This is a genomic window from Pseudomonas sp. GM60 (assembly GCF_000282415.1).
Taxonomy (GTDB): domain Bacteria; phylum Pseudomonadota; class Gammaproteobacteria; order Pseudomonadales; family Pseudomonadaceae; genus Aquipseudomonas; species Aquipseudomonas migulae.
In genome coordinates this window covers 110,975-168,000 of record NZ_AKJI01000047.1, presented here as the reverse complement: position 1 = coordinate 168,000, position 57,026 = coordinate 110,975, and the positions used below count along the sequence as shown (strand labels likewise).

General features: G+C 59.9%; 48 protein-coding genes (2 of these 48 running past the window's edge). 26 read left to right on the top strand and 22 right to left on the bottom strand.

The genetic code is table 11. From position 1 onward, the window contains the following. A protein-coding gene (gene ccoO, locus PMI32_RS16760; protein WP_008028522.1) for a cytochrome-c oxidase, cbb3-type subunit II crosses the window boundary here: on the bottom strand, positions 1-226 show its 5' end (the start). 383 nt of this gene lie to the left of the window's left edge; the window shows 226 of its 609 coding nt (coding positions 1-226); the start codon lies at positions 224-226; the stop codon falls past the left edge of the window. A 10-nt stretch (positions 227-236) separates the two neighbouring features. Continuing rightward, the gene (gene ccoN / locus PMI32_RS16765) at positions 237-1,661 is read right to left on the bottom strand and encodes a cytochrome-c oxidase, cbb3-type subunit I (protein WP_008028521.1); all 1,425 of its coding nucleotides are present in this window, start codon (positions 1,659-1,661) and stop codon (positions 237-239) included. 93 nt (positions 1,662-1,754) lie between these two features. On the opposite strand from ccoN, the gene PMI32_RS16770 reads away from it, so the two are divergent. Further along, positions 1,755-2,441 carry an alpha/beta family hydrolase gene (locus tag PMI32_RS16770; protein WP_008028519.1) on the top strand — a complete coding sequence of 229 codons (687 nt, stop codon included), beginning with the start codon at positions 1,755-1,757 and terminating at the stop codon, positions 2,439-2,441. 189 nt (positions 2,442-2,630) lie between these two features. Here the strand turns inward: PMI32_RS16770 and PMI32_RS16775 are convergent, their stop codons facing one another. From PMI32_RS16775 to acnA, 3 genes are all read right to left on the bottom strand, one after another. Next, the gene (locus tag PMI32_RS16775; RefSeq protein WP_008028517.1) at positions 2,631-4,196 is read right to left on the bottom strand and encodes a methyl-accepting chemotaxis protein; all 1,566 of its coding nucleotides are present in this window, start codon (positions 4,194-4,196) and stop codon (positions 2,631-2,633) included. A 105-nt stretch (positions 4,197-4,301) separates the two neighbouring features. Further along, on the bottom strand, positions 4,302-5,093 hold the full coding sequence (locus PMI32_RS16780; RefSeq protein ID WP_008028515.1) for a CPBP family intramembrane glutamic endopeptidase: 792 nt from the start codon (positions 5,091-5,093) through the stop codon (positions 4,302-4,304). A gap of 233 nt (positions 5,094-5,326) precedes the next feature. Continuing rightward, a complete protein-coding gene (gene acnA, locus PMI32_RS16785; protein ID WP_008028513.1) occupies positions 5,327-8,068 on the bottom strand; it encodes an aconitate hydratase AcnA in 2,742 nt (913 codons plus the stop codon). A 222-nt stretch (positions 8,069-8,290) separates the two neighbouring features. Between acnA and rlmM the strand changes: the two genes are divergently transcribed. Beyond that, positions 8,291-9,364 (top strand): 23S rRNA (cytidine(2498)-2'-O)-methyltransferase RlmM, encoded by a 1,074-nt coding sequence (gene rlmM / locus PMI32_RS16790; protein ID WP_008028511.1) that lies wholly within the window; start codon positions 8,291-8,293, stop codon positions 9,362-9,364. A 162-nt stretch (positions 9,365-9,526) separates the two neighbouring features. Further along, entirely contained in the window at positions 9,527-9,778 is a 252-nt protein-coding gene (gene tusA, locus PMI32_RS16795) for a sulfurtransferase TusA (RefSeq protein WP_008028510.1), read from the top strand. Positions 9,779-9,894: 116 nt separating this feature from the next. On the opposite strand, the gene PMI32_RS16800 is transcribed toward tusA, so the two are convergent. Then, the gene (locus PMI32_RS16800) at positions 9,895-11,304 is read right to left on the bottom strand and encodes an MATE family efflux transporter (RefSeq protein ID WP_008028508.1); all 1,410 of its coding nucleotides are present in this window, start codon (positions 11,302-11,304) and stop codon (positions 9,895-9,897) included. Between the two features lie 274 nt (positions 11,305-11,578). On the opposite strand from PMI32_RS16800, the gene pdxB reads away from it, so the two are divergent. After that, the gene (gene pdxB / locus PMI32_RS16805) at positions 11,579-12,721 is read left to right on the top strand and encodes a 4-phosphoerythronate dehydrogenase PdxB (RefSeq protein ID WP_008028506.1); all 1,143 of its coding nucleotides are present in this window, start codon (positions 11,579-11,581) and stop codon (positions 12,719-12,721) included. A gap of 176 nt (positions 12,722-12,897) precedes the next feature. Here the strand turns inward: pdxB and PMI32_RS16810 are convergent, their stop codons facing one another. Then, positions 12,898-13,077, bottom strand: a complete 180-nt coding sequence (locus PMI32_RS16810) for a PA1571 family protein (protein WP_008028504.1) — start codon at positions 13,075-13,077, stop codon at positions 12,898-12,900. Positions 13,078-13,324: 247 nt separating this feature from the next. Between PMI32_RS16810 and PMI32_RS16815 the strand changes: the two genes are divergently transcribed. Further along, the gene (locus tag PMI32_RS16815) at positions 13,325-15,130 is read left to right on the top strand and encodes an ABC transporter transmembrane domain-containing protein (RefSeq protein ID WP_443216510.1); all 1,806 of its coding nucleotides are present in this window, start codon (positions 13,325-13,327) and stop codon (positions 15,128-15,130) included. A gap of 169 nt (positions 15,131-15,299) precedes the next feature. Here PMI32_RS16815 and PMI32_RS16820 read toward each other — a convergent pair whose 3' ends face one another. After that, positions 15,300-17,228, bottom strand: coding sequence for a transglycosylase SLT domain-containing protein (locus tag PMI32_RS16820; RefSeq protein ID WP_008028500.1), 1,929 nt, complete (start codon positions 17,226-17,228; stop codon positions 15,300-15,302). A 213-nt stretch (positions 17,229-17,441) separates the two neighbouring features. On the opposite strand from PMI32_RS16820, the gene PMI32_RS16825 reads away from it, so the two are divergent. Then, a complete protein-coding gene (locus PMI32_RS16825) occupies positions 17,442-19,361 on the top strand; it encodes an ATP-binding cassette domain-containing protein (RefSeq protein WP_008028498.1) in 1,920 nt (639 codons plus the stop codon). A gap of 166 nt (positions 19,362-19,527) precedes the next feature. Here PMI32_RS16825 and PMI32_RS16830 read toward each other — a convergent pair whose 3' ends face one another. Then, positions 19,528-19,968, bottom strand: coding sequence for a universal stress protein (locus tag PMI32_RS16830; RefSeq protein ID WP_008028495.1), 441 nt, complete (start codon positions 19,966-19,968; stop codon positions 19,528-19,530). Positions 19,969-20,072: 104 nt separating this feature from the next. Here PMI32_RS16830 and PMI32_RS16835 point away from each other — a divergent pair, with 104 nt between their 5' ends. The 7 genes from PMI32_RS16835 (at position 20,073) to PMI32_RS16865 (ending at position 28,620) form a co-directional block, all read left to right on the top strand. Then, positions 20,073-20,510, top strand: coding sequence for a hypothetical protein (locus PMI32_RS16835; RefSeq protein WP_008028493.1), 438 nt, complete (start codon positions 20,073-20,075; stop codon positions 20,508-20,510). Between the two features lie 624 nt (positions 20,511-21,134). Then, positions 21,135-23,282: a fatty acid oxidation complex subunit alpha FadB gene (fadB, locus tag PMI32_RS16840; protein WP_008028491.1), complete on the top strand. Its 2,148-nt coding sequence runs from the start codon at positions 21,135-21,137 to the stop codon at positions 23,280-23,282. Positions 23,283-23,314: 32 nt separating this feature from the next. Continuing rightward, entirely contained in the window at positions 23,315-24,490 is a 1,176-nt protein-coding gene (gene fadA / locus PMI32_RS16845; RefSeq protein WP_008028488.1) for an acetyl-CoA C-acyltransferase FadA, read from the top strand. A gap of 98 nt (positions 24,491-24,588) precedes the next feature. Next, positions 24,589-24,825, top strand: coding sequence for a DUF1653 domain-containing protein (locus PMI32_RS16850; protein ID WP_008028485.1), 237 nt, complete (start codon positions 24,589-24,591; stop codon positions 24,823-24,825). Positions 24,826-24,939: 114 nt separating this feature from the next. Further along, positions 24,940-27,567: a type I DNA topoisomerase gene (gene topA, locus PMI32_RS16855; protein WP_008028483.1), complete on the top strand. Its 2,628-nt coding sequence runs from the start codon at positions 24,940-24,942 to the stop codon at positions 27,565-27,567. Positions 27,568-27,707: 140 nt separating this feature from the next. Further along, complete coding sequence (locus PMI32_RS16860) at positions 27,708-28,232, top strand: DUF6586 family protein (protein WP_008028481.1); 525 nt, start codon at positions 27,708-27,710, stop codon at positions 28,230-28,232. Between the two features lie 154 nt (positions 28,233-28,386). Further along, the gene (locus PMI32_RS16865; RefSeq protein ID WP_008028479.1) at positions 28,387-28,620 is read left to right on the top strand and encodes a hypothetical protein; all 234 of its coding nucleotides are present in this window, start codon (positions 28,387-28,389) and stop codon (positions 28,618-28,620) included. Between the two features lie 86 nt (positions 28,621-28,706). On the opposite strand, the gene sulA is transcribed toward PMI32_RS16865, so the two are convergent. Together sulA and lexA are read right to left on the bottom strand one after the other, a co-directional pair. Beyond that, the gene (gene sulA, locus PMI32_RS16870) at positions 28,707-29,180 is read right to left on the bottom strand and encodes an SOS-induced cell division inhibitor SulA (RefSeq protein WP_008028477.1); all 474 of its coding nucleotides are present in this window, start codon (positions 29,178-29,180) and stop codon (positions 28,707-28,709) included. Between the two features lie 10 nt (positions 29,181-29,190). Continuing rightward, positions 29,191-29,799, bottom strand: a complete 609-nt coding sequence (gene lexA / locus PMI32_RS16875; RefSeq protein WP_007944149.1) for a transcriptional repressor LexA — start codon at positions 29,797-29,799, stop codon at positions 29,191-29,193. A 229-nt stretch (positions 29,800-30,028) separates the two neighbouring features. Here lexA and PMI32_RS16880 point away from each other — a divergent pair, with 229 nt between their 5' ends. The 3 genes from PMI32_RS16880 (at position 30,029) to PMI32_RS16890 (ending at position 32,655) form a co-directional block, all read left to right on the top strand. Beyond that, a complete protein-coding gene (locus PMI32_RS16880) occupies positions 30,029-30,736 on the top strand; it encodes a TetR/AcrR family transcriptional regulator (protein ID WP_008028474.1) in 708 nt (235 codons plus the stop codon). A gap of 158 nt (positions 30,737-30,894) precedes the next feature. Then, entirely contained in the window at positions 30,895-31,905 is a 1,011-nt protein-coding gene (gene nagZ / locus PMI32_RS16885) for a beta-N-acetylhexosaminidase (RefSeq protein ID WP_008028471.1), read from the top strand. A 12-nt stretch (positions 31,906-31,917) separates the two neighbouring features. After that, a complete protein-coding gene (locus PMI32_RS16890; RefSeq protein WP_008028469.1) occupies positions 31,918-32,655 on the top strand; it encodes an S-methyl-5'-thioinosine phosphorylase in 738 nt (245 codons plus the stop codon). Positions 32,656-32,764: 109 nt separating this feature from the next. Here PMI32_RS16890 and PMI32_RS16895 read toward each other — a convergent pair whose 3' ends face one another. The 3 genes from PMI32_RS16895 to mfd are packed head-to-tail and all read right to left on the bottom strand — an operon-like array spanning position 32,765 to position 39,493. Further along, entirely contained in the window at positions 32,765-35,455 is a 2,691-nt protein-coding gene (locus PMI32_RS16895; RefSeq protein ID WP_008028466.1) for a DEAD/DEAH box helicase, read from the bottom strand. Between the two features lie 11 nt (positions 35,456-35,466). Then, positions 35,467-36,033 (bottom strand): CsiV family protein, encoded by a 567-nt coding sequence (locus PMI32_RS16900; RefSeq protein WP_008028464.1) that lies wholly within the window; start codon positions 36,031-36,033, stop codon positions 35,467-35,469. Between the two features lie 10 nt (positions 36,034-36,043). Beyond that, positions 36,044-39,493 (bottom strand): transcription-repair coupling factor, encoded by a 3,450-nt coding sequence (gene mfd, locus PMI32_RS16905; protein ID WP_008028463.1) that lies wholly within the window; start codon positions 39,491-39,493, stop codon positions 36,044-36,046. A gap of 363 nt (positions 39,494-39,856) precedes the next feature. Here mfd and PMI32_RS16910 point away from each other — a divergent pair, with 363 nt between their 5' ends. Next, the gene (locus PMI32_RS16910) at positions 39,857-41,320 is read left to right on the top strand and encodes a glyceraldehyde-3-phosphate dehydrogenase (protein ID WP_008028461.1); all 1,464 of its coding nucleotides are present in this window, start codon (positions 39,857-39,859) and stop codon (positions 41,318-41,320) included. A 172-nt stretch (positions 41,321-41,492) separates the two neighbouring features. Here PMI32_RS16910 and PMI32_RS16915 read toward each other — a convergent pair whose 3' ends face one another. Next, positions 41,493-42,791 carry an MFS transporter gene (locus tag PMI32_RS16915; protein WP_008028459.1) on the bottom strand — a complete coding sequence of 433 codons (1,299 nt, stop codon included), beginning with the start codon at positions 42,789-42,791 and terminating at the stop codon, positions 41,493-41,495. Between the two features lie 118 nt (positions 42,792-42,909). On the opposite strand from PMI32_RS16915, the gene PMI32_RS16920 reads away from it, so the two are divergent. Together PMI32_RS16920 and sthA are read left to right on the top strand one after the other, a co-directional pair. Next, positions 42,910-43,896, top strand: coding sequence for an FAD:protein FMN transferase (locus PMI32_RS16920; protein ID WP_008028457.1), 987 nt, complete (start codon positions 42,910-42,912; stop codon positions 43,894-43,896). A gap of 207 nt (positions 43,897-44,103) precedes the next feature. After that, a complete protein-coding gene (gene sthA / locus PMI32_RS16925; protein WP_008028455.1) occupies positions 44,104-45,498 on the top strand; it encodes a Si-specific NAD(P)(+) transhydrogenase in 1,395 nt (464 codons plus the stop codon). A gap of 42 nt (positions 45,499-45,540) precedes the next feature. Here the strand turns inward: sthA and PMI32_RS16930 are convergent, their stop codons facing one another. Both PMI32_RS16930 and PMI32_RS16935 read right to left on the bottom strand, forming a co-directional pair. Next, positions 45,541-46,263 carry a glycerophosphodiester phosphodiesterase gene (locus tag PMI32_RS16930; RefSeq protein ID WP_008028453.1) on the bottom strand — a complete coding sequence of 241 codons (723 nt, stop codon included), beginning with the start codon at positions 46,261-46,263 and terminating at the stop codon, positions 45,541-45,543. Positions 46,264-46,277: 14 nt separating this feature from the next. Continuing rightward, entirely contained in the window at positions 46,278-46,856 is a 579-nt protein-coding gene (locus tag PMI32_RS16935; protein ID WP_008028451.1) for a PilZ domain-containing protein, read from the bottom strand. Between the two features lie 94 nt (positions 46,857-46,950). Between PMI32_RS16935 and PMI32_RS16940 the strand changes: the two genes are divergently transcribed. The 3 genes from PMI32_RS16940 (at position 46,951) to PMI32_RS16950 (ending at position 50,201) form a co-directional block, all read left to right on the top strand. Further along, on the top strand, positions 46,951-48,201 hold the full coding sequence (locus tag PMI32_RS16940; protein WP_008028449.1) for a lipoprotein-releasing ABC transporter permease subunit: 1,251 nt from the start codon (positions 46,951-46,953) through the stop codon (positions 48,199-48,201). A gap of 7 nt (positions 48,202-48,208) precedes the next feature. Continuing rightward, the gene (gene lolD / locus PMI32_RS16945) at positions 48,209-48,892 is read left to right on the top strand and encodes a lipoprotein-releasing ABC transporter ATP-binding protein LolD (RefSeq protein WP_167362922.1); all 684 of its coding nucleotides are present in this window, start codon (positions 48,209-48,211) and stop codon (positions 48,890-48,892) included. Positions 48,893-48,956: 64 nt separating this feature from the next. Next, complete coding sequence (locus tag PMI32_RS16950) at positions 48,957-50,201, top strand: lipoprotein-releasing ABC transporter permease subunit (protein WP_008028446.1); 1,245 nt, start codon at positions 48,957-48,959, stop codon at positions 50,199-50,201. 108 nt (positions 50,202-50,309) lie between these two features. On the opposite strand, the gene PMI32_RS16955 is transcribed toward PMI32_RS16950, so the two are convergent. Further along, positions 50,310-51,659: a heavy metal sensor histidine kinase gene (locus PMI32_RS16955; protein ID WP_008028444.1), complete on the bottom strand. Its 1,350-nt coding sequence runs from the start codon at positions 51,657-51,659 to the stop codon at positions 50,310-50,312. Beyond that, positions 51,659-52,339 (bottom strand): heavy metal response regulator transcription factor, encoded by a 681-nt coding sequence (locus PMI32_RS16960; protein ID WP_008028443.1) that lies wholly within the window; start codon positions 52,337-52,339, stop codon positions 51,659-51,661. Before PMI32_RS16960 ends, PMI32_RS16955 begins: the two co-directional genes overlap by 1 nt. A gap of 155 nt (positions 52,340-52,494) precedes the next feature. On the opposite strand from PMI32_RS16960, the gene copI reads away from it, so the two are divergent. After that, positions 52,495-53,016, top strand: coding sequence for a copper-resistant cuproprotein CopI (gene copI, locus PMI32_RS16965; RefSeq protein ID WP_008028441.1), 522 nt, complete (start codon positions 52,495-52,497; stop codon positions 53,014-53,016). Between the two features lie 61 nt (positions 53,017-53,077). Next, positions 53,078-53,908, top strand: a complete 831-nt coding sequence (gene queF / locus PMI32_RS16970) for an NADPH-dependent 7-cyano-7-deazaguanine reductase QueF (protein WP_008028439.1) — start codon at positions 53,078-53,080, stop codon at positions 53,906-53,908. A gap of 165 nt (positions 53,909-54,073) precedes the next feature. Here the strand turns inward: queF and PMI32_RS16975 are convergent, their stop codons facing one another. After that, complete coding sequence (locus tag PMI32_RS16975) at positions 54,074-54,337, bottom strand: DUF4404 family protein (protein WP_008028435.1); 264 nt, start codon at positions 54,335-54,337, stop codon at positions 54,074-54,076. Between the two features lie 109 nt (positions 54,338-54,446). After that, entirely contained in the window at positions 54,447-55,067 is a 621-nt protein-coding gene (gene pcrP, locus PMI32_RS16980) for an HAD superfamily inactivated hydrolase PcrP (RefSeq protein WP_008028434.1), read from the bottom strand. A 201-nt stretch (positions 55,068-55,268) separates the two neighbouring features. Here pcrP and PMI32_RS16985 point away from each other — a divergent pair, with 201 nt between their 5' ends. After that, positions 55,269-55,958 carry an MlaA family lipoprotein gene (locus tag PMI32_RS16985; protein ID WP_008028433.1) on the top strand — a complete coding sequence of 230 codons (690 nt, stop codon included), beginning with the start codon at positions 55,269-55,271 and terminating at the stop codon, positions 55,956-55,958. A 62-nt stretch (positions 55,959-56,020) separates the two neighbouring features. Here PMI32_RS16985 and PMI32_RS16990 read toward each other — a convergent pair whose 3' ends face one another. Further along, positions 56,021-56,320 carry a PilZ domain-containing protein gene (locus tag PMI32_RS16990; RefSeq protein ID WP_008028431.1) on the bottom strand — a complete coding sequence of 100 codons (300 nt, stop codon included), beginning with the start codon at positions 56,318-56,320 and terminating at the stop codon, positions 56,021-56,023. 276 nt (positions 56,321-56,596) lie between these two features. Here PMI32_RS16990 and rssB point away from each other — a divergent pair, with 276 nt between their 5' ends. Continuing rightward, positions 56,597-57,026: the 5' end (the start) of a two-component system response regulator RssB gene (rssB, locus tag PMI32_RS16995; protein ID WP_032828718.1), read on the top strand. 752 nt of this gene lie beyond the right edge of the window; 430 of the gene's 1,182 nt are visible here — the first part of the coding sequence; its start codon is at positions 56,597-56,599; its stop codon lies beyond the right edge, outside the window.

Here is a 57,026-nt window from a genome sequence, read left to right as displayed (position 1 = left end):
GGAACGGCCGGATCATCTGCGAGTGGCAACCGACACAGCCTTCGCGGATGTAAATGTCGCGACCTTCCAGTTGCAACGCGGTGTAGGGCTTCATGCCTTCCACCGGTTTATTGGTCACGTCCTGGAAGAACAGCGGGACGATCTGGGTCAGACCGCCGATGCTCACGGCCAGGACCATCAGCAGCATCAGCAGGCCGACGTTTTTTTCGATTGTTTCGTGTTTCATCTCGGACTCCTCAGGCCATCTGCGCGGCAGCGGCGACTTCGGCAGGCTGCGAGGCCCGCACGGTGCGCCAGGTGTTGTAAGCCATCAGGAACATGCCGCTGAGGAAGATCGCACCGCCCACCAGTCGCACGATGAAGCCTGGGTGGCTGGCCACCAGGGTTTCGACGAAGGAGTAGGTCAGCGTGCCGTCTTCGTTGACTGCGCGCCACATCAGGCCCTGGGCGATGCCGTTGACCCACATCGAGGCGATGTACAGCACGGTGCCGATAGTGGCCAGCCAGAAGTGCGCGTTGATCAGGCCGATGCTGTGCATCTGCGGGCGACCGAAGATTTTCGGGATCATGTGGTACAGCGCGCCGATGGAAATCATCGCCACCCAGCCGAGTGCGCCGGCGTGCACGTGGCCGATGGTCCAGTCGGTGTAGTGGGAGAGGGCGTTCACGGTCTTGATCGCCATCATCGGCCCTTCGAAGGTCGACATGCCGTAGAACGCGAGCGAGACCACGAGGAAGCGCAGGATCGGGTCGCTGCGCAACTTATGCCAGGCGCCGGAGAGCGTCATCATGCCGTTGATCATGCCGCCCCAGCTTGGCGCCAGCAGAATCAGCGACATCACCATGCCCAGCGACTGCGCCCAGTCCGGCAGCGCGGTGTAGTGCAAGTGGTGCGGACCGGCCCAGATGTACAGGGTGATCAGCGCCCAGAAGTGCACGATCGACAGGCGATAGGAATACACCGGACGCTCGGCCTGTTTCGGCACGAAGTAGTACATCATCCCGAGGAAACCGGCGGTGAGGAAAAAGCCTACGGCGTTGTGGCCGTACCACCACTGCACCATGGCATCGGTCGCACCGGCGTACAGCGAGTAGGACTTGGTGAAACTCACCGGCAGTTCAAGGTTGTTGACGATGTGCAAAATCGCCACGGTGATTATGAAACCACCGAAGAACCAGTTGCCCACATAGATGTGCTTGGTCTTGCGCTTGGCCAGCGTGCCGAAAAACACGATGGCGTAGGCGACCCAGACGATGGTGATCAGGATGTCGATCGGCCATTCCAGCTCGGCGTATTCCTTGGAGCTGGTGTAGCCCAGCGGCAGGCTGATCGCCGCCAGCAGGATCACCAGTTGCCAGCCCCAGAAGCAGAACGCGGCGATTTTCGGCGCAAACAGTTGCGTCTGGCAGGTGCGTTGCACCGAATAGAACGAACTGGCGAACAGGGCGCAACCGCCGAACGCGAAGATCACCGCGTTGGTGTGCAGTGGGCGCAAGCGGCCGAAACTGGTCCACGGCAAATTGAAGTTGAGTTCGGGCCAGACCAATTGAGCCGCGAGAAAAACCCCGAGCCCCATGCCGACGATGCCCCACACCACCGTCATAATGGCGAATTGGCGGACCACCTTGTAGTTGTAGGCGGTACTGATAGAAGTGTTCATGGTTCCCCATCCACGGTTCAGCCGAAAGGGCGTTCGCGCAAGGCAGACGCTCCCTTCGCCTGGAGTTATAGGCAGACTAAAAGCGAGGCAAGCATGGACAAAGAGCACAAGGCCAGTATTGACGGGGATCAATGGGCGCAGTGTGTGCGGGAGCATGGATGGCTGTGGAACGAGGCCGCTTCAACGGTTTCGGGTGAGCCTGCGACGCTGATTCTTGCGCATGGCGCCGGGGCACCGATGGACAGCGCCTGGATGAACGACATGGCCGCGCGCCTTGCTGCGCAGGGCGTCAACGTGCTGCGCTTCGAGTTCCCCTACATGGCGCAACGACGTGTCGATGGCGGCAAGCGTCCCCCGAACCCGGCACCGAAACTGCTGGAGTGCTGGCGTGAGGTGTACGCCGTGGTGCGACGCCATGTCACTGGTCGCCTGGCCATTGGCGGCAAGTCCATGGGCGGGCGGATGGCCAGTCTTTTGGCCGATGAGCTCGAAGCCGATGCCTTGGTGTGCCTCGGCTATCCGTTCTATGCCGTAGGCAAGCCGGAGAAGCCACGGGTCGAGCATCTGGCTGCGTTGAAGACCCGGACGCTGATTGTCCAGGGCGAGCGCGATGCGTTGGGGAATCGTGAGGCGGTCGAGGCTTATGCGTTGTCACCGAGTATCGAGGTGTTCTGGCTGGTGGCGGGGGATCATGATTTGAAGCCGTTGAAGGCTTCGGGGTTTACGCATGAGCAGCATTTGGCGGCTGCGGCGAGCAAGGTTGCAACATTTCTGCGGTGAGATTTGCAGTGTCTGTCCGGGCCTCTTCGCGGGCAAGCCTCGCTCCTACAGGTTATCGGTGTCCGCTTGGGATGACCTGTAGGAGCGAGGCTTGCCCGCGAAGGCACCCCAACAGGCAACATCTCATTCAAACTGGCAATAAAAAACCCGGAGGCTTTCACCGTCCGGGTTTTGTTTTTCCAGCATCAATCAGCGGTTAAACCGCTCCACCAACGAATACTGGGTATTCGCGGTCTTGGTCAGCTCTTCACTCAACAACGCCGAGTGCTGCGCCTGTTCCGACGTCTGGTCGGCCAGTTGCGAGATGTTGCTGATGTTGCGGCTGATTTCTTCGGCCACCGAGCTTTGTTCTTCGGTCGCGGCCGCAATCTGGGTGGTCATGTCGGTGATATGTGCCACCGCTTCGCTGATCCCGACCAGTGCCTGATCCGCTTCGAGCACCCGTGCCACACCTTCTTCCGCCTGGCGATGCCCGGACTCCATGGTTTGCACGGCGGTGCTGGCGGTTTGCTGGAGCTTGGCGATCAGGGCGTGAATCTGCCCGGTGGATTCGCTGGTGCGCTGCGCCAATTGGCGAACTTCGTCGGCAACCACCGCAAAGCCGCGACCCATCTCGCCGGCACGCGCCGCTTCGATGGCGGCGTTCAACGCCAGCAGGTTGGTCTGGTCGGCGATGCCTTTGATCACGTCGACCACGCCGCCGATTTCATCGCTGTCCTTGGCCAGTTGCGTCACGGTCAGACCGGTTTCGCCGACCACCTCCGACAGGCGCTGAATGGCTTCGCGGGTTTCCCCGGCGATGTCACGGCCGCGCCCGGTCAGGCGATTGGCTTCTTGAGTCGCGTCCGCCGTGCGTTGCACGTGGCTGGCGACTTCCTGGGTGGTGGCGGCCATCTGGTTGACGGCGGTGGCCACTTGTTCGGTTTCGACGCGCTGACGTTCCAGGCCGGTGGAGCTGCTGTGAGCCAGGGTGTCGGACTGTTTCGCCTGGTCGCTCAGGTGCTCGGCGGTGTCCTGCAGACGGGTCAGGCAGGTTTTCAGGCGGGCTTCCTGGCTGAGGATCGACATCTCCAGACGCGCCTGGGCACCACGGCTGTCGGTGTACATCTGCGCGATCAGCGGGTCGGAGGTGGTCTGCTCGGCCAGGCGCAGCAAGCGCTTGAGGCCGCGCTGTTGCCAGCTCAACCCCAGCAGGCCCAATGGCACCGAAAGACCGGCGGCCAGGGCAAAACCCCATTGGGAGTTGAGCGTGGCACCGATCATGAAGCTCAGCTGGCTGACCAGAATGAACGGCAACCAGTCCTGCAGGACCGGCAGCCATTTATCGGTGGAAGGAATCGCTGACTTGCCCTGGTTGATGCGTTGGTAGAGTGCTTCGGCACGCTGGATCTGCTCGGCGGTGGGTTTGACCCGCACCGACTCGTAACCGATCACCTGGTTGCCATCGAACACCGGTGTGACGTAGGCGTTAACCCAGTAGTGGTCACCGGTCTTGCAGCGATTCTTGACAATGCCCATCCATGGCAAGCCTTGTTTCAATGTGCCCCACATGTGCGCGAACACCGCGGCCGGTACGTCGGGGTGACGAACCAGGTTATGCGGTGCACGGATCAGTTCCTCGCGGGAATACCCACTGATTTCGACGAAAGCGTCGTTGCAGTAGGTGATCACGCCCTTGGCATCGGTAGTGGAAATCAACCGTTGCTGAGCCGGGAAGGTCCGTTCGCGTTGTGTAATGGGCTGGTTGTTACGCATGGCTTTTTTCAATCCGCAAGGCTTTGAGAGGTTGTCGGCACCGTCAGGGATTTATTGAAGAATATTTTTCAATAATCAGCGGCGCGTCGCAAAACGACCGTTGCGTCAGCCCGCCAGCATCGGATAGGTGAACAGGCTGAAATGCAGCAGGTTCAAACCGAAATGCGTGGCAATGGCCGCACCTAACCCGCCGAAACGGTAGGCCAGACCATAGCCGACACCTGCCAGACTCGCCAGCAACACCCATTGCCAGCCAGCGCCCGCATGCACCAGGCCAAACAACAGCGAGGCGAGCAGCAGCGCCAGGTTTTCACCATAAGGCAGGTGTTTAAAGTGCCGGCTGAGGCCGCCCTGAAGGTAGCCGCGAAACAGCGCTTCTTCCACCAGCGTCACCAGCAGCAGGTTGTTGAACAGCCACAGCCAGGCCTGATCAGGCCATTTGGGGGCCCAACTGATCACACCCAACAACAGCGCGCCACCCAATGCCAGCACGCTGCTCAGTGTCAGCCCCAGCAGCGCGGCGGGAATGGAAAGCCGCAGCGAATGCCGGCCGACAATCCACGGGCAGACCAGCAATAGCCAGAAACCAATCAGCGGTTTGTCCAGATTCAGGTACAGCGCAAACGGTACGGCATCGTCGGTAATACGATGCGGATTGATACCGCGACCGTTGTAGAAACCGGGGAGCCAGTGCATCGCCAGTGCCAGCGCCATGAAAATAAACAGGCCGTGACCGAGGTAATGGCCGATCCGGAGCTGTTGCTGACGCACGGCGAGACCGGCGATCAGTAGCAATGCGACCGAGATAAGCGCCAGCCAGCCGAGATGGCCGTAGGACAGCGCCATGGCATAACCGAGGGAGAGCAGGGCCAGGAAGGTCCATGGCAAAGCAAACATCTGAAGTCCTTGTGTTCGAAATTCTGCGGGGCGCCTCGGTCCACTGTAGGAGCAAGCTTGCTCGCGATGGCGGAGTGTCAGGCGGCACTGATATTGGATGTTACGGCCCCATCGCGAGCAGGCTCGCTCCTACAGTGGTGTGGTGTCCGGTATACAAAAGCGCGGCGATTATAGGGACATACACCCCACAAACAAAAACACCGCCCGAAGGCGGTGTCTTTTTCTGCAAACACCTACGACGCAATCAACTGCCGCAACACGTAATGCAAAATCCCCCCTGACTTGAAGTACTCGACTTCATTCAGCGTATCGATCCGGCACAACACCTCGATCTTCTCGCGGCTGCCGTTTTCGCGAGTGATGATCAGCGTCAGGTTCATTCGCGGCGTCAGCTCGACGCCGCTCAGGCCCTGAATGTCCAGGGTCTCCTTGCCGGTCAGATTGAGGCTCTTGCGGTTCTGATCCAGCTTGAACTGCAAGGGCAACACGCCCATGCCGACCAGGTTGGAGCGGTGAATCCGCTCGAAGCTTTCGGCGATGACCGCTTTCACGCCCAACAGATTGGTGCCTTTGGCCGCCCAGTCGCGGCTCGAACCGGTGCCGTATTCTTGCCCGGCAATCACCACCAGCGGCGTGCCCGAGGCTTGGTAACGCATGGCCGCGTCGTAGATCGCCAGTTTTTCCCCGGTAGGAATGTAAATCGTATTGCCGCCTTCCTCGCCGCCGAGCATCTCGTTGCGAATGCGGATGTTGGCAAAGGTGCCGCGCATCATCACTTCATGGTTGCCGCGACGGGAGCCGTAGGAGTTGAAGTCCCGAGGCTCCACACCTTTCTCGCGCAGGTAATGGCCGGCGGGACTCTCGGTCTTGATGTTGCCGGCGGGGGAGATGTGGTCGGTGGTCACCGAGTCGCCGAGCAGCGCAAGGACCCGGGCGCCCGCGACGTCCTTGACCACGGGCGGCGGTCCGCCGATGTCGTCGAAAAACGGTGGGTGCTGGATGTAAGTCGAATCGTCCTGCCAGACGTAGGTCGCCGCTTGAGGCACTTCAATCGCCTGCCATTGCTCGTCGCCGGCAAACACTTCGGCGTATTCCTTGTGGAACATCGCGGTGTTGACCTGATTCACCGCGTCGGCGATTTCTTGGGTGCTTGGCCAGATGTCCCGCAAGTAAACCGGGTTGCCGTCCTTGTCGTCACCCAATGGCTCACTGCTGATATCAATGCGCACCGTGCCGGCCAGCGCAAACGCGACGACCAGCGGCGGCGAGGCCAGCCAGTTGGTTTTCACCAGCGGATGCACGCGGCCTTCGAAGTTGCGGTTGCCCGACAGCACCGAAGCGACGGTCAGGTCGGCTTTCTGGATGGCTTTTTCGATCGGCTCCGGCAACGGCCCGGAGTTGCCGATGCAGGTGGTGCAGCCATAACCGACCAGGTCGAAACCGAGTTGATCCAGGTATTGCGTCAGCCCGGCAGCCTTGTAGTAGTCGGTCACTACTTTGGAACCGGGAGCGAGCGAGCTTTTCACCCACGGTTTGCGCTTGAGGCCTTTTTCCACGGCTTTCTTCGCCACCAGGCCGGCGGCCATCATCACGCTCGGGTTGGAGGTGTTGGTGCAGGAGGTGATTGCGGCGATGACCACCGCACCGTTTTTCAAGCGATAGGTTTGGCCTTCAAAATCGTAGTCGGCTTCACCGGCCAAGTCGGCATTGCCCACCGCGACGCCACCACCGCCTTCACTTTCGAGGCGACCTTCTTCCTTGCTGGCAGGTTTGAATTGCAGGTCGGTGAAGTCACTGAATGCTTGCGCAACATTCGGCAACGACACCCTGTCCTGTGGGCGTTTCGGCCCGGCGAGGCTGGCTTCGACGCTGCGCATGTCCAGCGCCAGGCTGTCGGTGAACACCGGCTCCTTGCCCGGCTGGCGCCACAGGCCTTGCGCCTTGCTGTAGGCCTCGACCAGTTTCACCGTTTCAAGTGGACGACCGGATAGGCGCAGATAATCCAGAGTGATGTCATCCACCGGGAAAAAGCCGCAGGTGGCGCCATATTCCGGGGCCATGTTGGCGATGGTCGCGCGGTCGGCCAGCGGCAGGTCGGCAAGGCCGTCGCCGTAGAACTCGACGAATTTGCCGACCACACCTTTCTTGCGCAGCATCTGGGTCACGGTCAGCACCAGGTCGGTGGCCGTGATGCCTTCCTTCAATTTGCCGGTGAGTTTGAAGCCGATCACTTCCGGAATCAGCATCGACACCGGTTGGCCGAGCATCGCCGCTTCCGCCTCGATCCCGCCGACACCCCAGCCGAGCACGCCGAGGCCGTTGATCATGGTGGTGTGGGAATCGGTGCCGACCAGCGTGTCGGGGAACGCGTAGGTGCGGCCGTCTTCATCCTTGGTCCAGACCGTGCGGCCGAGGTATTCGAGGTTCACCTGATGGCAAATCCCGGTGCCCGGCGGCACTACGCTGAAGTTGTCGAAGGCACTCTGGCCCCAGCGCAGAAAGGCGTAACGCTCGCCGTTGCGCTGCATTTCGATGTCGACGTTCTGTTCGAAGGCGCTGGCGCTGCCGAACTTGTCGACCATCACCGAGTGGTCGATCACCAGGTCCACCGGCGACAGTGGATTGATCCGTTGCGGGTCGCCGCCGGCCTTGGCCATGGCGGCGCGCATGGCGGCCAGGTCGACCACGGCGGGAACGCCGGTAAAATCTTGCATCAAGACGCGGGCGGGGCGGTACTGGATCTCGCGGTCGGAGCGGCGCTCCTTGAGCCAGGCGGCAATCGCTCGCAGGTCGGCGCCGGTGACGGTTTTTTCGTCTTCCCAGCGCAGCAGGTTTTCCAGCAGCACTTTCAACGACATCGGTAGCTTGTCGAGATCACCGAGGCTTTTGGCGGCATCGGGCAGACTGAAGTAATGGTAGGTCTTGTCGTCGACTTGCAGGGTTTTAAGGGTTTTCAGGCTATCGAGGGACGGCATTACGATCACTCCTTAAAGTCCGCACGGCTACGGACTGAGGGGACGGACAGAGCTTTCAACCTAGCCCCGTTTGTACGTTAAAGCTAATAACCGGACTCTATGGGCAAGTCCGAGGTTCCGAACTCGGCTATCATGCGCCGGTTTTCGTGACAGGCTTTGCTTCAACGCAAGTCTGGGCATCGCGCAGTGGCTGAATTCTTCGCCAACTGCCCAGGAGTAAGAATGAACACCCTCTTTATGCATTGCCGGCCGGGCTTCGAAGGCGAAGTCTGTTCCGAGATTTCCGAACACGCCGCACGGCTGAACGTGGCCGGTTATGCCAAGGCAAAAACCGCCAGCGCCTGCGCCGAATTCATCTGCACCGAAGAAGACGGCGCCGAGCGCCTGATGCGCGGTCAGCGCTTCGCCGATCTGATCTTCCCGCGCCAATGGGCGCGGGGGATTTTCATCGACCTGCCGGAAACCGACCGTATCAGCGTGATTCTCGCGCACATGGCCGACTTCCCGCTGTGCGGCAGCCTGTGGCTGGAAATGGTCGACACCAACGACGGCAAAGAGCTGTCGAACTTCTGCAAGAAATTCGAAGTGCACCTGCGCAAGGCGCTGATGGCGGCCGGCAAACTGGTGGAAGACGCGAACAAGCCGCGTTTGCTGCTGACGTTCAAGAGTGGTCGCGAAGTGTTCATGGGCCTGGCCGAGTCGAATAACTCGGCGATGTGGCCGATGGGCATTCCACGCCTGAAGTTTCCGCGCGAGGCGCCGAGCCGTTCGACGTTGAAGCTGGAAGAGGCGTGGCACCATTTCATCCCGCGCGATCAGTGGGACGAGCGTCTGCACAGCGACATGACTGGCGTCGACCTCGGCGCGGCACCGGGCGGCTGGACCTGGCAACTGGTCAATCGTGGCATGCTGGTGACTGCCATCGACAATGGCCCGATGGCTGAAAGCCTGATGGATACTGGTCTGGTGCAGCATTTGATGGCCGACGGTTTCACCTTCAAGCCACGGCAGCCGGTGGACTGGATGGTCTGCGACATCGTCGAGAAACCGGCACGCAACGCGGCGATGCTGGAAGAGTGGATTGGCGAAGGGCATTGCCGCGAAGCGGTGGTCAACCTCAAGCTGCCGATGAAGCAGCGTTACGCCGAGGTGAAACGCTTGCTGGAGCGCATTGCCGACGGTTTCAAGGAGCGCGGGATTCGCGTCGAAATCGGCTGCAAGCAGCTGTATCACGACCGCGAAGAAGTGACGTGCCACCTGCGTCGCCTGGACGTGAAAAAACCCAAGTCCCGCTGATGTACACAACCCTTGTAGGAGCGAGGCTTGCCCGCGAAGAGGCCCTTAAGGACGCCAAAAGCTTCGCGGGCAAGCCTCGCTCCTACAGGGGATGGCGTCATGCCACAGATGACCGAACACCCGGCAATGCGCGACAATGCCGGCCAGTTTCAGGAGTGAATCATGAGTGAAATGCTTGATACGCCGGTAGACGGCACCCTCGACGCCACCGGCCTCAACTGCCCGGAACCGGTGATGATGCTGCACCAGCACATCCGTGACCTGGCACCCGGCGGCCTGCTCAAGGTGATCGCCACCGACCCGTCGACCCGTCGCGACATTCCCAAGTTCTGCGTGTTCCTCGACCACGAGCTGATCGCGCAGCACGAAGATGCCGGCACTTACCTGTACTGGATTCGCAAGAAATCGGATTAACCAACGCTGACCCTTGTAGGAGCGAGCTCGCTCGCGATGGACGTAAACGATAGCGCGTGTTTGCTGGATAAACGCGTCGCTCTCAGCTCCATCGCGAGCAAGCTCGCTCCTACAGTTCAACCCATCGAATGGCTCATGCGGATCCGCTTGCGTGCACTGCGCGTCAGGCGAATCGACAGCATCAGCGCCGCGCAGCTCAGGCCGACGATCAAACCCTGCCACAGCCCGCTCGGGCCACGGGGTTCGCCGAACCAGTCGGTCAGACCGAGGGCGTAACCCACCGGCAAGCCGATGCCCCAGTAGGCGAACAGGGTGAGGATCATCGTCACCCGAGTGTCCTGAAAACCGCGCAGGGCGCCGGCCGCTGTCACCTGGATGGCGTCGGAAAACTGGAACAGCGCCGAGTACACAATCAGCATCGCCGCGATATGGATCACCGTCGGGTCTGCGGTGTAGATCGCTGCGATGTGCTCGCGCATCAGCAACATCATGCTCGCCGACAGGCAGGCGTAGGCCAGCGCGGTGCCCATGCCGACACCCGCGGCAAAACGCGCCTCGCGCGGCTCTTCACGCCCCAGTGCCTGACCGACGCGCACGGTCACGGCCATGCCCAGGGAGTAAGGGATCATGAACACCAGCGAGCTGACATTCAGGGCAATCTGATGCCCGGCCACCACCGTGGCGCCGAGGCTGCCGATCAGCAGGGCAATCACCGCGAAGATGCTCGATTCGGCAAACACCGCGATGCCGATCGGCAAGCCGATGCTAAGCAGGCGTTTGATCACCGCCCATTGTGGCCAGTCGAAACGGCTGAACAACTGGCTCGACTGATACGCCGGCGCCCAGCGTTCCCAGCCGGCCATGCCCAGCGCCATCACCCACATCACAATCGCCGTGGCCCAGCCACAACCGACGCCGCCCATGGCCGGCACACCGAAGTGGCCATAAATGAAGACGTAGTTCAGCGGAATGTTCAGCGCGAGCCCGCACAACCCCAGGACCATCGCCGGGCGCGTGCGTCCCAGGCCGTCACTGAAACAGCGCAACACATGGTAGAGCGCGACGGCGGGCAGCCCGCTGGCGATGCCGTGCAGGTATTGCATGCACGGGCCGATCAGCTCGGGATCGACCTTCATCAGGTGCAAAATCGGTTCGGCGCTGAACAGCATGCCAGTCGCCATCAAGCCCACCACCAACGCCAGCCACAACGCCTGGCGCACGATCGGGCCGATTTCGCTGTGGGTACCGGCACCAAAGCGCTGGGCGACTTTCGGCGTGGTGGCCAGCAGCGTACCGGTCATCAACAGAAACACCGGGACCCAGATCGAGTTGCCCAGCGCCACCGCCGCCAGATCCCGTGGCCCGACGCGACCGGCCATCACCGCATCGACGAAGCCCATCGCCGTGGTGGCCAGTTGCGCGATCATGATCGGCAACGCCAGGCCGAGCAGGTTCTTCAGCTCGAGGCGAACCCGGGCGGGGCGATTGAGGGAAATGGCGGCGGGGCGGTCAGTCACGGAATTCAAAGGCAAAACGTCCAAAAGGTTTTGATGCGCGAGGCGGCGCATTCTACGCGTTGACGCAACGGTCAGGAAAAGTCCTGTGTTACCCATTTGTAATCACACAAAAACCTGTAGGAGCGAGCCTGCTCGCGATGGGCGTGAGGACGCCGCGTTCATTCAGACAACCCTCGTCATCGTTGACGCCCATCGCGAGCGGGCTCACTCCTACATTAGAGGTGTGTGCTAGGCGTGAAGTGTCATCTGCGCCTACACTGCCGATCCGCCAAAGGAGCCTGCCATGCTGATTGTTGCCGACGAAAATATTCCGCTGCTCGATGCCTTCTTCGAAGGTTTCGGCGAAATCCGCCGGGTGCCGGGACGTTCAATCGACCGCGCCACCGTCGAGCAGGCCGATGTGCTACTGGTGCGCTCGGTGACCAACGTCAATCGCGGGTTGCTCGAAGGCAGCAAGGTGCGCTTCGTCGGCACCTGCACCATCGGCACCGATCACCTCGACCTCGATTACTTTCAGCAGGCCGGCATCACCTGGTCCAGCGCTCCCGGCTGCAATGCCCGTGGCGTGGTCGACTACGTGCTGGGCAGTTTGCTGACCCTCGCCGAAATCGAAGGCGCCGATCTCACCCGGCGCACGTACGGCGTGGTCGGTGCCGGCGAAGTGGGCGGGCGGTTGGTCAAGGTTCTGCAAGGGCTGGGCTGGAACGTGCTGGTCTGCGATCCGCCACGGCAAGCTGCTGAAGGGGGCGATTTCGTCAGCCTTGAGCAGATCATCGAGCAGTGCGATGTCATCAGCCTGCACACACCGTTGAAAAAACACGGGGCCGGTTCGACCTGGCATTTGTTCGACCAAAACCGTTTGAACCAGCTCAAGCCCGGTGCCTGGCTGATCAATGCCAGCCGTGGTCCGGTGGTGGACAACGCCGCCCTGTGCGAGGTGCTGCTGCAGCGCGAAGACCTGCAAGCGGTGCTGGATGTCTGGGAGGGCGAGCCTGAGGTCGATGTGGCACTGGCCGAACTCTGCGTGCTGGCCACGCCGCACATTGCCGGTTACAGCCTCGACGGCAAGCAACGCGGGACGGCGCAGATCTACCAGGCGTACTGCGATTTTCTCGGGCAACCGGCGCAGGTCCGCTTGAGCGATTTGCTGCCGGCACCGTGGTTGTCGCAGGTGACCTTGAACGGTGAGAGCGATCCTGCCTGGGCGCTGGCGATGTTGTGCCGTGGCGTGTACGACCCGCGCCGCGACGACGCGGATTTCCGCCGCAGTCTTGTGAGCAGTGTGAGTGAGCAGCGTGCGGCGTTTGATGCGCTGCGCAAGAATTATCCATCGCGGCGCGAGATTGACGGGTTGCAGGTGCGGATTGAGGGGGATTCGCCTGAGTTGCGCAAGATCGTGGCGGCGTTGGGGGCAACAGCCGTCTAGAAATCGAGTCGGCCGCCTTCGCGGGCAAGCCTCGCTCCTACAGGATCGACGCCATTTTCGACATTACGCGGACCCTGTAGGAGCGAGGCTTGCCCGCGAATGGTCACACCAAAATTCCGGATCAACACCCACAAAAAACCCGGCCATCAGGGCCGGGTCAAGAAGACGGGGCTATATCAATCTTGTTTGGCAGGCTTGACCAATCGCTTTTCCAGTTCGCGGCAAGCGCCCTGGATCATTTTTTCAGTGATCGGTACTTCGCGGCCTTTTTCGTCAATGATTGAGCAACCCAGAGACTGATCTGGCTGTGTGCGGATCACTTGAATCTTGTCATCGCTGCTATTTTGCAAGGACATGGCCTGTCTCCTCTTCAGGTGTGTGCTTACTGTAGAACCGTCAGGTGACCGGGCTATGACAACTCCCTGCGATCTTTCCAGAGCGGCAACACCAGTCCACCAGAAATACCCAGACGTTGCCACCCGGACTTTAGACCAATAGCGTCTAGGACCTAGTCATCGCGGTCATAATTAACCTGACTCATTGTGATTTACAGCGTTCAACCCCATTGAACCGTCAGGCTGGCCCTATCAATTGTGTAACTGGATGAACCCGATGCTCTCTGCCCGTCACCGCCGCGCGATTCGCCTGACCAGCCTTTTTCTCGCGCCCTATCGTTGGCAGGCCTTCGGCGCCTTGCTCGCGCTGGTCGTCACGGCCGGCATCACCTTGTCCATGGGGCAGGGGATTCGCCTGCTGGTGGATCAAGGGTTCATGACCCAGTCCCCGCACCTGCTCAACCAGACGATTGGTTTGTTCATGTTGCTGGTGATAGGCCTGGCGATTGGCACCTTCGCGCGTTTCTACCTGGTGTCGTGGATCGGTGAGCGCGTGGTCGCCGACATCCGCCGTCAGGTGTTCAATCATCTGGTTTATCTGCATCCCGGGTTTTACGAAGACAACCGCAGTTCCGAAATCCAGTCGCGGTTGACCGCCGATACCACGCTGCTGCAATCAGTGATCGGCTCATCGCTGTCCCTGTTCCTGCGCAATCTGCTGATGGTGATCGGCGGGATTGTGTTGCTGTTTATCACCAACCCGAAACTCACCAGCATCGTCGTTGTGGCTTTGCCGCTGGTGATTGCGCCGATCCTGATTTTCGGTCGCCGGGTGCGCAGCCTGTCGCGCCTGAGTCAGGACCGGATTGCCGATATCGGCAGTTATGTTTCCGAAACCCTGGGCCAGATCAAAACCGTGCAGGCCTACAACCACCAGACCCAGGACGAACAACGTTTTGCCGTGACCGTGGAAGAGGCGTTCAACACGGCACGTAAACGGATTTTCCAGCGGGCCTGGCTGATTACCCTGGTGATCGTGCTGGTGTTGGGGGCGGTCGGCGTGATGCTCTGGGTGGGCGGCATGGACGTGATGGCCGGGCGGATTTCAGCGGGGGAACTGGCGGCGTTCGTCTTCTACAGCCTGATTGTCGGCAGTGCGTTCGGCACGTTGAGTGAGGTCATTGGTGAGTTGCAGCGCGCCGCCGGGGCCGCTGAGCGGATTGCCGAACTGCTGCGCTCGGAAAACATCATCCAGCCACCGGCGACTGGCCTGGTGACGTTGCCCGAGCGGGTGACGGGCAATCTCGTTCTGCAGGACGTGCGCTTTTCCTACCCGTCGCGCCCGGAAAGCTACGCCGTCGATGGCTTGAATCTGACCATCAAGGCGGGCGAAACCCTCGCGCTGGTCGGGCCGTCCGGTGCTGGAAAATCGACGGTGTACGACCTGCTGCTACGTTTTTACGATCCCGCCGAAGGGCGCATCCTGCTCGACGGTGTGCCACTGACCCAACTCGATCCATTGGACTTGCGCCGTTGCTTCGCCCTGGTTTCACAAAGCCCGGCGCTGTTCTTCGGCAGCATTGAAGAGAATATCCGCTACGGAAACCCGACAGCGACGCTGGAACAGGTTCAGGAAGCGGCGAAAATCGCCTACGCCCATGACTTTATCGAGGCGATGCCCCACGGTTATCAGACTCATTTGGGCGACGCAGGCCTCGGTTTGTCCGGCGGCCAACGCCAACGCCTGGCCATCGCCCGAGCGCTGCTGGTGGATGCGCCCATCCTGCTGCTCGACGAAGCCACCAGCGCCCTCGACGCCCAGAGCGAACACCTGATCCAGCAAGCCCTGCCCAGCCTGATGAAAAATCGCACCACCCTGGTCATCGCCCATCGCCTGGCTACGGTTAAAAACGCCGACCGGATTGCAGTGATGGATCAGGGGAAACTGGTGGCGGTGGGCACGCATCAGGAGCTGATTGCGAGCAATGCGCTGTATGCGCGGTTGGCTGCGTTGCAGTTCAGTGATGGGCACGATGTCTCGACCCCGTTCGGAGAGGTCACACCGAACCTGTAGGAGCCAGCTTGCTGGCGATGGTCGTTAACGATTACGCGTAAGGACTGGTTCACCGCAGCGCTCTGGAGTCCATCGCCAGCAAGCTGGCTCCTACAGTGGATCGTGGGGTGGCCAAAAAAAATGCCCGCATTTCTCAATGCGGGCATTTTCGTTTAGGCCTCAGACAGGCTTATTGATCATCAAAATAGCGCTCATGCCAATCCACCAACGGCTGTGGCGAGTTGAGCTTCTGGCCGTAGATCACCGAGTACGACAGCACGTTTTGCACGTACTGGCGGGTTTCGTCGAACGGAATGCTTTCCACCCAGACGTCGAAGCTCAGGTGGTCCGCACCGCGCAGCCACTGACGCACACGCCCCGGGCCGGCGTTGTAGGCGGCGGAGGCGAGGACGCGGTTGCCGTTGAACTGGCTGTGCACCTGGCTGAGGTACGCGGCGCCGAGCTGGATGTTCTTGTCCGGATCGAACACCTGCTGTGGCGAGGCCAATGGGATGCTGAACTTGCGTGCGGTTTCCTTGGCAGTGCCCGGCATCAGTTGCATCAGGCCGCTGGCGCCGACGCCTGAGCGGGCGTCGGCCATGAACGCGCTTTCCTGGCGGGTAATGGCGAATACCCAGCTCGAATGCAGGCCGCGAACTTTGGCTTCACGCACGAGGGTTTCGCGGTGGGCCATCGGGAAGCGGATGTCCAGATCGTCCCAATACTGCGCCTGACTGATGGTGCGGATCGCCGGGAAATACCATTTCAGGTCGTAGGCCAGTTTGGCCTGGGCGACCATTTCGTCACGGTTGAAGTGACGGCTGACGTGATACCACTCGCGACGCCCATCGACGATCTGCCCGCGCGCATGGAATTCCAGGGCGCGACGCACGCCCGGCGTGTTGCGAACCTTGTTGATCAGCGCCTGGCTCAATACCAGCGGCTTGTTGTTCAGCGAGTAAGGCAGCTGCGAACGGTCGGCAGCGAGGAAACCGTAGAAGTCACGTTCACGAGCGAGGCCTTTATAAAGTGTCTGCGCCTCCGGGTTCTGCGGTTGCGCCAGTTCCAGGCTACGGGCCTGCCAGTAACGCCAGCGGTTGGTGGTCGCCAGGTCCTGGGGCAAACGGCGGGTCAACTGATAGGCATCGTCCCAGCGGGCCAGGCGCAGCAGCAGGCGCAAGCGCCACTCGGACACGGTGTTGTCACGCAATTCCGGGTCGTACTTGGTCATCACGTCCAGCGCGCGACTGTCGAAACGGCGAGCGAGGGTCAGGCCGATTTCCCGGGCGATCGCGACTTTTTCGTCACGGGAGAAATGCATGCTGCTGGCGTAACCGTCGAGCAACGCCATGGCCTTGTCCGGGTCTTGCTTGGCCAGGCGGCGCAGGCCGAGGCTGACAATGTCGGACATCGGCTCGTCGGCCGGTGTGAAACGCGACGGCTGGATGAGCAGTTCGGGTTTCTGCGCCACGTCCACCAGCAAACGGCCGCGAGGGGCGAGGGTGGTCAGGCCGTTGACCAGGCTGTTGGCCAGCGGATAGTTGCGCGCCTGGGCGGCAAGCTTGGTGCGTTCCCAACGTTTCTGTTCGGTCAGTTGGCCTTCGGCAGCCCAGACTCCGAACAGGCCGTCACACGCCGAAGGCAGGGATTTACCGGTCAGCCAGAGCTTGTTGGCGTTGGCGTAGCCTTCGGATTTCAAGTTGTGCCCGATCTGGTACTGCGCGTTCAGGCAGTCCAGCTCGGTGAAATTCAGCTTGGGATCGTAGTATTTGACGAAGGTCGCCCAGTCGCCGCGATCGGCCAGCCAGCGCAACCAGCGCAGTTTCATCCAGTTGGCTTGCGGCAAGTCACCGTGTTCGGCGAGGAATTTTTCGATCTCGGCGTTGCTCGCCGTTTTCAGGCGTGCGGTCAGTTCGTCATAGGCCAGGTACGGCTCCAGCGGGTAGTCGCTGAGCGCCTTGCTATAACGGAAGTACGGGCCGGTATCACCCTTGGCCAGGGCGCGCTTGGCTTCATCGTAATACTGGCGTTGAGTGGACAGGTCCACCGCCTGGGCAGTTTGAACGGCAGCGGCAGAGAGAAGAAAGCAGGATAAAAGACTGAAAAGGCGACTGCGCATGAGACGTCCGGGCAGAGAAATCATGACAAGTGCGAGGCATGCCCGCACTGAATAATCTGTAGCTTAGCCTTTTGCCAGCAACCGGCGAAAGCTTTGCGGGCCTGTCAGCATCAGTTCGCAACATTTGTCATGCAGAGTGCCCCGAAGGTGAAATTGCCGGCCTTCTGAAGCCTCAAGTCAGGTAGAATGCGCGCCCGGTTTTTGGAGAAGCTCATGACCCTGCTCAAATTCAGCGATGTGTCCCTTGCTTTCGGCGCTATGCCGTTGTTGGACAAGGTGTCCTGGCAGATCGCCCGTGGTGAGCGGGTGTGCATCATCGGCCGCAACGGCACTGGCAAGTCCAGCATGATGAAGCTCGTCAAGGGCGACCAGAAGCCTGACGACGGCTCCGTGTGGCGCGCACCCGGCCTCAAGATTGGCGAATTGCCGCAAGAATTGCCGGTAGCCGACGAGCGGACCGTGTTCGACGTAGTGGCTGAAGGCCTGGACGGTGTCGGTGCGCTGCTTGCCGAGTATCACCACCTGAGCCAGAACATCGTCACCGACGCCGACCTGGACAAGCTGATGCACGTCCAGCACGACCTCGAAGCCCGCGATGGCTGGCGTTTGCAAACCCTGGTCGACAGCACCCTCAGCCGCCTGCAACTGCCGGCCGACAAGACCCTCGCCGAATTGTCCGGCGGCTGGCGTCGTCGCGTCCTGCTGGCGCAGGCGCTGGTGTCCGAGCCCGATCTGCTGCTGCTCGACGAACCAACCAACCACCTGGACATCGGTGCGATTGCCTGGCTCGAAGAAGCGCTGAAGGATTTCCAGGGCGCCGTGCTGTTCATCACGCACGACCGTTCCTTCCTGCAAAACCTCGCGACCCGCATTCTTGAACTGGATCGCGGTGGCCTGATCGACTGGAATGGCGACTACGCCAGTTTCCTCGTGCACAAAGAAGCCGAACTGGCCGCCGAGGCCACCGCCAACGCGCTGTTCGACAAGAAACTGGCCCAGGAAGAAGTCTGGATCCGCCAGGGCATCAAGGCCCGTCGCACCCGTAACGAAGGCCGCGTCCGTGCACTGAAAGCATTGCGCGTTGAACGTAGCGAGCGTCGTGAGCGCACCGGCAAGGCCAACATTCAGCTGGATACCGCTGACAAGTCCGGCAAGCAGGTGATGGTCCTTGAGAACGTGAGTTTCGCTCACCCGGGCGGTCCGTTCCTGATCAAGGATTTCTCGATGGTCCTGACGCGCGGCGACCGTATCGGTCTGCTTGGCGCCAACGGTACCGGCAAGACCACGCTGCTGAAGCTGATGCTCAGCGGTCTGCAACCGACCAGCGGTAAAGTGGAAGAGGGCACGCGCATCGACGTGGCGTACTTCGACCAGTTGCGCCACCAACTGGACCTGGAAAAGACCGTGATCGACAACGTGGCCGAAGGTCGCGATTTCATCGACATCGATGGTCAGAGCCGTCACGTGCTGAGTTACCTCGGCGACTTCCTGTTCAGCCCGCAGCGTGCCCGCACGCCGGTCAAGGCGCTGTCAGGTGGTGAGCGTGCGCGTCTGTTGCTGGCGAAACTGTTCAGCAAACCGGCCAACCTGCTGGTCCTCGACGAACCGACCAACGACCTCGATGTGGAAACACTCGAACTGCTGGAAGAGGTCCTGCTGACCTTCAACGGCACCGTGCTGATGGTCAGCCACGACCGGGCATTCCTCGACAACGTGGTCACCAGCACACTGGTCTTCGAAGGTGAAGGCAAGGTTCGCGAATACGTCGGTGGTTATCAGGACTGGCTGCGTCAGGGCGGTTCGCCGCGCCTGTTGGGCGTGACCGAGAGCAAGTCCGGCAAGGCTGACCTGACGTCGGCGGTCGTAACGGCTGAGCCTGCACCGGTTGCGGCGGCGGTCGAAGCGCCGGTGGCGAAGAAGAAACTCAGCTACAAGTTGCAGCGTGAGCTGGAAATGTTGCCGAGCCAGATCGAAGCCATGGAGCAGCAGATCGCCGTCGTTGAGGCCCAGATGGCCGATGCTGGCTTCTATCAGCGACCTGCTGCCGAGACGGCCGCGGTGATCGCTCAGTTGGAGCAGTTGCAGGCTGAGCTCGACGTGATGGTCGAGCGTTGGGCCGAGCTGGATGCCTGATTGATCCTGCAATAAAAAAGCCCGGCGCTCAGTGATGAACGCCGGGCTTTTCGTATGCGATCCCTTGTAGGAGCCGGCTTGCTGGCGATCGCGGTTTGTCAGCTGGCATTGATGTCGACTGATGCACCGTGATCGCCAGCAAGCCGGCTCCTACAAGGATCGGTTATCAGCTTTTGTTTTGCAGGCGCACGGCAAGTACGTCGCAAGGTGCGCCGTGCAGTACGTCATTGGCGGTGGAGCCCAGCAGCAATGCCAGGCCATGCCGGCCATGGCTGCCCACCACGATCAGGTCGCAGGTCTGCTCTTTGGCCAGGTGATGAATCTCCTGGCGTGGCTGGCCGTAGGTCAGGTGGCTGTACTCTTTGGACAGTTCCGGGTACTTCACGATCAGCCGGTCAAGACGTTCCTTGGCCTGATCGAACTGTTGCTGCTGCAACTGGGAAAGGTCCATCGGCACGTCGCCGCCAAAGGCCATGGCCATCGGCTCGACAATGTGCACCAGGGACAGTTTCGCGCCATTGCTCACCGACAGTTCGCGAGCTCGGTGGATGACAGGGTCGCACTCTTCGGTCAGGTCTACAGCGACCAGAATGTGGTTGTAGGGCATGAGGTGCTCCTCCTGAGGATTGCAATATTGGTAAGTATGGCTGGTTTCAAGCGCAGTGTTTTCAAAGTGACTCAAAGCGCTCATCAAGAATCGGGAGTACAGATATGACGGTCTGGATAGTGGTGTCAATCCTGTTGGTGGTTCTCAGTCCGCTGGCGTGGTTGCGTCCGTCCCGTGGGCAGAGCGGGCGCATGGCCCTGCGCATGGAGGCGCGACGCATCGGGCTGGCCATGCAACTGGCGCCTCAGGAGTGGCCGCATTGGCTGAGCCAGGAACCGCCAAGCCCTTGCGCGCAGTACCATCGACCGCGTCGCGGCAATCAACCGGCGTGCTGGAGTTACTGGCAAAAGTCGCCGGGCGTTTGGGTGAATCAATGGCAGGAGGTCTGCGAGGATCCGGCGTTGCTGATTCATTTCGAAAAGTTGCCGGCCAACGTCTACAAGGTCGAAGCGGACAAGCAGATGATCACGTTGTACTGGGGCGAGAAGGGCGAAGCGACAGTTTTGCAACAAATCGATGCAACCCTCAAAGCCCTCGCCTGACCCGGACCCCTGTAGGAGCGAGCCTGCTCGCGATGAACCGGAGAACCCCGCTGGGTGTCAGGCACCCAGCGTTATCGTTGACGACCATCGCGAGCAGGCTCGCTCCTACGGAGGTATTCGCCTTTCTGCAGGCAATAAAAAGCCCGACATTCAACATCGGGCTGGAGTTGGCCAGGCAGGCCGGTAATTCACTGTGCGCTGATCTTACGCCGGGCATTCGCCGACGCGTTCATATTTTTTCCTCAACCTCCCGCCCAGCGTAGCCCGTTAAACAAAGGCTGCCGTGAATTAGGGCGACTTTTCTAACTATTGATTCTATGAATGGCCTCACATGCAGCCGGGTGTTGCAGGTCTTCGTGTTACGGAAATGACCGGAAAGTCGCGTTTCAACCCGTGTTTTGGGCGATTGACAATTGTCGGAAATTCCGTGAAGGTGACGTACCCAAATCAAACGGGCGTATGAATTGAGCGTTTGTATTTCAGATCGCTCCTACAGAATCCCGACTATCGCGTTGGCGGGTGTGCCGGGTGGATTGGCGTAGCATCGACGATAAACGTCACTGCCAAGCCATTCGCCTGCTTCCGACGTGTACTGTTCAGCTTCCATATCGTGGAGATCAGTTGATGATTTACGAAGGTAAAGCCATCACGGTTAAGGCTCTTGAAAGTGGCATCGTCGAATTGAAATTCGACCTCAAGGGTGAGTCCGTCAACAAGTTCAACCGTCTAACCCTGAACGAACTGCGTCAGTCCGTAGACACCATCAAGGCAGATGCTTCGATCAAGGGTGTGATCGTCAGCAGCGGCAAGGACGTGTTCATCGTCGGCGCCGACATCACCGAATTTGTCGAGAACTTCAAGCTGCCGGATGCAGAGCTTGTCGCTGGCAACCTCGAAGCCAACAAGATTTTCAGCGATTTCGAAGACCTCAACGTCCCGACTGTCGCCGCGATCAACGGCATCGCCCTGGGTGGCGGTCTGGAAATGTGCCTGGCGGCGGACTACCGCGTCATGTCCGTCACGGCCAAGATCGGTCTGCCGGAAGTCAAGCTGGGCATCTACCCGGGCTTTGGCGGCACTGTACGCCTGCCGCGCCTGATCGGTGCCGACAACGCCATCGAGTGGATTGCCGCCGGTAAGGAAAACCGTGCTGAAGACGCGCTGAAAGTCGGCGCCGTCGATGCAGTGGTTGAGCCTGGGAAACTGCAGGAAGCCGCTCTGGAACTGATCAAACGCGCCATTTCCGGCGAGTTCGACTACAAAGCCAAGCGTCAGCCGAAGCTGGAAAAGCTGAAACTGAACGCCATCGAACAAATGATGGCTTTCGAAACCGCCAAAGGTTTCGTGGCAGGCCAGGCTGGCCCGAACTACCCGGCACCGGTCGAAGCGATCAAGACCATCCAGAAAGCCGCGAACTTCGGTCGCGACAAAGCGCTGGAAGTCGAAGCCGCCGGTTTCGTCAAACTGGCCAAGACCTCTGCCGCGCAGAGCTTGATCGGTCTGTTCCTGAACGACCAGGAACTGAAGAAAAAGGCCAAGGCCTACGACGAAATCGCCAAAGACGTGAAGCAGGCTGCCGTATTGGGCGCCGGCATCATGGGTGGCGGTATCGCTTATCAGTCGGCCTCCAAAGGCACGCCGATCCTGATGAAAGACATCAACGAACACGGCATCGAGCAAGGCCTGGCTGAAGCCGCCAAGCTGCTGGTCGGTCGCGTTGATAAAGGTCGCATGACCGCGGCGAAAATGGCCGAAGTGCTCAACGGCATTCGTCCGACCCTGTCCTACGGCGACTTCGGTCACGTTGACCTGGTGGTTGAAGCGGTCGTCGAGAACCCTAAGGTCAAGCAGGCTGTGCTGGCTGAAGTGGAAGACAAGGTCAAAGAGGACACCATCCTCGCGTCCAACACCTCGACCATTTCCATCACCTTGCTGGCCAAAGCCCTCAAGCGCCCGGAAAACTTCGTCGGCATGCACTTCTTCAACCCGGTGCACATGATGCCGCTGGTTGAAGTGATTCGTGGCGAGAAGTCCAGCGAGCTGGCCGTTGCCACTACCGTTGCCTACGCCAAGAAAATGGGCAAGAACCCGATCGTCGTCAACGACTGCCCGGGCTTCCTGGTCAACCGCGTCCTGTTCCCGTACTTCGGCGGCTTCGCCAAGCTGGTCAGCGCCGGTGTGGACTTCGTCCGTATCGACAAAGTCATGGAAAAATTCGGCTGGCCGATGGGCCCGGCGTACCTGATGGACGTGGTCGGCATCGACACCGGCCACCACGGTCGCGACGTTATGGCTGAAGGCTTCCCGGATCGCATGAAAGACGACCGCCGTTCGGCTGTCGACGTGCTCTACGAAGCCAAGCGCCTGGGCCAGAAGAATGGCAAAGGCTTCTACGCCTACGAGACCGACAAGAAGGGCAAGCAGAAGAAAGTCGCCGATCCGTCGGTACTGGAAGTGCTCAAGCCAATCGTCTTTGAACAGCGCGAAGTGACTGACGAAGACATCATCAACTGGATGATGATCCCGCTGTGCCTGGAAACCGTGCGTTGCCTGGAAGACGGCATCGTCGAAACCGCTGCCGAAGCCGACATGGGTCTGGTCTACGGTATTGGTTTCCCTCCATTCCGTGGCGGTGCGCTGCGCTACATCGATTCGATCGGTGTTGCCGAGTTCGTTGCCCTGGCTGACCAGTACGCTGATTTGGGCGCGCTGTACCACCCGACCGCAAAACTGCGTGAAATGGCCAAAACCGGCCAACGGTTCTTCGGTTAAGCGTCCCAACTTTTGAGCGAGAGTGAAATTTTATGAGCTTGAATCCAAGAGACGTCGTGATTGTCGACTTCGGTCGTACTCCGATGGGCCGCTCCAAGGGCGGCATGCACCGCAACACCCGTGCTGAAGATATGTCGGCACACCTGATCAGCAAATTGCTGGAACGCAACGTCAAGGTCGACCCGAACGAAGTCGAAGACGTGATCTGGGGCTGTGTGAACCAGACCCTGGAGCAGGGCTGGAACATCGCTCGCATGGCGTCGCTGATGACTCAGATCCCGCACACTGCTGCCGGCCAGACCGTCAGCCGCCTGTGCGGCTCGTCGATGAGCGCTCTGCACACTGCTGCGCAAGCGATCATGACCGGCAACGGTGACGTATTCGTCGTCGGCGGCGTCGAGCATATGGGTCACGTGAGCATGATGCACGGTGTCGATCCGAACCCGCACATGTCGCTGTACGCGGCGAAAGCCTCGGGCATGATGGGCCTGACCGCTGAAATGCTGGGCAAAATGCACGGCATCACTCGCGAACAGCAGGACGCTTTTGGCGTGCGCTCCCACCAGCTCGCTCACAAGGCGACTGTGGAAGGCAAGTTCAAAGACGAAATCATCCCGATGCAGGGCTACGACGAGAACGGTTTCCTGAAACTGTTCGACTACGACGAAACCATTCGTCCGGAAACTACCCTGGAAAGCCTGGCGGCGTTGAAGCCAGCGTTTAACCCGAAGGGTGGCACCGTGACTGCCGGTACTTCGTCGCAAATCACCGATGGTGCTTCGTGCATGATCGTGATGTCGGCGCAGCGTGCACAGGACCTGGGTATCCAGCCTCTGGCGGTGATTCGTTCGATGGCAGTGGCAGGTGTGGATCCGGCAATCATGGGCTATGGTCCAGTACCGGCAACACAAAAAGCACTGAAGCGCGCGGGCCTTGGCATCAACGATATCGACTTCTTCGAGCTCAACGAAGCTTTCGCCGCACAGGCCCTGCCAGTGCTGAAAGATCTGAAAGTGCTCGACAAGATGAACGAGAAGGTTAACCTGCACGGCGGCGCGATCGCCCTGGGTCACCCGTTCGGTTGCTCCGGTGCGCGTATCTCCGGCACTTTGCTGAACGTGATGAAGCAAAATGGCGGTACCTTCGGGGTAGCCACCATGTGCATTGGTCTCGGCCAAGGCATCTCCACCGTCTTCGAACGCGTTTAAGCGTTCCGTTGACGGAAGCCGGGGCCAAGTGCCCCGGTTTTTGTTTTTCCGGATTTATTTTGTTTTTATTTTGAAAAAATTTGAGTGAGGGCCAAACCATGCCGATACAACCTGGGCTCTACCAACATTACAAAGGTCCGCAGTACCGCGTATTCAGTATTGCGCGGCATTCGGAAACGGAAGAAGAAGTGGTCTTTTACCAAGCCCTGTATGGCGATTACGGCTTTTGGGTGCGCCCCTTGAGCATGTTCCTGGAGTCGGTCGAGGTTGACGGTGAACAGGTGCCACGCTTTGCTTTGGTGCAAGCCGAACCGAGCCTTTTTACCAAGCCATAAGCTGAGAGCGCGCAGAACCCTGCGCTTGACCTCACCTTGTAGCCACTATATATAGCGGTGCCGCGTCAGGCGCCAACCGCCTTTCACTTCTAGAATTCAGGAATTTTCTGATCCATGGGCAAATCGCTGGTCATTGTGGAATCCCCGGCTAAGGCCAAGACCATCAACAAGTATCTGGGTAACCAATACGTGGTGAAGTCGAGTATCGGCCATATCCGAGACCTGCCCACCAGCGGTTCGGCTAGCGCCAGCAAAGAGCCAGCCGCCAAGCGCGGCAAAGCCGCTGCGGGTGAAGGTCCGGTGCTCTCGCCTAAAGAGAAAGCGCGCAAGCAGCTGGTCTCGCGCATGGGTGTCGATCCGGATCATGGCTGGAAAGCCAAGTACGAGATCCTCCCGGGCAAGGAAAAGGTTATCGAAGAGCTGCGCCGGCTCGCCAAGGATGCTGACACCATCTATCTCGCAACCGACTTGGATCGCGAGGGGGAAGCCATTGCCTGGCACCTGCGCGAAGCCATCGGTGGTGACGACAGCCGCTACAAGCGCGTGGTGTTCAACGAAATCACCAAGAAGGCGATTCAGGAAGCCTTCTCCAAACCAGGCGAGCTGGACATCGACCGTGTCAACGCCCAGCAGGCGCGTCGTTTCCTCGACCGCGTGGTGGGTTACATGGTTTCGCCGCTGCTGTGGGCCAAGATCGCCCGTGGCCTGTCCGCCGGTCGCGTGCAATCGGTTGCCGTGAAGCTGGTGGTGGAGCGTGAGCGTGAAATCCGCGCGTTCATCCCGGAAGAGTACTGGGAAGTCCACGCTGACCTTGGCACCGCCAAGGGCGCTACCGTGCGTTTCGACGTCGCTCGCGAGAAGGGCGAAGCGTTCAGGCCGCTGAACGAAGCCCAGGCCATGGCTGCGCTGGAGAAGCTCAAGGCTTCCAGCTACAGCATCGTCAAGCGCGAAGACAAGCCGACCAGCAGCAAGCCGTCGGCACCGTTCATCACGTCCACCCTGCAGCAGGCCGCGAGCAACCGCCTGGGCTTCGGCGTGAAGAAAACCATGATGATGGCCCAGCGCTTGTACGAAGCCGGCTACATCACTTATATGCGTACCGACTCCACCAACCTCTCGGCCGATGCCGTGACGATGGCGCGTACGTATATTGAAGGCGAATTCGGCAAGAAGTACCTGCCAGAAACCCCGAACGTCTACAGCAGCAAGGAAGGCGCACAAGAGGCTCACGAAGCGATTCGTCCGTCCGACGCCAACACCGAGCCAAGCAAGCTGTCGGGCATGGAGCGTGATGCAGAGCGGCTTTACGAGCTGATCTGGCGCCAGTTCCTCGCCTGCCAGATGCTGCCGGCGCAATACCTGTCGACCACGGTCACCGTTGGTGCCGGCGATTTCGAGCTGCGTGCCAAGGGCCGTATCCTGAAGTTCGACGGTTACACCCGCGTCATGCCGCAAATCGCCAAGCCTGGTGATGACGACGTGCTGCCGGACATGGCCCAGGGCGACGCGATGAAGCTGATCAAGCTTGATCCGACCCAGCACTTCACCAAGCCGCCGGCGCGTTACTCGGAAGCGAGCCTGGTGAAAGAAATGGAAAAACGCGGTATCGGTCGTCCTTCGACCTACGCGGCGATTATTTCGACCATCCAGGACCGTGGTTATGTAGCGCTGCACAACCGTCGTTTCTACTCGGAAAAGATGGGTGACATCGTCACCGAGCGCCTGTCCGAGAGCTTCTCCAATCTCATGGACTACGGCTTCACCGCCGGCATGGAAGAGAATCTCGATGACGTGGCCCAGGGCGAGCGCGACTGGAAAAACGTGCTGGACGAGTTCTACGGCGACTTCAAGAAGAAGCTCGAAGTGGCCGAAAGCCCGGAAAGCGGCATGCGTGCCAACCAGCCGGTGATGACCGACATTCCGTGCCTGACCTGTGGCCGTCCGATGCAGATCCGTACCGCATCGACCGGCGTGTTCCTCGGTTGCTCGGGTTACAGCCTGCCGCCGAAAGAGCGCTGCAAGGCCACCGTCAACCTGGTGCCGGGTGATGAAATCGCCGCGGACGACGAGGGTGAGTCGGAATCGCTGGTGCTGCGTGGCAAGCATCGTTGCCCGATCTGCAGCACGGCGATGGACGCTTACCTGCTCGATGAGAAGCGCAAGCTGCACATCTGTGGCAACAACCCGGATTGCGACGGCTACGAAATCGAAGAGGGCACCTATCGCATCAAGGGCTACGAAGGTCCGAGCCTGGAATGCGACAAGTGTGGCAGCGAGATGCAGCTCAAGACTGGCCGTTTCGGCAAGTTCTTCGGTTGCACCAACGCAACGTGCAAGAACACCCGCAAACTGCTGAAAAGCGGTGATGCGGCACCGCCGAAGATGGATCCGGTGAAGATGCCTGAGCTGAAATGCGAAAAGGTCAACGACACCTACATCCTGCGCGACGGGGCTTCCGGCCTGTTCCTGGCCGCCAGCCAGTTCCCGAAAAACCGCGAGACCCGTGCGCCGTTGGTCATGGAAATCATCCCGCACAAGGATGAGATCGATCCGAAGTACCACTTCCTCTGTGAAGCGCCGAAAAAGGACCCGGACGGTCTCCCTGCCGTGATCCGTTACAGCCGCAAGACCAAAGAGCAGTACGTGCAGACGGAAGTCGACGGTAAGCCGACTGGCTGGAAAGCGTATTACGACGGCGGCAAGTGGACAGTTGAAGACAAGCGCCCGGCAGCCAAAGCTTAAACAGCGCTGCAATTAAAAGGCCGCATGAAACCCTCGGGTTTTCATGCGGCCTTTTTGTTTTGGGCTTGCGGTGTGCTTGGGTGATCCACGACACTGTCTGACCTGCGTGAAGCAATTATTTCGTTGTGGAGGCTGCCGTCATGGCCCACGAACTCTATACCCGTACCAATCAGAAGATTTATTTCGCCGGCCTGTCGCTGGAAGCGCTTGCCAAGGCTGAAGAGGGGCGGGCGATGAACTCCCTGGCGCTGATTCAGGCCGGGCGCGAATCGGCGTTGTTTCACTTGTACGGTGCGTTGCTGGGGCTGTGCCATGAAATTGCCGGTTTCTATCGCTTGCCTCAGGCCAATGCGCCTCGGGCGGAGATGTTGCTGACTCGGGAAGTGCTGGAAGCCATCGCCATTCCAGAAATGGCCGAGATGGTCGAGTTGGCGCAAAACCCGGAAACCTGGCTGGCCAAGCTGCTGTCGGCTCATGCTGCGTTGTTCCAGCCGCCGCGTGCACCGCACAAACCCAAGGGCGACGTGACGCAGCCGCTGATCCTGGCCGTTAATCTGGATGAAGAAGATTCGCCGGAAGAGCTGAGTCGGGAGGAGTTGGAGAGCTGGCGTCAGAACCTGAAAGGCCTGGCGATTCGTTTTCGCGAAGGGTTGAACGAGTGCTGAAGGATTGAGTGTTTAACGGAGGGTCCGACGGGCTGTCCGTTTCAGGGATGAGTGTTGTGAGAAATGTCTCTTCGTAATGGCATCTGGTCAAGATCCTGAGCGAAGCCTGTCCGATGCCTATATAATCGCCGCCTTTCGTGGAGAACAGACCTTTATGCCGACGTCCTTTCTAGAAATTGTCGAGTTACCAGACGGCCGAATCGAGCTGCGCAGGGCCGAGGACGAGGGTTCTCTGGTTACTTTGGATTTCTCTGAGGATGCTAAAGCGTTCCTGCAGGGCCAACACGTGGAAGTTGCCAAGGCGATGTTGAGCGTCGGCGTTCAGATGGCTGGCCGCTTGGTTGAGGGTGATTTCAATACGGATGAGAGCTCACGGGTCCTTCATTGATCCCGTTCGTCGCTTTTTCCTGATACCGCTACAGACCGGCTTCTCTATTCTTGGAGAAGCCCCGCGCAGTTCAGTGCGTGCTTCGTTTAACCCAGTCGAATGTTCAGACTTTGTGCGTCCCCGGTCCGGGCGGCGCTGATCAACTGTTGCCGTGAAGTGGTGCTCAGTGGATTGAGCCAGCTGACGACTGTGTGGCTGCGACCCAGACGCAACGCTTCGCAGGTCAGCTGTTGTGCACTCTGAGTGCCGCGCGGTTGCAGCAACAGAATGCGTTCACGATTCAGGCCGGCGTCTCGAAGCCAGGTTTGTGTCAGGCTGGCCGGCGGGGCGATCAATGTCAGCCAGCGCGCGTCCTGATCCTCGCTCAGTTCCCTGAGGATCGGTGCCAGAAGGCTCAGGCAGTTCCCGGCCGCACCACGCAATGACAGCTCACTGAAAACTTCAGGTTCGGCGCTCCAGGGCGACTCGACCACATCCTTCAGAATCGGTGCCATCGGCTGCACCATGAACGCCTCGAACAACGGCAGTTGGGCTTGCTGTGATGTGTGTGGGAACTGCATAAAGCCTCCTTTAGCGGCGAATGACGCCGACACTCAAGCCTTCGATCACCAGTTCCTGATCTTTCAGGTTCACTTCGATAGGGGCGAATTCAGGGTTTTCTGCAATCAACCAGACTTTGCTGCCGTCACGCTTGAAGCGTTTGACCGTTACTTCGTCGCCGATCCGCGCCACCACGATCTGGCCGTTGCGGGCCTCACGGGTGGTATGGACAGCCAGAAGGTCGCCGTCGAAAATGCCCACGTCCTTCATGCTCATGCCGTGAACGCGCAGTAAATAGTCCGCGCGAGGATGGAAAAAGGCAGGGTTGATGTTGCAGGATTCTTCGATGTGCTGCTGGGCAAGGATCGGTGCACCGGCAGCCACTCGGCCAATGATGGGCAGGGTGGATTCGTCGGCCTTGGCTTCGAAACCTGGGATGCGAATGCCGCGGGATGCGCCCGGCGTCATCTCGATCGCACCCTTGCGAGCCAGCGCCTTGAGGTGTTCTTCCGCTGCGTTGGGCGACTTGAAACCCAGTTCCTGAGCGATTTCCGCGCGGGTCGGCGGGTAGCCGTTGTCTTCCAGGCAGCGTTTGATGAAGGCCAGAATCTCGGCTTGGCGTGGCGTCAGCTTTAGCATATTGATCGCTCTGTCTTTTTATACAGTGACTGGGATTATATACAGTGAAAGCGACTTGGCAATGCCCCTTTTTTTACCGGCCGCCAGACGGTCGATCAGCCGGCTGATTAAAGCGTCGTCGTTGTATGGTTAAATAGCTGACCGGCCATTCCCAAAACGAACCGCCAGACTTGACAAGGCCTGGGCTGAAACGTATGTTTCAAACAAGTGTTTGTCAGGCGGAGTAGCCATGGCCCAGTCGGAAACCGTTGAACGCATTCTTGATGCTGCCGAGCAGTTGTTCGCGGAAAAAGGTTTCGCAGAAACCTCGTTGCGTCTGATCACCAGCAAGGCCGGTGTCAATCTGGCGGCGGTGAACTATCACTTCGGGTCGAAGAAGGCGCTGATTCAAGCCGTCTTCTCGCGCTTTCTCGGGCCGTTCTGTTTAAGCCTTGATAAAGAGCTGGAGCGGCGTCAGGCCAAGCCCGAGAACAAACCGACACTTGAAGAACTGCTCGAAATCCTCGTCGAGCAAGCCCTGGTGGTACAGCCACGCAGCGGCAACGATCTCTCGATTTTCATGCGTTTGCTGGGGCTGGCGTTCAGTCAGAGCCAGGGTCACCTGCGTCGTTATCTGGAAGACATGTACGGCAAGGTATTCCGTCGCTACATGATGCTGGTCAACGAAGCTGCGCCACGCATTCCACCGATCGAGCTGTTCTGGCGCGTGCACTTCATGCTGGGTGCGGCAGCGTTCAGCATGTCCGGTATCAAGGCCTTGCGCGCGATTGCCGAGACCGATTTCGGCGTCAACACCTCCATTGAGCAAGTGATGCGCCTGATGGTGCCCTTCCTGGCCGCCGGCATGCGCGCCGAAACCGGCGTGACCGACACGGCCATGGCCACTGCGCAATTGCGTCCGCGCAGCAAATCGACACAGGTTGCCGCCAAGGTTTAACCGCGCACGGGTGGGCGCGGCAGCTGACATCCGCTAAGCTAGCCGCCCATGCCGACTCTCGTTCTGAACCCGCTCCCCATAGATATCGCCGACCTGCCGGGCAAAGTCCGCAGCGGCGAACGCGTGCGAGCCGGGTTTATCGTTATCAAGGAATCTCTATGACTGCTGGCCTGCAAGGCTCGTTGATGGTGGACGTCGCCGGTACCTGGCTGACGGCTGAAGATCGCCAATTGTTACGCCAACCGGAAGTGGGCGGCCTGATCATTTTTGCCCGCAACATCGAACACCCGCGTCAGGTGCGCGAACTGAGCGCCGCCATCCGAGCCGTTCGACCTGATCTGCTGCTGGCAGTGGATCAGGAGGGCGGTCGGGTGCAACGCCTGCGCCAGGGCTTCGTGCGACTGCCGGCCATGCGCGCCATTGCCGACAACCCGAACGCCGAATACCTGGCCGAGCAGTGCGGCTGGATCATGGCGACCGAAGTGTTGGCCGTCGGCCTCGACCTGAGCTTTGCCCCGGTGCTGGATCTGGATTACCAGCGCAGCGCCGTGGTCGGTACCCGTTCGTTCGAAGGTGACCCGGAGCGTGCTGCACTGCTGGCAGGTGCATTTATCCGTGGCATGAACAGCGCCGGCATGGCCGCCACCGGTAAACACTTCCCCGGCCACGGTTGGGCGGAGGCCGATTCCCACGTCGCGATCCCGAATGACGAGCGCAGCCTCGATGAAATCCGCGCCAACGATCTGGTGCCGTTTGCCAAATTGAGCAAGCAACTGGCCGCCGTGATGCCGGCCCATGTTATTTACCCGCAAGTCGATTCCCAGCCGGCCGGCTTCTCCCGTCGCTGGTTGCAGGACATCCTGCGCGGCGAGTTGCAGTTCGACGGCGTGATCTTCAGCGATGACCTGTCGATGGCCGGCGCTCACGTGGTCGGCGATGCTGCCAGCCGTATCGAAGCCGCGCTGAGCGCTGGTTGCGACATGGGCCTGGTGTGCAACGACCGCGCCGCTGCGGAGCTCGCGCTGAGTGCCGCCCAGCGTCTGAAGGTCAAGCCGTCCGAGCGCATTGCGCGGATGCGCGGCCAGTCGTATGCCAGCACTGAATACCGTCAAGACCCGCGCTGGCTGACGGCCATTGGTGCGCTCAAAGACGCTCAACTGATTGAATAAGGACTTTACGTTATGACGGTTTACGCGATTATCGGTGGCACCGGCCTGACTCAACTGGAAGGCCTGAGCATTCGTCAGTCACTGGCGGTGGACACCCCTTACGGCACGCCTTCGGCCGAGGTGCAGATCGGTGAGTACGCCGGCAAGGAAGTGCTGTTCCTCGCGCGTCATGGTCACCCGCACCGTTTCCCGCCGCATCAGGTGAACTACCGCGCCAACCTCTGGGCGCTAAAGCAGGCTGGCGCCGAAGCGATTCTTGCGGTCAACGCTGTCGGCGGAATTCATGCTGCGATGGGTACCGGGCATTTCTGCGTGCCGCATCAACTGATCGATTACACCAGCGGTCGCGAACACACCTATTTTGCCGATGACCTGGAACAGGTCACCCACATCGACTTCAGCTATCCCTACAGCGAACCGCTGCGCGAGCAATTGATCGCGGCATTGGCGGCTGAAGGCGTTGGTTACAGCAGTCATGGCGTGTATGCCTGCACGCAGGGACCGCGCCTGGAAACGGTGGCGGAGATTGCGCGACTGGAGCGCGACGGTTGCGACATCGTCGGCATGACCGGCATGCCGGAAGCGGCATTGGCGCGTGAGCTGGAGCTGGATTACGCGTGCCTGGCGTTGGTGGTGAACCCGGCGGCGGGCAAGTCGACAGCTGTGATTACCATGGCCGAGATCGAGCAGGCGTTGCATGACGGAATGGGCAAGGTGAAGTCGACATTGGCGCGGGTGTTGAAGGGCTGATCGATCGTTGCACCGAGTTGACCTCATCGCTGGCAAGCCAGCTCCTACAGGTGTCGAGTTATCCCTTGTAGGAGCTGGCTTACCAGCGATAGCGATTTAACTGCCACCACTACTTATCGATCTTCTCCGGCAAAGGCGCAAACAACGCCTCAATATCATCACTCTGCAACTTCCAGTCCCCAGCCTTGCGCCCATCCAGCACGCCTGCCGCCAAGTCGGATTTTTCCTTCTGCAGGTGCTGAATTTTTTCTTCCACCGTGCCCCGGGCAATCATCTTGTAAACGAACACCGGTTTCTCCTGGCCGATGCGATACGCGCGGTCAGTCGCCTGGTTTTCCGTCGCAGGGTTCCACCACGGGTCGTAGTGAATCACCGTGTCCGCTTCCGTCAGGTTCAAGCCAACACCGCCTGCCTTCAAGCTGATCAGAAAGATCTGACGCTTACCGCTCTGGAAGTCTTTCACCGGGGAGCGTCGGTCTCGAGTCTGCCCGGTCAGCAACGCATACTCCACGCCGCGCTTCTTCAGTTCGACCTCGATTAACGCCAGCATCGAAGTGAACTGCGAAAACAGCAGAATCCGTCGGCCTTCCTCGAACAACTCCTCAAGCATTTCCATCAGGCTGTCGAGCTTGCCCGAGGTGCTTCCGCGTGTCGGCAGGGCTGCGTCGTTGACCAGGCGCAAGTCGCAGCAGACCTGACGCAGCTTCAGCAACGCCTCAAGGATGATGATCTGGCTGCGTGCCACGCCTTTGCGGGTGATTTCGTCGCGGACTTTCTTGTCCATCGCCAAGCGCATGGTTTCGTACACATCGCGCTGGGCTTCGTTGAGCTCGACCCAATGGATGATTTCAGTTTTCGGCGGCAACTCCGTCGCTACCTGCTCTTTTGTCCTGCGCAGCAGGAACGGTTTGATCCTGCCGTTGAGGTGTTGAAGTCGTACTTCGCTGGCGCGCTTTTCAATCGGCACGCGGTAATCACGGTTGAAACTCTTCACATCGCCGAGCCAGCCGGGCAGCAGGAAGTGAAACAGCGACCACAGCTCACCCAGGTGGTTTTCCAGTGGCGTACCGCTCAGGCACAAACGCTGGCGTGCATTCAGCTCGCGTGCGGCGTGGGCGGCTTTGCTGTTGGGGTTCTTGATGTATTGCGCTTCGTCCAGCACCAACACGTGCAGTGGCTGTGCGGCCAGGCGTTCGACGTCCTTGGGCAGCAGCGCATAGGTGGTGAGGATCAGGTCGTAATCGGCCAGACTGTCGAAATGCTTTTTACGACTGGCGCCGTACAGTGCCAGCACTTTCAGTTGCGGTGTGAAGTGCGCCGCTTCGTCGAGCCAGTTGGGAATCAGGCTGGTGGGCATCACCACCATGCACGGACGATCGAGGCGCCCGGCGTTTTTCTCGCTGAGAACATGCGCCAGGGTTTGTAGGGTTTTGCCCAGGCCCATGTCATCCGCGAGAATCCCGCCAACTTCCAGTTGCCGCAGCGACTGCATCCAGCTCAAGCCTTCCAGCTGATAGGGACGCAAGGTCGCGTTCAAGCCTTCCGGCGCAGTCGCGGTGTAGTCCTTGATGTCCCGCAGACGCTGGGCAAAGCTGCGCATTTGTTCGCCACCTTCCCAGAGCAGCGGCAGGTCTTCCAGCGGATTCAGGCGCGTCGCGTCGGCCTTGCTCAGGCGCAGTGTGGTTTCGCCGGGCTCTTGCAGATAGAACTCGCCGAGGGTCGCCAGCACCGGTTTCAATCGGCCAAAGGGCAGGGCGACTTGCAACGGCCCATGCTCGGAGTTCGGGCGATGGGGGATGTTCACCAAAATCAATTCATCGTCGCGACGCCGTGCGAGGCGTTCCGGGTTGAGGATCTCGGTGTGGGAGCGCATCAGGTTCAACAGGATGGGCAGCAGGCTTAACCGCTCACCATTGACGATGATCCCCAGTTCCAGATCAAACCAGTCGCGCTCCGGCGCCTGTTCGACGGTGGCGTACCAGTCGTCCACGGCGGTCAGATCGAAACCGAAATCCTCGTCGATCTGCAACTCCCAGCCTTGGGTGCGCAGCTTCGGCAGCTCATTGAGCGTGAAGGTCAGCCAGGCACTGTCATTGACCATTTCATAGAGTTCGCCGGCACTTTCCGGCAAGGCTTTACTTTGCCGGGTGGCGATCTTGAAGCCGAGGATTCGTAACTGTTCCCTGTAGGCCTGTTCGACTTCCGGGTGGCGTTTTATCCGTAATGTCTGTGCCTCCTGACGTATCAGGATTTCGGCGTTTTTCTGCCCGCAAACGTATTCATCCAGATAGCTGAAGGACAACGCAGCGCGATGCTGGATGTAACGCTGCATCTTGCCGTTGCGCGGCTCGAAGGCGCTGAACTCAATGCTCGCCAGCCACAGGCGCGGCACCGGTTGAACGTTGTCCACCAGCACTTGCGGCGGTGCTTTCGGGCTGCGGTTTTCCAGTACGGCCTGGAGTTTTTCCAGCAATTCGGCGTCTTGAGCGGCGGCGGGGTAGGCGAGGGTTTCCTGCACCTTCAACAGCACGGCTGCGCAATGTTTGCAGTTGCTGCGGACCGGGCATGTACACGTGGCATCGACCATCAGCAGGGTGCTTTTGGCTGACTCGCGCAGGCGAATGGTCTGACGGTATACGTTACCGCCAGAACCTTCGCACGCGGCAGTAATGGTTGCGTCGCCGACTTCCACGATCCTGACGCGGTTCTCCAGCGCATAGCGGCGGCCGCGCTCCAGGCTTTGTTCCTTGAATCGACTGACCCATGAAGGTGCCAGGGGTTTGCTCAGGGTCGCGGGCATAGGGACTTCAATCAGTCCGGAATTTGTTCGGGGACTGGCCGAGGCGCAGGGGCGGTGAGCGAGGTGATCTTGATCAGCAGGCCGAGGTGACCGTTGTCGAGGAAGTTCAACTGGCCGTTCTTGGTGTGGCTTTCTTGTTTGAGGCGTTCGCTGGCGGTCACCATGCCGTTGGCGTCGATCTGGTTGACCCAGAAGTCGGCGTCAACGTCGGTGAAACGCCCCAGTTTCAGGTTCAGCGTGCCCTCGATCGGGAACTGGCCGAACTGTTCCTTGCCGTCGCTGACCGCAACTTTGCTGGCTTCTTCGCCGAGATTTTGCTGCCAGGCCTTGTGCAGCAATACGGTGTATTCATTGCTGGCGGTGAGTTTTTCCACTTCGCCATTCAGGCTCGGCGTACGCAGGCTCTCGGGGCGGATTTGCTGGGCGCCGGCGGCCCAGTCTTCCGGCGCGGCGCGGCTGACGATGGCGGGCACGGCGTTTTGCCGGACCAGAATCATTTCGATCTGATACAGGTCATCGGCAAACGCCGTTGGGGCGACCAGGGTGGTCAGCAAAGTCAGTAAGCGAAACAGGCGCATGCGGCGTCCTTCAAGCAGTTTTCGGAATGAGGCATTCAAGCAATGCCTCTACAGTATTAAAGCGCTCTTCCGGGCGCTCCATCGGGACCATGAATTTAAACATCGTGGCCCCTTCGAATTTGTAGCGTTTAGGCTGGCCCTGAATCAGTTTGATCAGGGTCAGCGGATCGACCGGTGTCTGCGCCGCGAACTCGATCCGGCCGCCTTGCGGGCCACCGTCGACTTTCTTGATGCCCAGCACTTCGGCTTGCAACTTCAGCCCTGTGATGCGCATCAGGTTCTTGGTTGGCTCCGGCAGCAGGCCGAAACGGTCGATCATCTCGACTTGCAGGTCCTTGAGACCATCCTCATCGGTGGCCGAGGCAATGCGTTTGTAGAGAATCAGCCGCGCATGGACATCCGGCAGATAGTCTTCGGGAATCAGCGCCGGAACACGCAAATTGACTTCCGGGCCACCGCCCAACGGCTGATCGAGATTCGGTTGTTCGCCCTTGCGGATCGACTTCACCGCACGCTCGAGCATCTCCATGTACAGGGTGAAGCCGACCGCCTGAATCTGTCCGCTCTGGCCGTCGCCCAGCAGTTCGCCGGCGCCACGGATTTCCAGGTCGTTGGTGGCGAGCACGAAGCCCGCGCCGAGGTCCTGGGTATTGGCGATCGCCTCCAGACGCTTTTCTGCGTCCGGGGTGATTTGCTGGCGCGGCGGTGTCAGCAGATAAGCATAGGCCTGGTGGTGACTGCGACCTACGCGGCCACGCAACTGGTGCAACTGCGCCAGGCCGAATTTGTCGGCGCGCTCGATGATGATGGTGTTGGCGCTCGGCACGTCGATGCCGGTCTCGATGATGGTCGAGGCGATCAGCACGTTGAAGCGCTTGTGGTAGAAGTCGCTCATCACCTGTTCGAGTTCGCGCTCGCGCATCTGCCCGTGGCCGATGCCGATCCGCGCTTCCGGCACCAGTTCGGCGAGGTCGGCGGCGCATTTCTCGATGGTCTTCACGTCGTTGTGCAGGTAGTAGACCTGGCCGCCACGCAGCAGCTCCCGCAGCAGCGCCTCTTTGACCGTGCTCTTGTTCTGCTCCATGACGAACGTCCGCACCGACAGGCGACGGGCCGGCGGCGTGGCGATGATCGACAGGTCACGCATGCCGGACACTGCCATGTTCAGCGTGCGCGGAATCGGCGTGGCGGTCAGCGTGAGGATGTCGACTTCACTGCGCAAAGCCTTGAGCTGTTCCTTCTGGCGGACACCGAAACGGTGTTCTTCGTCGATGATCACCAGCCCGAGGTTTTTGATTTTCACGTCGTCTTGCAGCAGCTTGTGCGTGCCGATGACGATGTCGATCTTGCCTTCGGCGAGGTCGGCGACGGCGGCATTCACTTCCTTGGCCGACTTGAAGCGGCTCATCACTTCCACAGTCACCGGCCAGTCGGCAAAGCGGTCGCGAAAGCTGTTGTAGTGCTGCTGGGCGAGGAGGGTGGTCGGCACCAGAATCGCCACCTGACGACCGCCGTGCACCGCAATGAACGCTGCGCGCATCGCCACTTCGGTCTTGCCGAAACCGACGTCGCCACAGACCAGTCGGTCCATCGGCTTCGGTGCGAGCATGTCGGCGCGCACGGCTTCGATGGTGGTTTGCTGGTCCGGGGTTTCTTCGAACGGGAACCCGGCGCTGAAAGTTGCGTAATCGGCTTTCGGATCTTCGAAGGCATAACCTTCGCGAGCAGCGCGGCGGGCATAGATGTCGAGCAATTCCGCCGCCACATCGCGCACCTGTTCGGCGGCTTTGCGTTTGGCTTTCTGCCAGGTTTCCGAGCCGAGACGGTGCAGTGGGGCCAGGGCATCGTCGCTGCCGGTGTAACGGGCGATCAGGTGCAGGTTGGCCACCGGCACGTACAGTTTGGCGCCTTCTGCGTATTGCAGGGTCAGGAACTCGGCGGCTTGATCGTCGATTTCCAGCGTCGCCAGGCCCAGATAGCGGCCAACGCCGTGATCGATGTGCACCACCGGCGCGCCTTCGCGCAGTTCGGTGAGGTTTTTGATCACGGCGTCGTTGTTGGCGTCGGCGCGTTTTTCACGGCGACGACGCTGCATCACGCGCTGACCGAACAACGGACTTTCGGCGACCAGCGCCAGGGCCGGATCGTCGAGCACCAGGCCTTCGTCGAGCGGTGCGATGGTGATCGCCAGGCGCTCCTTGCTCGCGACAAAGTCGGGCCAGCTGTCGACGGTTTTCGGTCGCAGCTTCAGGCGTTCCAGCAGTTCCAGCAGCACTTCACGACGGCCCGCAGATTCGGCGGTGAACAGCACGCGACCAGGGAACTCGTCGAGGAAGCCGGCCAGCGCGGCCAGCGGTTGAGTGGCCTTGGCTTCGATGGCCAGGTTCGGCAGTTCCCGCGCCGGGAAGCGCTCGCGGCCGACACCGGTTTCAACATCCTGTTGACTGGCGACGACGCGCGGCCAGTTCTTCAGGCGTGCGAAGCAGTCCTCCACCGGCAGGAACAATTCGGCTGGCGGTAATAAAGGACGGGACGGATCGACGCGGCGCTCTTCATAACGATTACGCACGTCGTTCCAGAAATTTTCCGCCGCCTGCTCGATACCCGGCAGGGAAAACACCTGGGTGTCCTGGGGCAGGTAATCGAACAGGGTCGAGGTTTCGTCGAAGAACAGCGGCAGGTAGTACTCGATACCCGCCGGTGTAATCCCGCTGCTCAGGTCCTGAAAGATCGGGCAGCGGCGGAAATCGACATCGAAGCGCTCACGGAAGCGTGCCTTGAAACGGGTGACCGCATCTTTCTGCAGCGGGAATTCCCGTGCAGGCAGCAAGCGGACGGTGTCGACTTTATCGATGGAGCGCTGGTTTTCCGGATCGAAGGTACGCAGCGTTTCGATTTCGTCATCGAACAGGTCAATCCGGAAGGGCAGTTTGCTGCCCATCGGGAACAGATCGATCAGCGAGCCGCGGACGGTGAATTCGCCGTGCTCGTACACCGTGTCGACGTAGCGATAACCGCTGGCCTCAAGCCGGGTGCGCATTTGCTCGACGTCGAGCTTCTGGCCAACGTCCAACACCAGGCTGCTGCCGAGCAGGAATTTGGTCGGCGCCAGGCGGTGCAGGGCCGTGGTGATCGGCACCACCAGCACGCCATGGCTCAACTCCGGCAATCTATATAGAGCAGCGATGCGCTGGGAAATGATGTCCTGGTGTGGCGAAAACAGATCGTAGGGCAGGGTTTCCCAGTCCGGGAAATGCAGCACCGGCAAATCCGGGGCGAAGAAACCCAGCTCCTGCTCCAGCCGCTCGGCACTTTGGCTGTCGGCGGTCAGTAGCAGGGTAAAGCGCTTGGCAGCGCTGGCAGCCTCGGCAATGGCCAGGCTCAGGGCGGCACCGGGCAGGTTGCCCCAGTGCTGTTTACCTGCCGCGGCAGGGAGAAGCGGTAGACGCAGAACGGGCACGGAAGGTTGAGCTCCAAGCGTTGCGACAAAGTCGGTAATTGTAGCGGCCCCGGGTGCCGCCTGTCAGTTGCTGACTGTGTCTATTACGCAGGTTTGGCGAAATGTAGTGGTAAAGACAAAAAACGCCGGTTTTTTGCTGAAAATTACTGATTATGTAGTGGCAAAACGACTGAGTGTTACGGAGGGTTACGGATAAGACGGCGATGTCTCCAAAAAATTGACTTCGCTGAAAGCCGCGGTTTTACTGGGCTTCGGCGGTGCGTAATTTTTTTGAAGAAGAAATTGTTACGGATCGCACGACAGGCGCGCATTGCTACGAGAGGCACTCGGCGGCATAATGTAGCCCCTTTTTTCTGCCCCTACATGTGGAAGGTTCCCGTGACTCAGAAGCCCGACCAGTGTCTTGGTGAATGGATCGACCGTGAAGCACTCGCAGAAGCGATGATTCCGCTTATCGGTCAGCTCTACCGCAATAACAACGTGGTGAGCTCGATCTATGGCCGCAGCCTGATCAACCAGTCTGTCATCGCGATTCTCAAAGCTCACCGCTTTGCTCGCCATCGTTCTTCCGACGATAGCGAACTCTCCGTCCACGAAACATTCCCTCTGCTGAAAGCCATGAGCGAGCTCAAGCTCGGCGCTGCTTCGGTAGATTTGGGCAAGTTGGCGTACAAATTCCGCGTCGAAGGCAATGGCCGTACTGCCGAGCAGTTCGTCCGTGAAGAAATGGCTGAAGTGGTTGGCCAGCAAAACGCCTCCGCTCGCAAAGGCACCGACGTTGTGCTGTACGGCTTCGGTCGTATCGGCCGTCTGCTGGCGCGCATTCTGATCGAAAAAACCGGTGGCGGCGACGGTCTGCGTCTGCGTGCCATCGTGGTGCGCAAGGGCGCCGAGAACGACCTGACCAAGCGCGCCAGCCTGCTGCGCCGCGATTCGGTACATGGTTCGTTCAACGGCACCATCACCATCGATGAAGAAAACAACACCATCACCGCCAACGGCAACCTGATCCAGGTTATCTACGCGAAGAACCCGACTGAAGTGGATTACACCCAGTACGGCATCAAAGACGCGCTGCTGGTGGACAACACCGGTGTATGGCGTGACGCCGATGGCCTGGGTCAGCACTTGGCCTGCCCGGGTATCGACCGCGTTGTTCTGACCGCGCCTGGCAAAGGCAAGCTGAAGAACATCGTTCACGGCATCAACCACGGCGAAATCACCGCTGACGACAAGATCGTTTCGGCCGCTTCCTGCACCACCAACGCCATCGTGCCGGTGCTGAAGGCTGTCAACGACAAGTTCGGCATCGTCAATGGTCACGTTGAAACGGTTCACTCGTACACCAACGACCAGAACCTGATCGACAACTTCCACAAGGGCGATCGCCGTGGCCGTAGCGCCGCGTTGAACATGGTGATCACCGAGACCGGTGCTGCCACCGCTGCTGCCAAGGCTTTGCCTGAGCTGGCCGGCAAGCTGACCGGTAACGCGATCCGTGTTCCGACGCCAAACGTGTCGATGGCCATTCTCAACCTGAACCTTGAGAAAGCCGCCACCCGCGAAGAGATGAACGAGTACCTGCGCTACATGGCGCTGCACTCCGATCTGCACAAGCAAATCGACTTCGTCAATTCGCAGGAAGTGGTTTCCACCGACTTCGTTGGCTCGCGCCACGCAGGCGTTGTGGACGCTGAAGCAACCATCACCCAAGACAACCGCGTTGTTCTGTACGTTTGGTACGACAACGAATTCGGTTACAGCTGCCAGGTGGTTCGCGTGATGGAAGACATGGCCGGTGTAAACCCGCCAGCATTCCCGCGCTAAGCCTTAGCTGCACATGAAAACGCCCCGACTTTGGTCGGGGCGTTTTTGTTTGTGCAGGCTTTTGAGCCGTGTCGCCAGGTCGGGCCTCATCGCTAGCAGGCTAGCTCCCACAGGGGACTTGTGAGCGACACAGACCCAATGTGGGAGCTAGCCTGCTAGCGATGGCGGTCTGTCAGGCGCCGCCAACCACCGCCGCCTGCGCCGTCCGCAACTCATGCCGGTTACCACGGAACAACACCAGCGTCGCAATCAACCCCAGCACTGCCGCGCCGCTGAGCCAGATCCCCGGCGCAGCCTTGTTATCCAGCACATGAATCAGGTACGTACAGGCTGCCGGCGTAAACCCGCCGAAGGTTGCCGTCGCCAGGCTGTAGGCCAGAGAGAAACCGGTCGTACGAACTTCCACCGGCATGATCTCGGTCAGCGCCACGACCATGGCGCCGTTGTACGAGCCATACAGGAACGACAACCACAACTCGACGATCAGCAAATGGCTGAAGCTCGGGTTTGCCACCAGCCACGACAGGGCCGGGTAAGCGGTGAGAATCGCCAGAATGGTCGCTGCGAGAAGCAGGGGTTTTCGCCCGATCCTGTCGGACACAGCACCCATCACCGGCAGCCAGAAAAAGTTCGACAGGCCGATACAGACCGTCACCAGCAGCGCATCCAGATCCGACAGGTGCAGTTCGGCCTTGCCGAAGGTCGGGGTGTAGGCGGTGATCAGGTAGAACGACACCGTGGTCATCACTACCAACGCCATGCCGGCGATGACAATGCCAAAGTTCTGACCGATCGAGTGGACGATTTCCCGCAGGGTAGGGCGGTGTTTTCGTGCCTGGAACTCAGGCGTTTCTTCCAGCGAACGGCGAATCACGAAGATCACCGGCACGATCATGCAGCCGATCAGGAACGGCACACGCCACCCCCATTCACCCATTTCTTCCGGGCTGAGCCAGTGGTTCAAACCCACCCCCAGCAGGCCGGCAAACACCACCGCCGCTTGCTGACTGGCAGACTGCCAACTGACGAAGAACCCTTTGCGCCCCGGTGTGGAAATCTCCGCGAGATACACCGACACACCGCCCAGTTCCACGCCGGCGGAGAAACCTTGCAGCAGTCGGCCGAACAGCACGATCAGCGGCGCGGCCACGCCTAGCGTGGCGTAACCCGGTACGCAGGCAATCAACACCGTACCGGCCGCCATCATCGCGAGGGTGATGATCAAGCCTTTGCGGCGGCCATGACGGTCGATGTAGGCACCGAGGAAAATCGCCCCCAGCGGGCGCATCAGGAAGCCGGCACCGAAGGTGGCCAACGACAGCATCAGAGAAGCGAAAGCGCTGTCGGCGGGGAAGAAGGTTTTGGCGATGGCTGTGGCGTAAAAGCCGTAGACCATGAAGTCGAACATTTCGAGAAAGTTGCCGCTGACAACGCGAAAAATCGCTTTGCCTTTGCCGGTCGTGGAGGACATGTCTGGATACTCACTTTTTAAATCTTGTAAGAAAGCGTTTCGCGTGTGTCCCATAATGGCTGGCGTGCTTTTACTGGGAGATGAAGATTTGTTAACTGGACGTTGGAAGGTGGTTGTGATGCTGGCTGGTGTTTTGGCTGGCTGCGGCAATGGCGATTCCATGGAAAGCATCGGCGGCCCGACTATGGGCAGCACTTATTCAATCAAATACGTGCGCCATGCCAATCTGCCCGCGCCCGCACAGGTGCGCAGCGAGGTGGAGAAGATCCTCGCCGAGGTCGACAAGCAAATGTCTACCTATCGCAGCGATTCGGACATCGAGCGCTTCAACGATCTGCCCGCCAATCGCTGTCAGAAAATGCCCGCGTCCATCCTCAAATTGATCCGCGTTGGTGAACAACTGTCAGAGCAAAGCGAAGGATCCTACGACCTGACCGTGGAGCCACTGCTCAATCTCTGGGGATTCGGCCCCCGGGCGCGTGAAGAAAAAGTGCCCAATGCCCAAGCGCTTGCCGAGGTGCGGCAGCGAGTCGGTTATCAGCATCTGCGCATCGAAGGCGATCAGTTGTGCAAGGACGCTGCCGTCGAAGTCGACTTCAACAGCATCGCCGCCGGCTACGCCGTCGATACGATTGCCGCAAAGCTCGACGCGATGGGCATCCACAACTACCTCGCCGAAGCCACCGGCGAACTCAAGGCTGCTGGCAAGAAACTTGATGGCTCGCCGTGGCGCATCGCGCTTGAACAACCCCGAGACGATCAGCAGGTTGCAGAACGCATCATCGCGGTCGACGGCTACGGGGTGTCCACTTCCGGCGACTATCGCAACTATTTTCTGCAGGACGGTCGGCGTTATTCCCACACCTTCGATGCTCACACCGGTACGCCGGTCTCACACACCCTGGCGTCAGTCACGGTCATTCATCCTTCAGCGTTGATGGCCGATGGCCTATCGACGCTGTTGCTGATTCTCGGTCCTGAACGGGGGTGGGACTATGCCGAAACCCACAACATAGGTGCATTCTTTGTGATTCGTGCCGATACAGGTTTCGTCATACGTACCAATCAGGCTTTTGAGCGTCTCAGTGGCGGCAAAACTGAATGATTACGGTGATGCGCGCATTGAAAACTGGCGTTGTAGTGCAGGCAAAAGTAGCCTACGACGCGACCAAGGGTTAATGTGCGCGGCGTTGACGCTTCTATAGACTGTGTCCGGGTTCTGCACTGGCCCCAAATTGTTCCTTCACGCCGCAGATCGGCGTGATTTAGCCGCAGGTGCCGAGAGTGCCGCGGCCTGTTCTGAGGAGTATGCATGGCTGTCTACAACTACGACGTGGTGGTGCTGGGTTCCGGCCCGGCGGGAGAAGGCGCGGCAATGAACGCCGCCAAAGCAGGGCGCAAGGTGGCGATGGTCGATAGTCGTCGCCAGGTTGGCGGCAACTGCACCCACCTGGGCACCATCCCGTCCAAGGCACTGCGTCACTCCGTCCGGCAGATCATGCAGTTCAACACCAACCCGATGTTCCGGGCCATTGGTGAGCCGCGCTGGTTCTCGTTCCCGGACGTGCTGAAAAGCGCCGAGAAAGTCATTTCCAAACAAGTCGCTTCGCGCACCGGCTACTACGCCCGTAACCGCGTCGACGTGTTCTTCGGCACCGGCAGCTTCGCCGACGAGCAAACCATCGAAGTGGTCTGCGCCAACGGTGTAGTTGAAAAACTGGTGGCCAAGCACATCATCATCGCCACCGGCTCGCGTCCTTATCGCCCGGCGGACATCGATTTCCATCACCCGCGTATCTACGATAGCGACACCATCCTCAGCCTCGGCCACACCCCGCGCAAACTCATCGTTTACGGCGCCGGCGTGATCGGTTGCGAATACGCGTCGATCTTCAGTGGTCTGGGCGTACTGGTTGAGCTGGTAGACAACCGCGGCCAGTTGTTGAGCTTCCTCGACTCGGAAATCTCCCAGGCGCTGAGCTACCACTTCAGCAACAACAACATCACGGTTCGCCACAACGAAGACTACGACCGCGTCGAAGGCGTGGACAACGGTGTGATCCTGCACCTCAAGTCCGGCAAGAAGATCAAGGCCGACGCCTTGCTCTGGTGCAACGGTCGTACCGGCAACACCGATCAGTTGGGTCTGGAAAACATCGGCGTCAAGGTCAACAGCCGTGGCCAGATCGAAGTCGACGAAGCCTACCGCACCTGCGTGCCGAACATTTACGGCGCCGGTGACGTGATCGGCTGGCCGAGCCTGGCCAGTGCCGCACACGACCAGGGCCGTTCGGCGGCTGGCAGCATCGTCGACAACGGCAGCTGGCGTTTCGTCAACGACGTACCGACCGGCATCTACACCATTCCGGAGATCAGCTCGATCGGCAAGAACGAGCAGGAGCTGACCCAGGCCAAAGTGCCGTACGAAGTGGGCAAGGCGTTCTTCAAGGGCATGGCGCGTGCGCAGATCGCCGGCGAGCCTCAGGGCATGCTGAAGATCCTGTTCCACCGCGAAACGCTGGAAGTGCTGGGCGTTCACTGCTTCGGTTATCAGGCGTCGGAGATCGTGCACATCGGTCAGGCGATCATGAACCAGCCGGGCGAACTGAATACGCTGAAGTACTTCGTCAACACCACGTTCAACTACCCGACCATGGCCGAAGCCTATCGAGTAGCGGCGTACGATGGCCTCAACCGGCTTTTTTGAGCGGCTCCGGCCGGTGGCCTGAGCCGGCCGGGGAGACCGATTTCAGCAATTCTCGAGCGTGGCGGTGGCCAAACCGGGAAAGTCTGTAATCAGGCTGTCAACGCCGAAGTCGGCGAGTCTGCGCATCAGCGCGGGCTCGTTGACTGTCCACACCGACACATGCAACCCCTGTCGCTGTGCCTTCTCCAGGCGCTCCGGCGTGCACAGGGTCCAGTTCAGCGCCAGAATCTCACAGCCATAGCTTGCTGCGACCTTCAACGGGTCGAGCCAGGCGTACTCGGCCACCAATCCGCGGGACACGTCCGGCACCAGGTCCAGCGCGGCTTTCAGTACTTCGCGCGAGCTTGAAGTGATGGTCACCTTGTCGAGCAGGCCATGACGCACGGCCATTTCACGAATCGCCAGGACGGTGGTCGCGGCGCGGGTGCGTGAAGCGCTTTTGACTTCCAGCTGCCAGTGTTCGAAATCGCATTTCTCGAACAGCTCTTCCAGCGTAGGAATCGGGCACGGCTTGATCCAGCCCGGTCCGCCCTTGCGCGCGTCGTAGGTCACCAGCTCGGCGGCCGTATGCTCGACCACCTTGCCGCGTCGGTCGGTGGTGCGCTTGAGCGTCGGGTCGTGGATGACCATCAGCTCGCCGTCCATGGACAGGTGCAGGTCCAGTTCGCAACGGCGCACGCCGTGCTTGAGGCATTGCTGAAAGCTGTTCAGCGTGTTTTCCGGTGCTTCGCCCTTGGCGCCGCGATGGCCGTAGATGAGGGTCACGGTTCTTCCTTAAATTAATTGCCTGATTCGTTTTCGCGGGCCAGGCGTCGTTCCTGGGCCTGCTTTTGCAGAATGTAGCGGGCCAGCAGTTGGCGCTGGGCATCGGTCGGGCGTTCGAACTCGGTGCCGATGTCGAAGCCGCCGCCCTTGCGGTCGCAATGGGTGACGCGCGCCCGAAGCAACAGGCCGAGGGCTTGTGGCATCAGCACCAGTTTCACCGACAAGTGAGTGCCTTCAGCGATAGCGGTCGGATACTGGAAGTCGATGCCGCCTTCCGAGATGATCACGGGCTGCGGCTCGCCGATCTGCCCAAGCACGGTGATGGCGATCACCTGGCTGAGCAGATCGATGCGTTTGTTCTGGGATTTCAGGAACGCCGCGAGGTTGCGGTCGCGTTCACTGATCTGGCGCAGCAGGTGTTGCGACTCGAATTCGCTCAGGTGCAATTCGCTGAGCAGGTTGAAGAGTGGGGAAGCATCCTGCAACACTTCCTGGCCTGCGGCTTCGGGAGCGGACAGGGGCCGAATTTCCAGTGCGATCGTGTCCTCGATACGGTAGTATTCGCGGCGATCTTCTTCATCTAATGTCGACATGGCGAACCCATGGTAGCGGCGGTGGTCTGAGTGTAAAGCTGGTTATCGACCCCCGCCACAAGGACGTTCCTTTTCCCTCCGAACAAGCCCCGACATGTTCAGACCTCTCTTCGTATTTATTGGCACGCGTTATACCCGTGCAAAGCGTCGCAATCATTTTGTGTCGTTCATTTCCCTGACTTCGATCATCGGTCTTGCCCTCGGCGTGATCGTGATGATTGTCGTGCTGTCGGTCATGAACGGCTTCGATCATGAAATGCGCACGCGCGTGTTGGGCATGGTGCCCCACGCGACCATCGAGTCCGGTGAGCCGATTAGCGACTGGCAGGGCCTCGCCGCCAAGGTCAAGCAGAACCCGCAAGTGACGGCCGTGGCGCCGTTTACCCAGATGCAGGGTTTGCTGACCAACAACGGCAAGGTCTCCAAGGTGCTGCTCAATGCCATCGACCCGGCGCTGGAACGCCAGGTGTCGATCATTGACAAGTTCATGCTGCAGGGCAAACTCGACGACCTCGCGCCCGGCAGTTTCGGCATCGTCATCGGCGACAAGGCGGCCGCCAAGCTCGGCGCGGCCATCGGCGACAAGCTGACCTTCGTTGCGCCGGAAGTCACCGTGACCCCGGCCGGCATGTTCCCGCGCATGAAACGCTTTACCGTGGTCGGCATCTTCCATGTCGGCGCCGGTGAAATCGACGGTTACCTGGGCGTCACCAACCTGCAGGATCTGGCGAAGCTGCACCGCTGGAAACCGGATCAGGTGCAGGGCATCCGCCTGAAGTTCGACGACTTGTTCCAGGCGCCACGCACCGCGTGGAACATCGCCCAGCAGCTCGGTGAAGACCATTTCTACGCCCGCGACTGGACCCGCACCCACGGCAATCTGTATCAGGCGATCCGCATGGAAAAAGCCATGATCGGTCTGCTGTTGCTGCTGATCGTTGCCGTGGCCGCGTTCAACATCATTTCCACGCTGGTGATGGTGGTGAACGACAAGAAGGGCGACATCGCCATTCTGCGTACCCTCGGCGCCACGCCGGGTTCGATCATGGCGATCTTCATGGTGCAGGGCACGGTCATCGGTGTGGTCGGTACGCTGATCGGCGCCGTGGTCGGGATCTTCGCCGCGCTGAACGTCAGCGCCGCGATCTCGGTGCTCGAAGGCCTGATCGGACACAAATTCCTCAACGCCGACGTGTACTTCATCGATTACCTGCCGTCGCAAGTGCAGAGCCAGGATGTGTTGATGGTCTGCGCCGCCGCGTTGGTCCTGAGTTTCCTCGCCACCCTGTATCCAGCCTGGCGTGCCGCGCGCACCCAGCCTGCGGAGGCGCTACGTTATGAGTGAGTCGGGCATGAGTGATAAAGCAATCTTGAGCTGCCGCAACCTGGGCAAATCCTACGAGGAAGGCCCGGAATCGGTAGAAGTGTTGGCCGGTCTGCAACTGGAGCTGCATCCGGGTGAGCGCGTGGCGATTGTCGGTACCTCGGGTTCGGGCAAAAGTACTTTGCTCAACCTGCTGGGCGGTCTCGATACGCCGACCAAGGGCAGCGTCTGGCTCGACGGCGAAGAGCTGTCGGCACTCAGCGAGAAGAATCGCGGCCTGTTGCGCAATCGGTCGCTGGGTTTCGTTTACCAGTTCCACCATTTGCTGCCGGAATTCACCGCGCTGGAAAACGTCTGCATGCCGCTGCTGATCGGCAAGACCGCGATCCCGGAAGCGCGTCAGCGTGCGACGGCGTTGCTGGAGCGGGTAGGGCTGGGCCATCGCCTGGAGCACAAACCGGCGGAATTGTCCGGTGGCGAACGTCAACGCGTGGCCATCGCCCGCGCGCTGGTGAACAAGCCAGGGCTGGTGATGCTCGACGAGCCGACCGGTAACCTCGACTCCCACACCGCCCAAGGCATTCAGGATTTGATGCTGGAACTCAGCACCTCGATGCGCACGGCGTTCCTGGTGGTGACTCACGACATGAACCTGGCTCGCCAGATGGATCGCGTCCTGCATTTGCAGGAAGGTTGCCTGACGCCTATCTGATTGGCCGAAACCCGATGTCTGAAAAGACGTCGGGTCTTTTTGTTTTTATACGGTGCCCCAGCGAATGTTCAGACCGTTATCGATCTTTATCGGCACGCGCTATACCCGCGCCAAGCGCCGCAATCGCTTTGTTTCGTTCATCTCGATGACCTCGATGATCGGCCTCGCCCTCGGTGTGCTGGCGATGATCGTGGTGTTGTCGGTCATGAACGGCTTCCAGCGCGAAATGAGCTCGCGCATCCTCGGCATGGTGCCTCACGCGACCATCGTCGGCGTGAACCCGATCGACGATTGGCAGCCGGTGGCCGACGCCGCGATGAAAAACCCGGAAGTGACCGCCGCCGTGCCGTTCACCGAGATGGAAGGCATGCTTTCCTATAAAGGCACGATGCAGCCGATTCAGGTCAGTGGTGTCGACCCGGCGCTGGAAGGCAAGGTCTCGATCGTTGCCCAGCACATCGTCCAGGGGCGTCTCGATGCCTTGAAGCCGGGTGAGTTCGGTGTGGTGATCGGTGAGATCACGGCGCGACGTTTCCGCTTGAATGTCGGCGACAAGATCACCCTGATCGTGCCGGAAGTCAGCACCGCACCGGGCGGAATCACCCCGCGCATGCAGCGTCTTAACGTGGTGGGCGTGTTCAAGGTCGGCGCAGAGCTGGACGGCTCGATGGCGCTGATCCACGTTGCAGATGCCGCGCAGATGCAGCATTGGGAACCGAATCAGGTGCAGAGTGTGCGTCTGGCGGTGAAGGATTTGTACGCTGCGCCGAAGGTCTCCAGCGATATCGCTGGCGGCTTGGGCACGGCGTACAAGGCTGACGACTGGACTCACACCCAGGGCAGCCTGTTCAGCGCGATGAAGATGGAAAAAACCATGATCGGCCTGCTGTTGCTGATGATCGTTGCGGTGGCAGCGTTCAACATTATCGCGACCTTGATCATGGTGGTGAACGACAAGGGCGCGGACATCGCGATCCTGCGTACCATCGGTGCCACGCCACGGCAGATCATGGCGATCTTCATGGTCCAGGGCACGGTGATTGGCGTGTTCGGCACCTTGATCGGTGGCGTGCTCGGCGTGATTGCCGCGCTGAACGTCAGTGAGCTGGTGGGCTGGGTGGAGCGGGTCAGTGGGCAGCACATCTTCAGTTCTGACGTGTATTTCGTCAGCAACCTGCCTTCGGAATTGCAGGGTGGGGATGTGCTGTTGATTTGCTCGGCCGGGTTTGTGTTGAGCTTCCTCGCCACGGTTTACCCGGCGTGGCGGGCGGCGAAGATCGAACCGGCTCACGCGTTGCGGTATTCGTAGGCCGTTACACCGCTTTCGCGGGCAAGCCTCGCTCCTACAGGTTTTATTGCGTCGATACAAAACCTGTAGGAGCGGGGCTTGCCCGCGAAGGGGCCGGACCTGCTAGCCTCAATCCCCTTTTGGCAACTCAATCACAAACCGCGTCCACCCATTCTCCGATTCGCAACGAATCTGCCCGCCATGGGCCCGAATGATCGACTGGGTAATCGCCAAACCCAATCCCGCATGTTCACTGCTGCCTTCCTGACGCGCCGGATCTGCGCGGTAGAAGCGATCAAACAGACGCGGCAGTAATGCCCCGTCAATGCCTTCGCCACTGTTCTCAACGGTCAGGCGCAAACCTTCTGGCCGCTCGATAATCCGCACCCGGACCTCACCTTCGGCCGGCGTGAATCGCAGCGCGTTATCCAGCAAATTCGAAAGTGCCCGACGCAACATGCTCCGGTCGCCCTCCAGGTGCGCGTTGCCTTCACGGCTCAACGTCACCTGGGCGTCTTCGGCCAATGGCGCAAAAAACTCCAGCAACACATCCGCTTCTTCCGCTAATTCCAGGGGTTCACGTTTGGGCATCAGCAACCCGTGATCAGCCTTGGCCAGGTACAACATGTCGTTGACCAGTTGCGCCATCCATTGCAGTTCTTCGAGGTTGCTGTGCAGTGCTTCGCGGTAATCCTCAAGGGGGCGTGGGCGGGTGAGGGTGACCTGGGTGTGGGTCAGCAAATTTGACAGGGGGGTGCGCAGTTCATGGGCGATGTCGGCAGAAAACGCCGAGAGCCGCTGAAAAGAGTCGTCAAGGCGTCCGAGCATGGCGTTGAAGTTGTGGGCCATTTCCGCAAGTTCGGGCGGCATGTTTTCTTCGGGTAGTCGGGCGTTCAGCGACTGCGCGGAAACGCCACTGGCGATTGCACTCATGCGCCGTAACGGATGCAACCCGCTGCGTGCCGCCCAGGCACCGAGTAGCGCAGTCGCCAGGGCCGACAAACCGACGGTCAGCCAGATCAAGTGCTGCATGCGCTGCAGAAAGTGCTGGTGGTGGGTGATGTCCAGTAGCAGGGTCAATTGCGGTGAGTCAGGCTTGTCGACAAACAACGGCGCATTGAGGACGCGGTAGTCGGTGCCGTTGTCGTTCATGGTCGACAAACCCGGCGTCTGCGGAAGTTTATCGGGCAGGCTCGCGGCGCTGTCGTACCAGCGCTTGCCATCGCTGCCGGAAATGCGCAGGGACAAATCAGCCTGACGGTTCAATTCATCCGCCAGTCTGACTTCGCTTTCACTGGACTGAAGATCGTGAAGCGCTCGGCGCAAACCAATGAGCTTGCCGTCCAGCAATTGCTGGTCCAGTTCAACGAAGTGCGCCTCGCTGGCTCGACTGAACAAAACGCCCGCGAACAACGAAACCACGGCGGTGCAAGCTGCAAACAGCAGCGCCAGACGGCTGCTCAATGAAAGTCGGCGCATCAGGCCGGGCGCTCTTCGAGGACGTAACCCATGCCGCGCACGGTATGGATCAACTTGTTCGGGAACTCGTCGTCGATTTTCAGGCGCAAACGGCGGATGGCGACTTCGATGACATTGGTGTCGCTGTCGAAATTCATGTCCCAGACCTGGGAAGCGATCAGCGATTTGGGCAGCACTTCGCCCTGACGGCGCAGGAGCATTTCCAGCAGGGCGAACTCCTTGGCGGTCAGGTCGATGCGTTGGCCACTGCGTTCGACGCGACGGCGGATCAGGTCCAGGCGCAAATCGGCCAGTTGCAGGCTGGTTTCCTGCGGCGTGGTGCTGCCGCGACGCAACAGGCTGCGAACCCGGGCCAGCAGTTCGGAGAAGGCGAACGGCTTGACCAGATAATCGTCGGCGCCCAGTTCGAGGCCGTGAACCCTGTCTTCCACTGCGTCTCGCGCGGTCAGAAACAGGACCGGCGTGTCGAGGCCTGCGCTGCGCACTGCCTGGAGGATTTGCCAGCCGTCGCGACCGGGTAACATCACATCGAGGATCAACAGCGCGTAGTCACCGCTCAATGCCAATTGCTGGCCAGTGTCGCCGTCGGCCACCAGTTCGGTGTTGAACCCGGCTTCGGTCAGGCCCTGACGCAGGTAATGGCCGGTTTTCGGTTGGTCTTCGACGATCAGCAGTTTCATGGGCGACTCGAGGCAAATGGAACGAACGCTTTATACCGTGGGCAGCGGTTGTGCAGGTCAACCTGACAAAGTTGTAATCTGGCTGTCAGGTTACGGGCAGTGGCCGCAGTTTAGTGTTTTCCACAGGCTGAACTTTATCTTGTTGGAGTATGACTATGTTTTTGCGCAAACCCCTGGTGCTGGCTGCGTGCCTGTTGGTGCTGAGTTCGCCGGTGTGGGCATCGCCGGCGCACACCTACGACTTCGGGCAGCCGGCCCCGGCTACCAAGGCGACCCGCAGCGTTGAAGTGGTGATGGGCGACATGTCGTTCACCCCAAAGACCATCGATATCAAGGCCGGTGAGACAGTTCGCTTTGTGCTGGTGAATAAAGGCCAGTTGCTGCACGAATTCAACCTCGGTGACGCGGCGATGCATGCAAAACATCAGCAGGAAATGATGAAGATGCAGCAGAGCGGCATGCTTACGCCTACAGGGATGAAGGAAATGGACCACGGCGCGATGGCGGGAATGGATCATGGTATGAAGCACAATGACCCCAATAGCGTGCTGGTCGAGCCGGGCAAAACCGCCGAACTGACCTGGACCTTCACCAAGGCCACCAACCTGGAATTTGCCTGCAATATTCCAGGTCACTATCAGGCTGGCATGGTCGGTAAACTGACAGTCAGTCAGTAAGCACTCTAAGGCGCGAGCAAAGGCTGGTAGAATCCGCTGATTCTTCAGTCAGGTTTCCGTCATGCATCCCGCAGCCGAACACTCGCCGCTGGGTAAATCCAGCGAATACATCGCCACTTACACGCCGTCCTTGCTGTTTCCGATCCCGCGCACCGCGAAATGGGCCGAGTTGGGGCTGACGGCTGAAACCCTGCCGTATAAAGGCGTGGATTTCTGGAACTGCTTCGAGCTGTCGTGGCTGTTGCCGTCTGGTAAACCCGTGGTGGCGATCGGCGAATTCTGCATCCCGGCGGATTCGCCGAACATCATCGAATCCAAGTCGTTCAAGCTGTATTTGAACTCGTTGAATCAGACACCGTTTGCCGATATCGCAAGCCTTGAAGCGACGCTGGTGAACGACCTGTCCGCTGCGGCAGGCAAGCCGGTCGGCGTGCGGGTTCGCCGCCTGAAAGACGTTGAAGCCGAAGGCGTCGTGGCGCTGCCGGGTGTGTGCATCGATGACCTGGACATCAGCGTCAGCAACTATGAGCATCCGCGTCCGGAGCTGCTGCGTTGTGATGATTCGCGCATCGTCGAGGAGAGCGTGCACAGTCATTTGCTCAAATCCAACTGCCCGGTGACCAGTCAGCCGGACTGGGGCAGCGTGGTGGTGGAATACCGTGGCGCGGCGCTGGATCACGCGAGTCTGCTGGAGTACATCGTGAGCTTCCGTCAGCACTCGGACTTCCATGAGCAATGCGTGGAGCGGATTTTCCTCGACCTGCAACGCTTGCTGAAACCGGAGAAATTGACGGTGTACGCGCGCTATGTGCGTCGCGGCGGGTTGGACATCAACCCGTATCGCAGCACTGAAGACGTGCAACTGCCGAACCATCGCCTGGTCCGCCAGTAAAGATTACTTGTGGGAGCGAGCCTGCTCGCGATGGAGGGTCAGATACATCGATGTCGACTGATCCTCCATCGCGAGCAGGCTCGCTCCTACAGGGGGTTGCATTGCAAATCCGGACTATGAAAAAGCCCCGCTATCACTAGCGGGGCTTTTTTGTATCTGGCGGGTTCAGATCCCCATGCTGACCAGAGATTGCACAATGTTGCGCAAGGTGCCGGCAATGGCGGGATGTTCAAGTTCAAAGCGTTCGACGGCCAGGTTTACGCCATCGGCGAGGCTGGAGTCCTGGGTTTTGGTTTCGAGCTCAAGCTCAAGTTCGATCTGTTGCATCAGCGCATGCAGGTCGGCGCGCTCTGCTTCGGTCAGCGGAGGATTCTGTTCCAATTGCTCGCGCAGGGCATTGAGCTGTTGTTGCAGTTCGCGGGCAGGCATGGCGTTCTTCCTTTTATCGATAGGCACTGGCATAGACCGTGGCAGCGCGCCAAAGGTCTATGGCTGACCTTTAGATTAATCCACTCGCGCGCAACCTGCATGATCTCGATCAGGGCTTTTCACCCTTGAGCCGACGCAGGCTGATGTCGGCCAGGCAGGTGTCGAGTTCGCCGAGGTGATCGATCACCGAATGCACGCCCAGGCTGAACAATTGCACGGTGGCCTTGCCGCGCAGGTGCTCGCGTTCCTTTTGGCTCAAGGCTTGCCATTCGCTGGGCGCCAGCCCGCAGAGCGAGCCGCAGGAGGCCAGGCCGATTGTCCACAACCCGGCATTCAGGCCCGATTGCAGCAATCGCGGTTCGCCGCTGACCAATACGCAACCATCCAGTTGCCCGACATTCAACGCCATCAAGGCTTGCCAGCATGCGTTCGGTGCTGGCCACGGATTGATTGTTGCGGGGTGTTGCGACGGCTTGACCCAGTCGGGCAGGGCGGCGGCCAGCGAGAGGCTCAATGCGGGAGGAAGTTCGTCGAGCCAGGCACAGGGAATCTGTTGGCGCTGCAAACTGTGCAGGCTGTCCAGAGCGCCAGGTGTGACTTCGGCATGCTCGGCGCAATGGTCGCCGTGCTGGCGCGTGCGGGCGCCGAAGTCCACCAGGCAACCGCTGAGGCCAAACAGGACGGCGGTCAGGCTGGGGGCGGCGAGGGGCAAGGTTTCGGCGTGCGGCATGTCAACATCCCTGAAATAGCGTCAAGGCTATGCGCCGCCGGTGACAGTTGAGTGACATGGATGTGAATCGCTCACAGTCATGGCGAATCATCCGTAGGCCATCACGCACGATGCTGCCTAAAGCGGCTTTTCCGTCTTATACTAGCCAGCTTAATGCCCGGGCCAAGATGCCCGTGCCAGTACAAACCAAGGAGTTTTTCTATGCGCTGGAGCAATCATCTAGCTCAGTTTTGTGTATGCGCCAGTGTGTTGCTGGCCCCGTTCGCTGCCCAGGCAGCCACGGAAGAGGACCCTTGGGAAAGCATCAACCGTCCGATCTACAAGTTCAACGACGTGCTCGACACCTATGCGCTGAAGCCTCTGGCGCAGGGCTACCAGTTCGTGACCCCGCAATTTCTCGAAGACGGCATCCACAACATGTTCCGCAACGTCGGTGATGTCACCAACCTTGCCAACAACATCTTGCAGGCCAAACCGGCCGCTGCCGGCGTCGACACCGCACGCCTGATATTCAACACCACCTTCGGCCTGCTGGGTTTCTTCGATGTGGGCACCAAGATGGGCCTGAACCGCAGCGACGAAGATTTCGGTCAGACGTTGGGCTACTGGGGTGTAGGAAGCGGCCCGTACGTGATGCTGCCGTTGCTGGGCCCAAGCACTCTGCGTGATGCCCCCGCCAAATTTGTCGACGGCTACACCGGCCCATACCCGTACATCCACGACGTACCTGTGCGTAACTCGATCTTCGCCCTGAACATCGTCGACACCCGCGCCAGCCTGCTGTCGGCCGAGAAGCTGATCAGCGGCGACAAGTACACCTTCATCCGCAATGCGTACTTGCAGAACCGCGAGTTCAAAGTCAAAGACGGTCAGGTCGAAGACGATTTTTGATTTAGACCGGTAAAAACGAAGAAGGCGGCCTGATGGCCGCCTTTTTTGGTTTTGGATCCGGGTTATTTCATTTTCAAGATTGTAAGGCCGAGTTTCTGACTGGCGCCGTCCTCTTCTTTAACCCGGACCACTTCGGTGTCGGCTTCGAGCCCTTTGAGTGCCGCATGGTCGGAGTCGATCCGCACGCTGAGCCGGTCGCCGACCTTGAACCGACGCGGTGCCTCAACCTGCATGCCACTGCTGGAAAGGTCGATGCAGACGGCTGCAACTTCGTCCCCTTCATGAATCAGCGCGACATCGGCATCGACTCGCATGCGGATGAAATCACGCTTTTCGCTGTAGTCCCGTTCGGTTTGGCTCATGGGCTTCATCCTTCCATTGGGTTACGGTTTTATCAGTTCTTATAACTCTCGGTGATTTGACAAGTAAAGACGTCAAGCGACCATCGGTGTGAGCTTGAAACGCCCCGCGGATGGGAGTACCGTCTGCGCCTTAGAAGGGCACCTCTGGTGTGCCTGTCAGTAGGGTCGATGCCCGAAAGCGGTGCAACAGAGAGGCTAGAAAGCGAATCCAGTAGTGTGTGCGGGGTCAATTGCCCAGCCTGCTACGCCAACCTAATTCTGGCGCCGTTTGCCCACATGCCAAAAACCAGTGCCACGCTGCTGATAATCGATGATGACGAAGTAGTGCGCGCGAGCCTCGCCGCCTATTTGGAAGACAGTGGTTTCAGCGTCTTGCAGGCCAGCAATGGCCAGCAGGGTCTTCAGGTATTCGAGCAAGACAAGCCCGGCTTGGTCATCTGCGATCTGCGCATGCCGCAGATGGGCGGACTCGAACTCATTCGCCAGGTCACCGAGCGGTCACCGCAAACCCCAGTGATTGTGGTTTCGGGTGCCGGCGTGATGAACGACGCGGTCGAGGCCTTGCGCCTGGGCGCGGCGGATTACCTGATCAAGCCTCTCGAAGATCTGGCCGTGCTCGAGCACTCTGTGCGCCGGGCCCTGGATCGCGCGCGTCTGCTGCTGGAAAACCAGCGCTACCGTGAGAAGCTGGAAAAGGCCAACCGCG

What these genes read in the sequence shown, in the direction of transcription:
- lolD (WP_167362922.1), top strand. Translation starts at nt 48,209, where the DNA reads ATGAGTGATAAAGCAATCTTGAGCTGCCGCAACCTGGGCAAATCCTAC.
- PMI32_RS16860 (WP_008028481.1), top strand. Translation starts at nt 27,708, where the DNA reads ATGGCCCACGAACTCTATACCCGTACCAATCAGAAGATTTATTTCGCC.
- PMI32_RS16975 (WP_008028435.1), bottom strand. Translation starts at nt 54,337, where the DNA reads ATGCCTGCCCGCGAACTGCAACAACAGCTCAATGCCCTGCGCGAGCAA.
- sulA (WP_008028477.1), bottom strand. Translation starts at nt 29,180, where the DNA reads ATGCAGTTCCCACACACATCACAGCAAGCCCAACTGCCGTTGTTCGAG.
- PMI32_RS16850 (WP_008028485.1), top strand. Translation starts at nt 24,589, where the DNA reads ATGCCGATACAACCTGGGCTCTACCAACATTACAAAGGTCCGCAGTAC.
- PMI32_RS16825 (WP_008028498.1), top strand. Translation starts at nt 17,442, where the DNA reads ATGACCCTGCTCAAATTCAGCGATGTGTCCCTTGCTTTCGGCGCTATG.
- ccoN (WP_008028521.1), bottom strand. Translation starts at nt 1,661, where the DNA reads ATGAACACTTCTATCAGTACCGCCTACAACTACAAGGTGGTCCGCCAA.
- PMI32_RS16915 (WP_008028459.1), bottom strand. Translation starts at nt 42,791, where the DNA reads ATGTCCTCCACGACCGGCAAAGGCAAAGCGATTTTTCGCGTTGTCAGC.
- rlmM (WP_008028511.1), top strand. Translation starts at nt 8,291, where the DNA reads ATGAACACCCTCTTTATGCATTGCCGGCCGGGCTTCGAAGGCGAAGTC.
- PMI32_RS16820 (WP_008028500.1), bottom strand. Translation starts at nt 17,228, where the DNA reads ATGCGCAGTCGCCTTTTCAGTCTTTTATCCTGCTTTCTTCTCTCTGCC.
- PMI32_RS16835 (WP_008028493.1), top strand. Translation starts at nt 20,073, where the DNA reads ATGACGGTCTGGATAGTGGTGTCAATCCTGTTGGTGGTTCTCAGTCCG.
- pdxB (WP_008028506.1), top strand. Translation starts at nt 11,579, where the DNA reads ATGCTGATTGTTGCCGACGAAAATATTCCGCTGCTCGATGCCTTCTTC.
- lexA (WP_007944149.1), bottom strand. Translation starts at nt 29,799, where the DNA reads ATGCTAAAGCTGACGCCACGCCAAGCCGAGATTCTGGCCTTCATCAAA.
- fadB (WP_008028491.1), top strand. Translation starts at nt 21,135, where the DNA reads ATGATTTACGAAGGTAAAGCCATCACGGTTAAGGCTCTTGAAAGTGGC.
- copI (WP_008028441.1), top strand. Translation starts at nt 52,495, where the DNA reads ATGTTTTTGCGCAAACCCCTGGTGCTGGCTGCGTGCCTGTTGGTGCTG.
- PMI32_RS16810 (WP_008028504.1), bottom strand. Translation starts at nt 13,077, where the DNA reads ATGTCCTTGCAAAATAGCAGCGATGACAAGATTCAAGTGATCCGCACA.
- PMI32_RS16900 (WP_008028464.1), bottom strand. Translation starts at nt 36,033, where the DNA reads ATGCGCCTGTTTCGCTTACTGACTTTGCTGACCACCCTGGTCGCCCCA.
- PMI32_RS16940 (WP_008028449.1), top strand. Translation starts at nt 46,951, where the DNA reads ATGTTCAGACCTCTCTTCGTATTTATTGGCACGCGTTATACCCGTGCA.
- nagZ (WP_008028471.1), top strand. Translation starts at nt 30,895, where the DNA reads ATGACTGCTGGCCTGCAAGGCTCGTTGATGGTGGACGTCGCCGGTACC.
- PMI32_RS16985 (WP_008028433.1), top strand. Translation starts at nt 55,269, where the DNA reads ATGCGCTGGAGCAATCATCTAGCTCAGTTTTGTGTATGCGCCAGTGTG.
- PMI32_RS16830 (WP_008028495.1), bottom strand. Translation starts at nt 19,968, where the DNA reads ATGCCCTACAACCACATTCTGGTCGCTGTAGACCTGACCGAAGAGTGC.
- PMI32_RS16955 (WP_008028444.1), bottom strand. Translation starts at nt 51,659, where the DNA reads ATGCGCCGACTTTCATTGAGCAGCCGTCTGGCGCTGCTGTTTGCAGCT.
- tusA (WP_008028510.1), top strand. Translation starts at nt 9,527, where the DNA reads ATGAGTGAAATGCTTGATACGCCGGTAGACGGCACCCTCGACGCCACC.
- PMI32_RS16890 (WP_008028469.1), top strand. Translation starts at nt 31,918, where the DNA reads ATGACGGTTTACGCGATTATCGGTGGCACCGGCCTGACTCAACTGGAA.
- queF (WP_008028439.1), top strand. Translation starts at nt 53,078, where the DNA reads ATGCATCCCGCAGCCGAACACTCGCCGCTGGGTAAATCCAGCGAATAC.
- PMI32_RS16910 (WP_008028461.1), top strand. Translation starts at nt 39,857, where the DNA reads ATGTGGAAGGTTCCCGTGACTCAGAAGCCCGACCAGTGTCTTGGTGAA.
- PMI32_RS16865 (WP_008028479.1), top strand. Translation starts at nt 28,387, where the DNA reads ATGCCGACGTCCTTTCTAGAAATTGTCGAGTTACCAGACGGCCGAATC.
- PMI32_RS16880 (WP_008028474.1), top strand. Translation starts at nt 30,029, where the DNA reads ATGGCCCAGTCGGAAACCGTTGAACGCATTCTTGATGCTGCCGAGCAG.
- PMI32_RS16960 (WP_008028443.1), bottom strand. Translation starts at nt 52,339, where the DNA reads ATGAAACTGCTGATCGTCGAAGACCAACCGAAAACCGGCCATTACCTG.
- PMI32_RS16815 (WP_443216510.1), top strand. Translation starts at nt 13,325, where the DNA reads ATGAACCCGATGCTCTCTGCCCGTCACCGCCGCGCGATTCGCCTGACC.
- PMI32_RS16775 (WP_008028517.1), bottom strand. Translation starts at nt 4,196, where the DNA reads ATGCGTAACAACCAGCCCATTACACAACGCGAACGGACCTTCCCGGCT.
- pcrP (WP_008028434.1), bottom strand. Translation starts at nt 55,067, where the DNA reads ATGCCGCACGCCGAAACCTTGCCCCTCGCCGCCCCCAGCCTGACCGCC.
- topA (WP_008028483.1), top strand. Translation starts at nt 24,940, where the DNA reads ATGGGCAAATCGCTGGTCATTGTGGAATCCCCGGCTAAGGCCAAGACC.
- PMI32_RS16935 (WP_008028451.1), bottom strand. Translation starts at nt 46,856, where the DNA reads ATGTCGACATTAGATGAAGAAGATCGCCGCGAATACTACCGTATCGAG.
- fadA (WP_008028488.1), top strand. Translation starts at nt 23,315, where the DNA reads ATGAGCTTGAATCCAAGAGACGTCGTGATTGTCGACTTCGGTCGTACT.
- PMI32_RS16780 (WP_008028515.1), bottom strand. Translation starts at nt 5,093, where the DNA reads ATGTTTGCTTTGCCATGGACCTTCCTGGCCCTGCTCTCCCTCGGTTAT.
- PMI32_RS16920 (WP_008028457.1), top strand. Translation starts at nt 42,910, where the DNA reads ATGCTGGCTGGTGTTTTGGCTGGCTGCGGCAATGGCGATTCCATGGAA.
- PMI32_RS16770 (WP_008028519.1), top strand. Translation starts at nt 1,755, where the DNA reads ATGGACAAAGAGCACAAGGCCAGTATTGACGGGGATCAATGGGCGCAG.
- PMI32_RS16990 (WP_008028431.1), bottom strand. Translation starts at nt 56,320, where the DNA reads ATGAGCCAAACCGAACGGGACTACAGCGAAAAGCGTGATTTCATCCGC.
- PMI32_RS16895 (WP_008028466.1), bottom strand. Translation starts at nt 35,455, where the DNA reads ATGCCCGCGACCCTGAGCAAACCCCTGGCACCTTCATGGGTCAGTCGA.
- PMI32_RS16950 (WP_008028446.1), top strand. Translation starts at nt 48,957, where the DNA reads ATGTTCAGACCGTTATCGATCTTTATCGGCACGCGCTATACCCGCGCC.
- sthA (WP_008028455.1), top strand. Translation starts at nt 44,104, where the DNA reads ATGGCTGTCTACAACTACGACGTGGTGGTGCTGGGTTCCGGCCCGGCG.
- acnA (WP_008028513.1), bottom strand. Translation starts at nt 8,068, where the DNA reads ATGCCGTCCCTCGATAGCCTGAAAACCCTTAAAACCCTGCAAGTCGAC.